Source organism: Sulfitobacter sediminis (assembly GCF_040811725.1).
In the GTDB taxonomy this organism is placed as follows: Bacteria; Pseudomonadota; Alphaproteobacteria; order Rhodobacterales; family Rhodobacteraceae; genus Sulfitobacter; species Sulfitobacter sediminis.
The window spans coordinates 278440-334078 of record NZ_JBFNXX010000003.1 but is presented as its reverse complement, the minus strand read 5'-3'; the positions used below and the strand labels follow the sequence as shown (position 1 = coordinate 334078).

Genomic DNA, 55639 nt, shown 5'->3' with positions numbered 1-55639 from the left:
CCGGCAGTTGCCCGCAATCGAAAGCCGTTCATGGTAGCAGAAGCGCGGAATTTCGATGCCCGCCTGTTCGCAGGCCTGAATGAGGGTCATCGCCCCGTCGGTTTCGATTTCCTTGCCGTCGATGACGATCTTGCGGAGGTCGCTCATATGCTCACTTTGCTCTCAGTAACGAACCGATCCGGCTCGATTTTTGAATCTCTTCCAGTCCGAGCGCACAATAGCTTTGCGGGTCGGAAGTATCGACCCCTCTTTGTGCGAAAAATGCCGCACCACGAGCCTTCATGCGGTCCTTTTCGGCATCGCTGTCGATGTAGGCGGAAATCTCCTCATCGGTGTAGCCCATGGCCTTGGCCTGACGCTCCAGATCGCTGATGTAGCGCAGGGCGCGCAGCATGCGGGCGTCGATGGAGGGGCACTGCTTGCGGATGCGGTCGGCGACGCCCAGATCGAAGAGCGCGTCGTCGATGGCGCTGACCTCCCGCAGGGGGGGCTTGGCCTCGGCGGTGCTGGCCAGAACGCATGCGCCCAGCAGGGCTGCAAACAGACATCTCATGTTGCTCATCCTCATGTGGTCCGGGCAGATGCGCCCGACCCTCACATGGGTTGCTGTCCCTAGGTTATGCAATATCGGGGGTGTCTGCCCCCTTTGCCGCGCTCTTATGGCCGATTTCAGCGGTGAGGGCAAACCCCCTGGAACACCAGTGTATTATCGGTGATCTGCAATTGCTCGGGCGGGGTATCGGGGCCGACGGTCCACTCGATATCGGAGCTTCCGAAGTTGTTCACGCAATAGGAAATCCCTTCGTGACGCCCCGCCGCGATGGCCCCGTCGAGCGAGCGGGACACGTCGCGCACCCGCACGGTGAAGGCATGGCGCGTGTTGTCGACCTTCGAGGCCTTGGCGCGGAAATACTGCCCGTCAAAGGCGATCCGATTCTTGCTGTCGGTGCAGCCTGCAAGAAGTACAAGGACCGCGGCGCATACGAGCAGAGAGGTTTTCATCACTGAACCCTTGAATGTGTCGGGCGTTGCACTCTGGCCTTGTCGATCACCACGATGGAGTCGTGAATATGCAGCCCGTTGAATTCACGGGCCAATTCCGGCAGCGCCAGCCTGCGCTTGCCGTGGTACCAGCTGTGCATGTCGTCGATCATGTTGCGCACCGTATTAAAGAAGTTTCCGGGCGCACGTAACCCGCCGCCGTAACGCTCGTAATAGGAGGTGTGCAAATCCTCGATCATGTAGGTGCCACCATCTGAGAGCATGGGAAACAGCACCCGAAGCGATTTCTCGATATGGTGCATCCGGTGGCTGCCGTCGTCGAGCACCACGTCGACGCCGCCCATCTCCTTGACCACGTCGGCGAGGAACGCGGGATCGTCCTGCGATCCGATGCGCACCATGCCGGATTGGCCGTCGAATTCCGCGCACTTGGGGTTGATGTCGATCCCGCAGAGGGTGGCCTTCTCGCCGAGGTAGCGCCGCCACATCTGCAGCGAACCGCCGTTGTTCACCCCGATCTCGAGGAACTTGACCGAAGTGCCCCTGTAGCGTTCGAAATAGCGGTCGTAGATCGGCAGGTAGTGGTGCCATTTGTGCACGCCCACCCCCTCGTTCCCCGCGTAGATGTCAAGAAGCTCGCCGTCGTATCCGTAACGGTCACGGATGTCCTCGGCGACATCTCCGTCCTCGGAAAATCTGAATTTTCTCATGGCTGCTCCTGCTCTGGCTTGGGGTTTTCCCCTTGTTGGCTCCCATATTTGCCAAAATCCGACGTCAGGCAAGCTTTGTCTGACGACAACCGTGGCTCTGGTGCATCTTGGCTTCAGCCAGATAGGCCCAGCCGAAGGCGTGATCGCTGTCGCCGTGGGCGCGCAGATGATCGAGCCGGGCAAGCGCCTCGTCCAGGGTGGGCTGGTGGCCTTTCGGGACCCACCACATGACGAAATGCATCTTTCCCAGAACCTCGAACCATTCAGCGCGCCGCTCGTAGAACTGCTTGTGGATCGTACCCCAGACAAAGGTTTCGAGCGTCTCGACGCTTTCCCAGACCGTGAGGTTCGAAACATACTGCGGATCCCCGCCGATGGCAGTTTCGGTGTTGCCCGTGCCGGGCTCGCCCGAGCCTTCCATCATCCAGACAAAGCCCGGCATACGTTTGCCCAACCCGTTGACGCGGTCGAGATTGGCCATGAACTCCGCCACGCGGGGATCGTCCGTGGGGGCGAGGAGCCGCCCGACGTTCAGCTCTGCCAAGTGCATGTCTTTCATCGGTTGTTCCTCCTCAACCGCAGGCCTTGGCCTTCCAAAGCTGCGCGTCTTTCACGTGGTCCCAGCCAAAGGCCTGATCGCTTGGGCCGTGGGCGTCGAGGCGCCGGAACCGTTCCATTGCCTCGACCATATCCGGTCTGTGACCGATGGGCACCCACCACATCACAAGCCGCAGGACGGCACCCATGTCGTACCATTCGTGCTTGCGGTCGTAGAAGCGCTTGTGAACCGTGTTCCAGACGAAGTGTTCGAGGCTTGCCACATCTTTCCAGACGCTGAGCGTGCTTGCGGTGCGGGGATCGCCACCCAGAGGGCCGTGGGGATCGTTCTGTTCCCGCTCCATCGTTTCGCCGTCCATCATCCAGACGAAACCCGGGCTACGCATGGCCGCATTGTTGACGAGGTCGAGACCATCCACGAAATCCTGCACACGCGGATCGTCCCAGTCGTATTTCAGGATGCCGAGGTTGAATTCGGCGAGGTGGTGTCCCTCGGGCTGTGTCACCCCAGAAACACGGTGTAGAGCGCCAGCAGTGCCATGAGGATGATACAGAGCCAGCCAATCCCGAACATGGCCGAACGCATCGGCTGGTTCTCGGTCCGGATATGGACGAAGGCCATGGCGATGCGGGAGAGAAGGAAAAGCGTGGCCAGCCAGTTGACGGAGACGGGCGAGGCCCCGGCGAGGATCGCGGCCATGGTCGTGGCCATGAAGGCGGGCGAGGTTTCAACCGCGTTCATGAAGGCCCGTTCGCGGCGGTACGCAGGATCGGCATAGTTGCGCTTGGGCTTGCCGCAGTCGCAGCGGTTCTCAGGCGTGCGGCCGCGCGTGGAAATCATCGAGAGCGCCACCATCATCAGGCCCCAGAGGGCGAGAGCGGTAATGGCATGACTGTATTCGGCGAAGGCTTCCACTACTCAACCCTCCACAAGATCGAGTCGCTTCTCGATCTTTTCGACACGCTCCTCCATCCGGTCGAGCCTGCGATTGACACGCACCAACTGCTCTTCGACACTGGTCATTCGTCCTTTGATGTCGTGGAGGTCGTCCTGCATGTTCTGCAGGCGCGTGTCGGACCGCCTCAGATATTCCAGGACGAGATTTGCGTTTTCTTCAGCCATTTGACCTACTCCGCCGCCACCGCTGAAACGCGGCCCGTGCGCTTGTGCTTGATCCGGTCCTCGATCTCGTCCCGGAAATGCCGGATCAGGCCCTGGATGGGCCAGGCCGCCGCATCACCGAGGGCGCAGATCGTGTGCCCTTCCACCTGCTTGGTCACGTCGAGAAGCATGTCGATCTCCTCGACCTCCGCATCGCCCGTCACGAGACGGTCCATCACGCGCATCATCCAGCCGGTGCCTTCTCGGCAGGGCGTGCACTGGCCGCAGGATTCGTGCTTGTAGAACTTCGATAGCCGCCAGATCGCCTTGATGATGTCGGTCGAGTTGTCCATCACGATCACCGCCGCCGTGCCGAGGCCGGAGCGCTGTTCGCGCAGATAGTCGAAATCCATGATCGCCTCGCGCATGTCCTTGCCCGGGATGCAGGGCACGGAAGAGCCGCCGGGGATCACCGCCTTGAGGTTATCCCAGCCGCCCCGGATGCCGCCGCAGTGGGTTTCGATCAGTTCTTCGAAGGTGATCGACATGGCCTCTTCGACCACGCAGGGGTTGTTGACGTGGCCGGAGACGGCGAACAGCTTGGTGCCCGCGTTGTTAGCACGGCCGAAGCCTGCGAACCACTCGGGGCCACGGCGCAGGATGGTAGGCACCACGGCGATCGATTCCACGTTGTTCACCGTGGTCGGGCAACCATAAAGGCCCGCGCCTGCCGGGAACGGCGGCTTCATGCGCGGCATGCCCTTCTTGCCTTCGAGGCTCTCAAGCAGCGCCGTTTCCTCGCCGCAGATATAGGCCCCCGCACCGTGGTGCAGGTAGAGGTCGAAATCCCAGCCGGACTTGGCCGCGTTCTTGCCCAAAAGACCGGCCTCATAGGCCTCGTCGATGGCGGCCTGAAGCGCCTCGCGTTCGCGGATGTATTCGCCACGGATATAGATGTAGCAGGCATGGGCGTTCATCGCGAAGGACGCGATCAGGCAGCCCTCGATCAGCGTGTGCGGATCGTGGCGCATGATCTCGCGGTCCTTGCAGGTGCCGGGCTCGGATTCGTCCGCGTTCACCACGAGATACGCGGGGCGTCCATCGCTTTCCTTGGGCATGAAGGACCACTTGAGGCCCGTCGGGAAACCCGCGCCGCCCCGGCCCCGCAGGCCGGAGGCCTTCATCTGGTCGATGATCCAGTCACGGCCCTTCTGGATGATGGCTGCCGTGCCATCCCAGTGGCCGCGCGCCTGCGCGCCTTTCAGCGTGCGGTCGTGCATCCCGTAGATGTTGGTGAATATCCGGTCCTGATCTGCAAGCATGTGCTCTCTACTCTTCTCTATCGGCCAGTCGTCGGGCCGTTCAGTCTCTCTTGTCGGCCTGTCTGGCCTGCCACATCTGGAAGATCACCACCATGGCCCAAAACAGCGCAGCAAGCGCTGCGAAATCAAACAGCAGGGCATAGCGGCCCGGCAGGCCAAGCTGCGGCCCCGCGAGGTTGGCGATCAGCCAAAGAACCATGGTCAAAGCGATGACCAGACCGACGGTCTGGCCCTTTTTCGCCAATGCCTTGTCGCGCTGATCGCTCATCTGCGGAACCGCTGTGCCCTATTTCTTCTTGCGCGCCAAGAACTCGGTCTCGCCGCCCGCCGCAAGTGTCTTGGCCTGGCTCATCCAGTCGTCGCGTTCGATGCGGCCCTTGAAGCGCAGGCGGCTGTCCACCCATGCGATGTCGGACGGACCCCACGCCGCGACCTGCTCGAAGCGGTAGATGCCCAGTTCGTTCAGCGTCTGCTCAAGCTTCGGACCAACGCCGCTGATCAGCTTGAGGTCGTCCGCACCTTCTGCGGGGGGCGAGGTGTAGAGGGTGGCAGGCTTTCTTTCCTCGACATCCGCGCTCGATGGTTTGGGCGTCACGGCCGGGGCGGCTGTTTCGCCTGCGGGGATCGCTTTTTCCTTTTTGACCTCGGCACCCTTGTCGCCGCCCTCGTACTTCCAGTCGCCCTTGCGCGAGGCCAGTTCGGCCTGACCGGCGAGCGGCTTGGACGGCTTGACCGGGCTTTCCGCGGCGGGTGCGGGCTGGGACATGGCAGCGGCGGGTATGGCTGAGGCGGCCGCGGGTGCTGTGTCGGCGGATGACGGGGCCTTGCCTGCCGTGGCGGCCTGATCACCGACGGTCGGCGTGCCAGCGGCGGCACGGCGCGCGGTCATGCGCTCTTCCGCCTCACGCTTGTAGCGCTGCGCGGGCTTGTCGTCCGAGGCGAGATCGGCTGCGGCGCGCTGCGGGCGGCATATGAAAAGGCTGAGGCCAAGACCCAGCAGAAGCCCGATCACCGCGCCGGTAAAGAATGCCTGGTTTCCGTCGAACCCGGCCAGCATGTACAGCATGACAATGGAAACCACGCCGACGAAGGCTCCGATGGCCCAGCAGATGGCGGTGCATTCAAAGCTGCTTTGCTTCTCTGACATAAATCAAATCCCTCTTGGTGCAGGCGACCCTTTAGGAACCGCCGTCATAGCGCCCGTCTTTGCGGGCCTTCGCGGAAAAGGCGGTCTCTTCCCCGACCGCCAGCTTCTTAGCCTGTTCCACCCAGTCGTCCCGGCTGACGCGGCCCTTGAAGCCTTTGAGGTTCGCGTCCGCCCATGCGACCTCCTCATCGCCCCATTTGGCAATCTGGTCGAAATGGAAAATGCCCATACCGTTTAGCATGTTTTCGAGCTTAGGGCCTACACCCTTGATGAGCTTGAGATCATCCGCGCCGCTGTCCTTGGGCGCAGACAGCATTTCGGGCTTGCGGCCCACCTCTTCGGCGGGCGTGCCGCTTTCCGCTTTGACGGATTTGTCTTTCTTGGCCGGAGCCGCGCTGCCCGGTTTCGGCTTGGCCTTGGCCTCTGCCGCCGGCGCCTCGCCCGGTGCCTCGCTGCGGCCGTCAGAGCTTGCGCCGCGATTGCGCGGGGCTGGCTTTTCGCCCTTGGTGCGTCCGCCCTGGCTGCCGTCGGGGCCTTCGGGCGACATCATCGGATCACGCTTGACCGATTTGCCCTTGGCCGGAGCGGCATCGGTGTTGGCACCTTTACCTAGCCACGGGGTCAGAAGCGGCACCTCGGTGCCGTCGATGCGCTTGACGGTGTCGCCGATATCCACGGCCAGCTGCGCGCTGGCGTTGTACTTGGTGCGCCCGCTTTCCTGTTCCTTGAGGCTTGTGAGCCCGCTGAGCGGTTCGGACGCGTAGCGCCCGTTTTGCGGGCCGGGGACCGGCACCTTGCCGGCGGCCAGCTCATCGAGCAGCGCGCGCAGCTTGTCCGCCGTCAGGTCCTCGTAATAATCCTTGCCGATCTGGGCCATGGGCGCGTTGGCGCAGGCACCGAGGCATTCGACCTCTTCCCAGGAGAATTTGCCGTCAGCGGACAATTCATGGGGGCGGTCGGCGATTTTTTCCTTGCAGACCGCGACCAGATCCTCGGCCCCGCAGATCATGCAGGAGGTGGTGCCGCAAATCTGGATATGTGCAACGGACCCAACCGGTTGCAGCCGGAACATGAAGTAGAAGGTCGCGACCTCCAGCCCCCGGATATAGGCCATGCCGAGCATTTCCGAGACGTGCTCGATCGCCGGGCGGGTCAGCCAGCCCTCCTGCTCCTGCGCGCGCCACAAGAGCGGGATGATCGCGCTGGCCTGACGGCCCTCGGGATACTTGGTGATCTGCGCCTCGGCCCATTTCTGGTTCTCGGGCGTGAAGGCGAAGCTGTCGGGTTGTTCGTGGTGCAGTCGGCGGAGCATGTCTTCCGTCCTTCGTCTTTAGTCTCGGGCTCAGGGCCCCGTGTTCCGTATTAGGTGTTGCAGAGGACCGCCTGTCAGCGATCGATCTCTCCGAACACCACATCCATCGTCCCGATGATCGCCGCCACATCGGCCAGTTGGTGGCCCTTGGAGATATGGTCCATCGCCTGCAGGTGCAGGAAGCCGGGGGCGCGCAGCTTGGCGCGGTAGGGTTTGTTGGTGCCATCGGCCACGAGGTAGACGCCGAATTCGCCCTTGGGGGCCTCGACCGCACAATAGACCTCACCCTCCGGCACGTGGAAGCCTTCGGTGTAAAGCTTGAAGTGGTGGATCAGGCTTTCCATCGACTGCTTCATGTCGCGGCGGGTCGGCGGGGTGATCTTGCCGCGCGCCAGCACGTCGCCCTTGCCTTCGGGCGCGCGCAGCTTGGCGATGGCCTGATGGATGATGTGGGTCGACTGGCGCATTTCCTCCATGCGGCAGAGATAGCGGTCATAGCAGTCGCCGTTCTTGCCCACCGGCACCTTGAAGTCGAATTCGTCGTAGCATTCGTAGGGCTGCGCGCGGCGCAGGTCCCAGGCGAGGCCGGAGCCGCGCACCATGACGCCCGAGAAGCCGTAGTTGAGGATGTCTTCCTCGGTCACCACGCCGATATCGACGTTGCGCTGTTTGAAGATGCGGTTCTCGGTCAGCAGACCTTCGATATCGTCAAGGACCTGCGGGAACTCGTTGGCCCATGTCTCGATATCGTCGAGCAGGTCGTCGGGCAGGTCCTGATGCACACCGCCGGGGCGGAAATAGGCCGCGTGAAGACGTGCGCCGCAGGCCCGTTCGTAGAAGATCATCAGCTTTTCACGCTCTTCAAAGCCCCAGAGTGGCGGGGTGAGCGCACCGACGTCAAGCGCCTGGGTGGTGACGTTCAGCAAGTGGTTCAGCACGCGCCCGATTTCGCAGTAGAGCACGCGAATGAGCTGCGCGCGGCGCGGCACCTCGGTGCCGGTCAGCTTTTCGATGGCCAGACACCAGGCGTGTTCCTGGTTCATCGGTGCCACATAGTCGAGCCGGTCGAAATACGGCAGGTTCTGCAGGTACGTGCGGCTTTCCATCAGCTTTTCGGTGCCACGGTGCAAGAGACCGATATGGGGATCGCAGCGCTCCACGATTTCACCGTCCAGCTCAAGCACCAGACGCAAAACACCGTGCGCCGCAGGGTGTTGCGGGCCGAAGTTGATGTTGAAGTTGCGGATGCGCTGCTCGCCCGTCTCGAAATCGGTCGAGCCGTCGTCGTAGGTGTTGACGCGAATGTCGCCGTCCATCATTGGTCTACCCTTCCAGTTCCGGGCCCTCGGCCGTGCGGAACAGTTTCGTGATCAGCTTCCATTCGCCGTCGACGCGAAAGAAGCCGAGATAATCTTCGAACAGCCGCGGCGGCACGCGCACCTGCAGTTTCACATGCGCCATGACGTCGCCCGCCACGTCGATGCTGATGATGTCGTAATCCGGGGCACCCGCCAGCGGATCGCGTCCGCCTACCCGCTCCAGATAGCCCGCCTTGTCCCAGAACACCGGTTTGCCCGACCCGGCAATGGCGGTCATCAGGAAGTTCTCGTGCAGCATGCCGCGGAACATCTCGACGTCGGATGTGTGGATACCCTCGCAATAGGCGACCGCTGCCGCGTGTATCTGGTCGCGGATCGAGACGGCGCCGTCCATCACTTGCGCCCTTTCATCAGGCGGTCACGTGCGTTTTCTTCCTCGGCCCGGACACGCACGGGCAGTTCATCACGCGCGCCGAACAGCTCTGCAAACAGTTCTTCCAGATAGGCAATCATAGCTTCTCCAACTCTTGCAGCTTGAGCCCCATCCACCACAGCAGCGCGATCGTGCCGAAGGGGATCAGGCAGGCGATAGCCCAGTACTTGTTGATGCCGAAGTGCGGCAGCAGCTTGACCATCGGGATGGCGGTCAGCGCCGAAAGGATGAGCCACCAGACGCCGCCCATTATTTCGCCTCCGCCTTGTCGTCCCCCGGAAGGATGTATTCGCCCCCTTCCCAAGGCGACATGAAGTCGAACTGGCGGTACTCCTGCACCAGCTTCACAGGTTCGTAGACCACGCGCTTTTGCGCCTCGTCATAGCGGACCTCGGTGTAGCCCGTGGTTGGGAAATCTTTGCGCAGCGGGTAGCCGCGAAAGCCGTAGTCCGTGAGGATGCGCCGCAGGTCCGGGTGGCCCGAGAAGAGGATGCCGAACATGTCGAACACCTCGCGCTCGAACCAGTTCGCGGAGGGGTGCACGTCGGTCAGGGACGGCACCATGTCCTTTTCGCGCACGGCGACACGCAGGCGGATGCGGTGGTTCTGGTACATCGACAGCAGGTGATAGACCACGTCGAACCGCTTGGCCCGACCGGGGTAATCGACCGCCGTGATATCGACCAGCGTCGAGAACCGGCAGGTCGCGTCGCCCTTGAGGAATTCCACCAGCCCCGCGATGTTGGTGAGCGTCACGTCCATGTTCAGCTCGCCATGGGCGACTTCCCAGGACAGAACACAGTCGGGGCGTTTGGCCTCGATATAGGCGCCGAGTTCTTGCAGTGCGTCGCTCATCGTATGATCGTCCCCGTCCGGCGCATCTTTTTCTGAAGCTGCAAGATACCGTAGAGCAGCGCTTCCGCCGTCGGCGGGCAGCCGGGCACGTAGATGTCCACCGGGACGATCCGGTCGCAGCCGCGCACAACGGAATAGCTGTAGTGGTAGTACCCGCCGCCATTGGCGCAGGAGCCCATGGAGATCACATAGCGCGGCTCGGGCATCTGGTCGTAGACCTTGCGCAGCGCGGGGGCCATCTTGTTCGTGAGCGTCCCCGCCACGATCATCAGGTCCGACTGGCGCGGGGAGGCGCGCGGTGCGGTGCCGAAGCGTTCGAGGTCGTAGCGCGGCATGGAGGTATGCATCATCTCGACCGCGCAGCAGGCAAGACCGAAGGTCATCCAGTGCAGCGAGCCGGTGCGCGCCCAGTTGATCACATCCGCCGTGGAGGTAACGAGAAACCCCTTGTCCTGCAACGCGTCGTTGATCGCCCGCGCGCCCGCTTCCTTGTCGGGCCCGGCGGTTGCGCCACCCGCGAAACCTGCGTCCGTTACTGCCATTCCAGCGCCCCTTTCTTCCATTCATAGGCAAAGCCGATGGTCAGGACCGCGAGGAACACCATCATCGACCAGAAGCCCACCATAGATATGTCCTTGAAGGCCACGGCCCAAGGGAAGAGGAAGGCAATCTCCAGATCGAAGATGATGAAGAGGATCGAGACGAGGTAGAAGCGCACGTCGAACTTCATCCGCGCGTCGTCGAAGGCGTTGAAGCCGCATTCATAGGCCGAAACCTTTTCAGGGTCCGGGTTGCGTACGGCGACGACCACGGCGGCAAGGATCAGGACAAGGCCGAGACCCACCGCGACGGCCAGAAAAACAAGGATGGGAAGGTATTCCCGCAGCATGTCGTCCAAGGGAGGCTCCTTTTAGCTTGGCCCACGCGTATTGGCGCGCCGGCCGGGACATCATGTCATCGGAGTTCGGTCTAAACCCATGGGCGACAAGGGTCAACGGGAGGGGGCGGTCAAATCCGCACATGCGGCAGGGTTGCGCAGCGCTAATCGATCACCCTGCCCATCCATTTGGCGACCATGTCGTGCTGCACCCGCGCCTGTTCGGTCACCCGGTAGAAGCTGACAAGGTCCCGCACCGGCCCGCTGATCCGCTCGAAGCCCGAGATGAAGGCGACGATCACCCCCACCTGCGTCTCTCCCTGCATCACGAGGTAGCCACCGAAAAGCAGCACGGACAGGGGGCCGAGGGCGTTGGTGAGGTTGAGCGCGGCTTTCAGCGTGAATTTCAGCAGGTTGAAGGTGATCCGGTTGCGGTAGATGCGGCTCAGGATGCGCGACCCGTCCTCGTCGAAGGAGGCCTCGATCTCGGCCACGCAATCGCCAAGGCTGCGGACATAGGCCACCCGTTCCTCGACCAGTTCGTTGAGCTTTTTCTGCATGAAGGGCGTCAGCACCAGTTGCGGCACCATGAAGGCCAGCGCGAAAAGCGCGATGCCCGGTTCGACCACGAACATGTAGACCAGCACGCCCAGAAGCAGCGCGATATTGGCACAGGCCTGTGACAGCGCCTCGCCCACGAAGCCGCCCAGTTTCTCCACCTCCGAGCCCACGATGGAGACGACCCGGCCCTCGCCATCGACTGTCTGTTCGTTCTCGATCTGCCCGCCGTAAAGGCTCAGCAGGTGGCGGCGCGTGTAGATGTTGGTGCTCTCGGTCAGCCAGGCCTGGTACATGCGCAGGCCGAATTTCACCGCCTGATGAAGCACGATGACGGCGAGATAGGCAATGCCAAAGCGGATCAGCAAGGGAACGTCCTGGGTCTCGACAACCTCGTTCACGATCCGGCGCTGGAGTTCGATGGGCGCAAGGTTCAAGGCGGCCACGACGACCGCGATGACGCAGGCCGTCACCTGGTGCCAGCCGGTCATGCGCCAGACGTAGGTCCAGATCGACCCCGCGGCGCTGTCGTCACCGGTGCGGCGGACGGTCTTGGGCGAGAAGAGCCAGGAAAAAGGTTTCAAGGGACGGTGCCTTTGGTTGCCTCGGGTCCACCAAGTTGTCCCAATTCAGGGAACCGCTGCAAGAGCGCAATGATCCGGAGTGGGGCGAGGAAGGTCCGATTGCCCTTCGGAAGAATTGCACAAGCCGGAATTGACGCGTCTCAAGGCTGCGGTAACTGACGCCGCTACCATGCAATGATGCGCACTGAACACCTGCCACGTTTCCAACACCGCGCCTATCATGCCTTCGCCGCGGCCGCCTGTTTATGCGCGGCTCTGTTCTCTGTGCTTTATGCCCAGGATTCCCTGCCGGGTATCGGTGCAATTCCCCTCCTGCCCACGGTGGTCATCGCGTCCGTTCTGGGTCTACCTCTCCTCCGGTACATCCGCGCGCGTTTTGGCAAACAAACAAGGTCGCTTAGGGCAAGAACTGCGTTTTGGCTCCTGCCGCTCGGTGCATTTCTTGCCTTGCCGCCCATCGCGATTGATCTGCTCCACCCTTTCCCGCGCGATACGCATGTGGTCTTGCCGCGGTCGCTGCTCTTTTATCCTGCCATCGCGATGGTCGCGGAGGTGGTCTTTCACCTCGTCCCCCTTGCCGCGGCCGCCGCCTTGAGCGCGCAAAGGCGGCCCAGGGTACTGCTTGTTTTGCCCGCCGTCCTTACGGAACCGCTGTTTCAGGCGGCTTTCTCCGGCGGCCTCACGATCCAGGCAATCTTGGTCTTCGGCAATGTTACCTTGATCAGCGCAGCGCAAGTCTGGCTGTTTCTGCGCCTCGGCTTTGCCGCGATGATCGGCCTCAGGCTCGCTTTCTACCTGTTCTGGCACGTGATCTGGGGGACATTGCGGCTGCCGCTGCTGTTTTGAAGAATGGCCTCGAAGCTCAGACCATCCAGCGCGGCTTGCGCTTTTCAAAGAACGCCCCGATCCCCTCGGCGGCTTCCTCCGTCTCCCAACGCTCTGCCAGTGCCGCGATGGACATCTCGACCGCCTCGCGCGTGGCCGCGCCGCCGAGGTCGAGTGCCAACTGCTTGGCCGCCGCAACAGCACCGGGGGCGCAACTGAGATAGGGTACGACCTCCGCCTCGACCGCCGCGTCCAATTCTTCCGCAGGCACGGCACGGGCGAGCAGGCCAAGATCCACCGCCTCTGCCGCTCCGAACAGGCGCGCGGACATGAAGACGCGGCGCGCCCTGCCCTCGCCCATGCGGGCAATCACGTAAGGGCCAATGGTGGCCGGGATGATCCCGAGTCGCGTTTCGGTGAAGCCCATTTTCAGGCTGTCGACCCCAATCGCCACATCGCAGACACTGGCCATGCCGACACCGCCACCGAAGGCATTGCCCTGCACCTTTCCGATCAGAGGTTTCGGCAGGCGGTTGAGCGCCCCCAGCATCGCGGCAAGCTTCCCCGCCTCCACCGAGCGTGTCCCGGCGTCCATGTCGCGTTGCGCGCGCATCCAGCCGAGGTCACCACCGGCACAGAAAGACTTGCCCGCGCCGGTCAGCACAACGACCCGTACCGCGTCATCCGACGCCAGTTGCCCCGCCGCCGCCGTGAGGTCGGCCAGCATCTGCGCCGACATGGCGTTATGTTTCTCGGGCAGGTTCAGCATCACCGTAGCGACGCCCCGGTTATCGGTCTCAACCGTGATCGTCTCAAACATCCGCCATGCCTCGCATCGCGCGTGCCATTTCGGCCGCCTCTTCCAGAACGGTCTGATCGAGCCCGGTGTCATAGCCCAAAGCGGAAAGGTGCCTGTTCACCGCCTCCGTCGCCACGTTGCCCGCGGCCCCCGGCGCATAGGGACAACCGCCCAGACCGCCCACGGCAGCGTCAAAGACCCGCACCCCCATCGACAAGGAGGCGTCGATATTGGCCATCGCCCGGCCATGGGTGTCGTGATAATGCCCCGCAAGCCGCCCCGCCGGCACGACGTCGCGCACCGCAAGCAGCATCCGCGCGATCTTGTCGGGCGTCCCCGCCCCGATGGTGTCGCCCAGCGATATCTCGTAGCAGCCCATGGCGAAAAGCTTGTCCGCCACCTCGGCCACCGCCGAAGGGGCCACCGGCCCGTCATAGGGGCATTCCACGACGCAGGAGACATAACCGCGCACCGGCAGGTCGATGTGCCGCGCCTTTTCGAGAATAGGCCGAAACCGCTCGAGGCTCTCGGCGATGCTGGCGTTGATGTTCTTGCGGCTGAACCCTTCCGAGGCCGAACCGAAGACCGCGATCTCATCCGCCCCCGCCTTCAACGCGTCCTCGTAGCCGCGCATGTTGGGCGTCAGCGCCGCATAGCGCGTGCCCTCGGCGCGCCTGATCCCAGCCAGCACCTCCGCCGATCCCGCCATCTGCGGCACCCACTTCGGACTGACGAACGACGCGCATTCGATGCGGCGAAAGCCTGCGTCGCTCAGCCTGTCAACCAGCGCCACCTTCTCGGCTACGGGGATTTTCCGCGCCTCGTTTTGCAGCCCGTCGCGCGGGCCAACCTCGAATATCTCACATGGTCCCAAACTCATCGCATGTCCCCTGTAGGCTCCGCCCGTTCAGGCCTGAAACGCGCCACTTGCCCGTTTCCAGGACGGCCTTCACCCTCAAATATCTCACACGGTCCCAGACTCATGCGCCACCCCCGGCTTCATCTTTACAATACAACTCCGGCCCCACACCCGCCTCACTCGACCGGCCAGGGCGCATAGAAATCACGGTCGTAGATTCCGTCGCCTTTGGGAAGCGACTTCTGAAAGGCCGGGCGGTCCGTGATCCGCTCGTACCAATCCGCAACGGCCGGATGATTGTCGAGCTTTACGAAGAACCGGGACATATAGACCGCCTGCCCCACCGAGATATCCGCCGCCGAGAACCCAGAGGTCAGCAGGTAGTCGCGGTTCTCAACCGGCGTCGAGAGCCGCGCCTCAATCGCGTCGTAGCATTTGCCAATGCGCGCGGCCTCAAGCTTCATCACGATGGGGCTGCGCATGTGGTCCTCGCGCAGCGCCACGTGCTGCTGTGTGAGCGCGGCGGTGTGCTGGCTGATGGTCTCGGCGAAATGCACCCAGACCAGCCAGGCCATGCGGTCGGGCGCGCCGGGGCTGCGGCCAAGACGGTCCGGGCTGAAACGCTCGCAGAGGTATTCGGTGATCGCACCCGTCTCGAACATCCGCTCGCCCTCGATCTCGAGCGCGGGCACGCGGCCTGCGGGCGAGAGCGACAGGTACTCCGGCGCGCGCAGGCTCTTGTCGAAGGCGTGCAGCTTGACCTGGAAGTCGATGTCCAGCTCATTCAGCAGCCAGAGCGTGCGCATGGATCGTGTCTGCGGGCAGTGGTGCAGAACGATCATGCGGCGGCCTCCGCCTCTTCCGCTTCCAGCCGGACGAGGGCCGCCCCCGCCTCGACCTGGTCGCCCTCGGCGGCCAGCACCTCGGCCACCACGCCGTCGCGGGCGGCGAGAAGCGCGTGCTCCATCTTCATGGCCTCCAGCACCGCAAGGCGGTCGCCCTTGGCGACCTGCTGGCCGACCTTTGCCTCGACGCTGCGTACAAGGCCGGGCATCGGGGCCTCGATGACGTTGCCGTCGCCAGCCGCCCCTGCGGCGCGGTCGAGTGGGTTGACCACGTCAAAGACCAACCCGTAGCCCTCGAATACGGTGATGACATCGCCCGCCCGCGCCACATTCGCCGCATTTTGCCCGCCGATCACCCAGCGGCCGGCGCGGCGTTCGGCACGCACCTCGTCCTCGCCCACGGTCCAGATCTGTTCATCTGACGAGAGCACACGGACCTTCAGCAGATGCTCCTCCCCGCCCCAGCGCAGCACAACCTGCCGCCGCAGGGGACGCCAGAGGTGGAACCCGGTCTCGGCATCTGTTTCCAGCAGCCCCAGCGCCGCCATGCCCGCCAGTGCCGCGTGGCGCGGCGCGATCTCGGGCGTGACGGTCAGCGCGTCGATATCCCGCGCAATGAGCCCTGTATCGACGTCGCCTCTGGAGAACCCAGCGTGCGCGGCCAAAGCCCCGAGGAAGGCCAGGTTCGTCACCGTGCCACCCACCTCGCAGCCCGCAAGGGCGGCGCGCAGTTTCGAGAGGGCCACGGTGCGGGTCGCACCATGGACGATCACCTTGGCGATCATCGGATCATAGAAGGGTGAGATCGTATCGCCCGCCCGCACGCCTGAATCGGCGCGTGTTTCGGGGGTGAAACTGAGATGGGTCAGTGTGCCCGTGGCAGGCAGGAAACCTTTTGGCACATCTTCGGCGTAGAGTCGCGCCTCGAAGGCGTGGCCGTTGATCGACAGGTCCTCCTGCCGGGCGGGCAAGGGCTCTCCTGCCGCTACGCGAAGCTGCCATTCGACAAGGTCGACGCCAGTAATCATTTCCGTAACGGGATGCTCCACCTGAAGCCGCGTGTTCATCTCCATGAAGAAGAACCCGTCAGGGCTCAGCCCCTTCGAGCCGTCCACGATGAACTCCACCGTGCCCGCGCCCGCATAGCCAATGGCTTCCGCCGCGCGCACGGCGGCGGCCCCCATGGCCGCGCGCATCTCTTCGGTCATGCCGGGTGCCGGGGCTTCCTCGATCACCTTCTGGTGCCGCCGCTGAAGCGAGCAGTCGCGCTCGAAAAGATGTACCGCCTTTGCGCCATCGCCAAAGACCTGCACCTCGATGTGCCGCGGCTTGGCCACGAATTTCTCGACCAGAACGTCCGGGTTGCCGAAAGCGGTCTGCGCCTCGGAGCGCGCGCTCTTCAGCGCCGCTGTAAAATCGCCCGCCTTCTCAACCAGCCGCATCCCCTTGCCGCCACCGCCCGCAACGGCCTTGATGAGCACCGGATAGCCGATGGTCTCGGCCTGCTTGGCCAGAAGCCCGTCGTCCTGATCCGCCCCGTGATAACCCGGCACCACCGGCACACCGGCCTTTTCCATCAGCGCCTTGGCCGCATCCTTCAGCCCCATGGCGCGGATCGCCTTGGCCGACGGACCGATGAACGTAAGCCCGGCCTTTTCCACCGCTTCCACGAAATCCGGGTTCTCCGACAGGAACCCGTAGCCCGGATGGATCGCCTGCGCGCCCGTGTCGAGCGCCGCCTGAATGATCACATCGCCCCTCAGATAGCTCTCTGCCGGGGCCGAACCGCCGATGTGCACGGCACGATCCGCCATGGCGACATGTTTCGCCCCCGCATCGGCATCCGAATAGACCGCAACAGTGCGCACGCCCATGGCGCGCGCGGTCTCCATCACCCGGCAGGCAATCTCGCCCCGGTTGGCGATCAGGATCGTGTCGAACATCTGGCTTTACCTTTTTGATACTTTCATTCGTCGGGACAGGCTGGGCGGTCAGACGCTACATGAACCGGTCAGCGACCTCGATCCTCTCGACCACCATCATCACACCGGGCTCGAAGACGCCCGCCTCGGTCAGTTGCGCCTCGATTTCCTCGCGCCAGTGCGCGAGATCGCGGAAAGCGCCCTGCTCCATGACGAGGTCCTCGGTCATCTCGTCGAACCGGACCATGTCGACCGAGATCGTGCGCACGGCGAGCACCGGCAGGCCGTTGTTGTGCAGAGCGATATCCACGCGACCCGGTTCAGGCAGGCTCGCGCCGCGTTTCTCGTAATTGACGACCGCGTCGCAGCTGACCGTCTTGAAGCCGCTGGCGACAAGGCGCAGGATCCGGACGTTCAATTCATGGCTCTCGTCAAAGGTGAATGTGGTCGACCCCGGAAAACGGGCCAGGGCATCGGGGACTGAAATCATCGGTATTCTCCTTCATCGACTGGGCCGCCCTCCCGAGCAGCGCTTCGGATTGCGCGGCGCCTACATCCGGAAGACGCCGAACTTCGTCGGCTCTATCGGTGCATTCAGGCTCGCCGAGAGGCTGAGGTAGAGAACATCCCGGCTTTTGCGCGGATCAATGATCCCATCGTCCCAGAGCCGGGCGGATGCGTAAAGGGGGTGCGACTGTTCTTCGAACATATCGATGGTGGGCTGCTTGAAGGCGGCTTCTTCTTCCGCGGACCACTCCTGCCCAGCGCGTTCCATCGCCTCGCGCTTGACGGTGGCAAGCACGCCCGCCGCCTGCGCGCCGCCCATCACCGAGATGCGGCTGTTGGGCCAGGTCCAGAGGAACCGGGGCCGATAGGCGCGGCCCGCCATCCCGTAATTGCCCGCCCCGAAAGAGCCGCCAACCAGCATGGTGATCTTGGGCACATTGGTCGTGGCCACCGCCGTCACCATCTTGGCCCCGTGCCGCGCGATGCCCTCGTTCTCGTATTTGCGGCCCACCATGAAGCCGGTGATGTTTTGGAGGAAAACCAGCGGGATATGGCGCTGGCTGCACAATTCCACGAAATGCGCGCCCTTCTGCGCCGCCTCGGAGAACAGCACACCGTTGTTGGCGATGATCCCGATGGGACAGCCCTTGAGATGGGCAAAACCGCAGACCAGCGTCTCGCCAAAGCGCGCCTTGAACTCGTCGAAGCGCGAGCCATCGACCAGCCGCGCGATGACCTCGCGGATATCGTAAGGGGTGCGCAGGTCCGCAGGCACGGCACCTAGGATTTCGGCGGGATCATAGGCGGGGTCTTCGGGCGTTTCCCACTGGACGGTGACAGGCTTGGTCCGGTTGAGCTGTGCAACAGCCCGCCGCGCCAAGGCCAGCGCATGGGCGTCGTCTTCCGCCAGGTAGTCCGCCACACCGCTGAGCCGCGTATGCACATCGCCGCCGCCAAGGTCTTCGGCCGAAACAACTTCCCCGGTCGCTGCCTTTACCAGCGGGGGTCCGGCGAGGAAGATCGTCCCCTGCTCCTTCACGATGATCGTCACATCCGACATGGCGGGCACATAGGCCCCGCCCGCCGTGCATGAGCCCATCACCACGGCGATCTGAGGAATGCCCTTCGCACTCATCCGCGCTTGATTATAGAAGATCGCGCCGAAATGATCGCGGTCGGGGAAAACCTCGTCCTGATTGGGCAGGTTTGCACCACCGGAGTCGACAAGATAGACGCAGGGCAGATGGTTCGCCTCGGCGATCTCCTGCGCGCGCAGGTGTTTCTTGACGGTCATCGGGTAGTAAGTGCCACCCTTCACCGTGGCGTCGTTGCAGACCACCATGACCTCGTGCCCCTGCACCCGACCGATGCCCGCCACCACACCCGCGCAGGGCGCGTCGCCGCCGTACATTCCATGCGCCGCCGTCGCGCCCACCTCAAGGAAAGGCGAGCCCGGATCGAGCAGGTTCGCCACCCGCTCGCGCGGCAGCATTTTACCCCGGCTCACGTGCCGCGCGCGGGATTTCTCACCGCCTCCCAAAGCGGCCGCCTCCGCGGCTTCCTCGATCTGCGCGAGGGCTTCGAGATGGGCGGCCTTGTTGGCCTTGAAGGTCTCGGATGAGGGGATGATCTGCGACGTCAGTTTCATAATGGTCCTCTCAAGCCGCGCGGCGCTTGTATGCGCGGGCAATAATAAAGTCAGTCAATTCCGCCAGGTTTGCAGGGTCGAATTGACCCAGATCATTCCGAGATACTGCACTGCGGCGTAGAATAGGCGCATCATTCAAGACAGGAGAAAAGTCATGCGAAGCAGTATCGCAGTCATCCTTCTCGCCGCACTCGGTGCCACCTCCGCCGCCGCCCAATCTCAGGGCGACTGGACGCTTGGTCTGGGTCTCGGATCGGTGATGCCGAAATCCGGAAACGGCACGCTCGCCGGTGGTGCAGCAGACGTCGGTGATGACCTGCGCCCCGTCTTCACCGCCGAATACTTCATCCGCGACAACCTCGGCATCGAGTTGCTGGCATCCACACCTTTCGAGCATGACGTCGATATTGCCGGTGTCGGATACGCAGGCAGCACCAAGCACCTGCCGCCCACCCTGTCGCTCAACTATCACTTCCCCACCAACTCGGCGGTCAGGCCCTATGTCGGCGCGGGCATCACCTACGTCACCTTCTTCGAGGAGCAATCGCCGCTGGGCACGATCGAGTTGGACGACAGCTTCGGCCTGTCCGTGCAGGCCGGTATCGATTACGAACTCAGCCCCACAGCCGCGCTGCGTGCCAATGTGCGCTGGATGGATGTCGACAGCGACGTCAGCCTCGATGGCGTAGACATCGGCACCGCCGAGATCGACCCGGTGGTGGTGAGCCTTACCTATCTGATTCAGTTCTGAGGAAGGTATGAAAAACGCGGCAGGCTGCATCACGACGCAGCCTCCGCCCGCGCCCGCGCCTTGAGCTCCTTGCGGATCACCTTGCCCGTCACCGTCATCGGCAGGGCCTCGAGAAAGGCGATCTCTCTGGGATATGAATAGCTTGCGAGCCGTTCCTTGACCCAATCCTGCAGCTCCTGAGCCGTGACTTCAGCCCCGTCCTTGCGCACCACATAGGCCTTGACGATCTCGGTCCGCAGCGCATCGGGCTTGCCCACCACGCCGCAGGTCGCCACGGCGGGATGGGTCAGCAGGCAATCCTCGATCTCCGCAGGGCCAATCCGGTAGCCGGCGGAGGTGATCACGTCATCCTCGCGCCCGACGAACCGCAGGTAATCGCCTTCCCAGATGCCGCGATCGCCGGTGATGAGCCAATCGCCCCGGAATTTCTCGGCCGTCGCCTCGGGCCTTTTCCAGTACTCCAGTAGCATCGAGGCCGATCCCCGCCGGATCGCCACATCACCTTCGGTGTCGGTCGGCTGACCGTCCGAATCGACCACCGCCACCTCGTGCCCCGGCACGGCCTTGCCGATGCACCCGGGCCGCGCGGGGAAATCCACACCGCAGGACGAGGCCACCATGTTGCATTCCGTCTGACCGTAGAACTCGTTGATATCGAGGTCAAAAGCCCGCCGCCCCCAGGCCAGCATCTCGGCCCCCAGCGGCTCTCCGCCGCTCGCGACCGACCGCAGCCCCGGCACCTCGGCCCCCGCCGCCTTGAGCATCCGCAGCGCTGTCGGCGGAAAGAACACGTTACGCACACCGCCCCGGCGGACCACGTCCTGACAGCCCTCAACGGTGAATTTCGGCATCCGCGCCGCAACCACCGGCACCCTCAGCGCGAGCCCCGGCATAAGCACGTCGAACAGCCCGCCGATCCAGGCCCAGTCGGCAGGCGTCCAGAGGCAATCGCCGGGCTGGCCGAGATGATCGTGGCTCATCGCCACGCCGGGCAGATGCCCCGTCAGCACCCGGTGCCCGTGCAGCGCGCCTTTTGGGCTGCCGGTTGTGCCGGAGGTATAGATCAGCACCGCCGGGTCTTCGGGGCCCGTGTCCGCATATGCGACCGGATCACCCGCGACACCGACCTCATCCGCCAGCCATGCCTCGGCCAGATCGCCCAGCAAGGCCGCCCCCTCGGCATCGGTCAGGACAATCCCGCATTCCGCGTCGCCCACCCGTGACGCCAGCGCGTCCTGCTTGAAGAGCTTGAACAAAGGCACTGATATCGCGCCGATTTTCCAGATCGCCAGATGTGCCGCCGCGCACCACGGCGACTGGCTCAGCAACACGCCCACGCGGTCGCTCGGGCGCACCCGCGCCAGCAGGGCGCGCGCCAGATCATCGGTCATATGCCCCAGATCCCCGTAGGTCACGTCGCGCCGCGTCTCACCGCTCACATCGATGATCGCCGTCTGCCCCTCCGGATGCGCCAGACACTGCGCCGCCATGTTGAGCCGCGCTGGTATCACCCAGCGCCCAGACTTATCCAGCCCCGGCAGGTTCACGTCCGCGGCCCCAACGGGGTCTCGCCCCCCGGCTTGCCCATATTTTCCAGCCCGCCCAGCCGGTTGACGAAGTAATCCACCGAATCCCCGGCCACGGCACCCTTTGGCGTGCAGCTGACGACCAACCAGATGCCCGCAAAGGCGCGCCCGGGATCGGCGACGCAGTCGGTCACGCTGGCGTCGCCGCCCCGTTCCTCGACATAGCGTTCCGCATAGTGGTTGATCACATCCGTCTCCGTGATGCTGGCCACCCGCCAGCCGTACCGCAGCCAGAGCAGCGCAAAGCCCAGGAGCAAGAGCCAGAATGGCGCCCACCAGAGCCAGCGCGGCACGGGCCTAGCCCATCGCCGCCATCATCTCGCGCCCCACCAGCATGCGCCGGATTTCCGAGGTGCCCGCGCCGATCTCCATCAGCTTGGCATCGCGGAAGATACGGCCCACGGCATTGTCGCTGAGATACCCCGCGCCGCCCATGGCCTGCACCGCCTGGTGCGCCTGCACCATGGCCTGTTCCGAGGCATAAAGACAGCAGGCCGCCGCGTCCTGCCGCGTCACATCACCCCGGTCGCAGGCTGCCGCCACCGCATAGACATAGGCGCGCGCCGAGTTCATGGCGGTGTACATATCGGCCAGTTTGCCCTGCATCAGCTGGAAATTTCCGATGCTCTGACCGAACTGCTTGCGTTCGACCATGTAGGGCATGATCTCGTCCAGACAGGCGGCCATGATGCCAAGGCCGATCCCCGCCAGCACCACGCGCTCGTAATCGAGACCGGACATCAGCACGGCCACCCCGCGCCCCTCCTCGCCCAGCACGTTCTCGAAGGGCACCTCGACATCCTCAAAGATCAGCTCGGCGGTGTTCGAGCCGCGCATGCCGAGCTTGTCGAAATGCGGACTTGTCGAAAATCCCTTCATGTCCTTGTCGATCAGAAAGGCGGTGATCCCCTTCGATCCGGCATCGGGATCGGTCTTGGCATAGACCACCAGCGTCTGCGCATCCGGCCCGTTGGTGATCCAGTACTTGTTGCCGTTGAGGCGGTAGTGATCGTTCCGCTTCTCGGCCCGCAGCTTCATCGACACCACATCGCTGCCCGCCGAGGGCTCCGACATGGCCAGCGCGCCCACATGCTCGCCGGAACAGAGCTTGGGCAGGAACTTCTGACGCTGCTCCTCGGTGCCGTTCAGCTTGATCTGGTTCACGCAAAGGTTCGAATGCGCGCCGTAGGACAACGACACCGAGGCGGAGGCCCGCGCGATTTCCTCAACCGCCACCGTATGGGCGACATAGCCCATGCCCGATCCGCCGTATTCTTCGGGCACCGTCATGCCAAGAAGGCCCAGCTCCCCCATCTCGGTCCAGAGCGGTGCGGGAAACTCATTCTTGCGGTCGATATCGGCAGCCAAGGGCCGGACACGCTCCTGCGCCCAGCGGTGCACCATCTCGCGCATCGCTTCGACATCTTCGCCCAGATCGAATTTCATGGTGGCGGTGAACATCGCCCTCTCCCTCAGACCGATTTAATGAACACTTGTTCATTACCTAGCGCAGCCCGGCCGCCCGGTCAACGATTCCCCACTGCGCCAACGCGCGGCAGTTCGCCCCGCCCCGTGCGCAGGTTGCCCTGATCACTCTCTGAGATGGAGCCGCCCTTGCTTGAGACCCTTTCGGGCGGAGCGATGGCGGCTTGCCAAGAAAAATCGCGGAGGGACCCGCTTGCGGGAGACCGCTATTTTTCTTGGGGAGACGGCAGCGCTTTGCCAGACAGGGGATCAATCAAGGGCGGGTCAATCTCTGAGATGGTGGGTCCCGCAGCGCTCGCGACACCGGCCACAGGAAAAGACCTAAAACGCTTTCGTCCCGACAGGCGAAGAGCCCCCGTCAGGGGGGCGATGAGCCATCGCCCCCTGATATACCGCGCTGACCTCCGCCCTGATGATCCGGGCGATCAGCGCGCAATCCTCCAGCGAGAACGTCAGTGGCACCCGCATGTCAATGATCCCCGCCAGCACCGCATCGCTCGCGGGCATTCGGGGCGCATCGACGTAGCGCCAGCTGTCGTAGCGGCTGGTAAAACCGACGGGCTCCGCGCCCCCGAACCATTTCAGCTCCACCCCGCGCTTGAGACACCGGCCAACCACCTCCTGTACTTCCGCCCCGCGCCAGCCCTTCAGCAGGAACTGAATGGAAGAGCCGACGATCGTCTCTTCCTCCGGCCGCTCGATCACGGTCAGACCTGGCGTATCCCGCAGCCCCCTCTCGATCTCGTAATACCGCGCGTTCCACTTCTCGCGCTGCGCATCAAGCTGCCGCAATTGCGGCCGCAGGATCGCGGCGCGCAGGTTGTCCATGCGGCCCGAGATATTGGGGGTTTCATAGCGGATGGTCTCGTAGGCCTCTTTCGGTGGTCCCGCCAGATGCCGTTCATACATCATGTAGGACCCCGACAACATCACCGCCCGCGCCGCCACCTCCGCGTCGTCGGTGATGAAAAGCCCGCCCTCGCCCGAATTCACATGCTTGTAGGTCTGGCAGGAATAGCAGCCAACTTTGCCCTGCGTGCCCGAGGGCACGCCTTTCCACGCGGCCCCCATGGTGTGCGCGCAATCCTCGATCACCGTGATGCCGGAGGCATCGCAAAGGCCCATGAGCGCTTCCATGTCCGCCAGATGCCCGCGCATGTGGCTCAGCAGGAGGACCCTCGCCTGTTCCGCCTTGGCCGCCAGATCATCGAGGTCGATCACCAACTGCTCGGTCACGCCGACGAAAACCGGCACCGCCCCGACGGCGGCAATGGCCCCCGGCACGGGGGCAAGCGTGAAGGCATTGGTCAGCACCCGGTCACCGGGTTTGACACCCACCGCGCGCAATGCGGTCGCCATGGCATAACCGCCCGAGGCCACGGCGAGGCAGTACTTCGCCCCCATCTGTGGCGCGAACTCCTGCTCCAGCAACACCGTCTCGGCGATCTCGCCCGGCGCGGTGTTGTAGCGGTGCAGCCGCCCCGAGCGCATCACCGCCACCGCCGCCTCGATCGCCTCTTCGGGGATCGGCTCCTGCTGGGTGAAACTGCCCTTGAACACTTCCGTCATTGCCGCGCCTCCCCGATCAGCTCCACGACGATACCGTGCAGGTCGGCGTAGCTGTCAAGCAGCGCCTCCGGCTCGAGCGCAGCCATATCGCCGCCCGCAGGTCCGAAAGTCACCAGCACGCACGGCACCCCCGCCGCGCGCGCCGTCTTGCGGTCCGTGTCGCTGTCGCCGATCAGCAGGCACTTGTCAGGATGCCCACCCGCACGCCGCGCGGTCTCGAAAAGGTGCTCCGGGTCCGGCTTGCGCACCGTCAGCGTGTCGGCCCCCAGCATCGCGTCGAAGGCATCGCGCACGCCCAATCGACGCAGCAGCGTGTCGGCCAGCCCCTCGGGCTTGTTGGTGCAGATCGCCACGCCAAAGCCCTGGCACTTCAGCACCTCCACCGCTTCCATCGCACCGGGATAGAGCACCGTGTGCCGGTCGATATCCGCCGCATAAGCCTCCAGCAGCCGCGGATAATAGGCGTCGATTGTCGCCACATCCCCGCCCCGGCCCAGCCGCTCGATCCCCAGCCGCAGCATCGCGCGGCCGCCACGCAGGGCGGTCCCGGCGTCGGCCAAAGGGTCCAGCAAATTACCAGCCCCCATGTCCCGGAAACAGGCATTTGCGGCGGCGATCAGATCGCCGCTGGTATCGGCCAGCGTCCCGTCCAGATCGAATACAACCGTCTTCACCCGGTACTCCCTTGGGCGAAACCCCGCCCGTCCTTGTTGCAACTCGCAACCTTGTTTGATCCCTGCCAGACTTGCGCCGCCGTGCCAAGCGCGTAAAGAGAACGGAAGAAATATGAACGAGTAGACCATGCAAACTGCCCTGATCATCCTCGCCGCAGGCAAAGGCACGCGGATGAATTCGGATATCCCCAAGGTTCTTCACCCGATCGCCGGCGCGCCCATGCTGATGCACGCGCTGGCCGCGGGCGCCACGCTTGATCCCATGATCCGCGTGGTCGTGGCAGGCCACGGTGCCGAGGCGGTGCGCGCGGCCACGCTGGAATACGACGTGACGACCAAGGTCGTCGAGCAGACCGAACAGCTCGGCACCGCTCATGCTGTCGCTCAGGCACGCCCGGCGCTGGAAGGCTTCGAAGGAATGGCGCTGGTTCTATATGGCGACACCCCCTTCATCCAGCCCGAGACGCTGGAGCGGATGCAGGACGCGCTTGCCAGCCACGATGTTGTCGTGCTGGGCTTTGAGCCGAAAGACCCCGCCCGCTACGGCAGGCTGGTCATGGAAGGGGAAACGCTCGAACGGATCGTGGAGTTCAAGGACGCCACCGAGGCCGAGCGCGCGATCACACTGTGCAACTCGGGCGTGGTCGCCTGCAAGGCCGACCTGCTCTTCGATCTGGTCGATGCTGTGGGCAACGAAAACGCCGCGCAGGAATACTACCTCACCGATGTCATCGGCATCGCCCGTGCGCGCGGCCAGTCGGCCACCGCCGTGACCTGTGCCGAATGGGAGACGCTGGGCATCAACTCCCGCGCCGAACTGGCCGCCGCCGAGGCCGATTTCCAGGCCCGCGCCCGCGCCGCCATTATGGAGGACGGGGTGACCTTGATCGCGCCGGAAACCGTGTTCCTCGCCCGTGACACCGTCATCGGCCGCGACACGGTGGTCGAACCCAATGTCTTCTTCGGCCCCGGTGTGACGGTGGAATCCGGTGCCACGATCCGCGCCTTTTCGCACCTCGAAGGCTGCCACGTCGCGCGGGGCGACATCATCGGCCCCTATGCCCGCCTGCGCCCCGGTACGGAACTGGCCGAAGACGTGCGCATCGGAAACTTCGTCGAGATCAAGAACGCCCAGATCGCCGAAGGCGCCAAGGTCAACCACCTCAGCTACATCGGCGACGCCTTCGTCGGAGCCGGTGCGAATATCGGCGCGGGCACCATCACCTGCAACTACGACGGCGTGATGAAGCATCACACCCACATCGGCGCGGGTGCCTTCATCGGGTCGAATACCATGCTGGTCGCACCCGTCACGATTGGCGACGGTGCGCTGACAGGCAGCGGGTCGGTCATCACCTCGGACGTGGAGCCGCACGCGCTGGCGCTGGCGCGCGCGCCACAGGTCGAGAAACCCGGCATGGCCCGAAAATTGTTCGAAATGTTAAAGGCCAAGAAGGCCCAAATGCAGCGAGGCAGCTGAAAATGTGTGGAATTGTCGGTGTCCTCGGCGGACACGAGGTCGCGCCCATCCTTGTCGAGGCGCTCAAACGGCTCGAATATCGCGGCTATGACAGCGCGGGCATCGCGACCGTGAACGCGGGCAAGCTCGAACGCCGCCGCGCGGTGGGCAAGCTCGTCAACCTCTCGGACCTTCTGGTGCATGAACCGCTCGCCGGGAAATCCGGCATCGGCCACACCCGCTGGGCGACCCACGGGGCACCCACGGTGAACAACGCCCACCCCCACCAGGCGGGCAAGGTCGCGGTCGTGCACAACGGCATCATCGAGAACTTCCGCGAGCTGCGCGCCGAACTGGCCGAGGCGGGTGTGCAATTCGTCACCGACACCGACACCGAGACCGTCGCGCTGATGACGCATCACTACATGACGCAGGGCGCGGGCCCCGTTGAGGCCGCCAAGAAAACCATCGCGCGCCTCCATGGTGCCTTTGCGCTCGCATTCCTCTTCGACGGCCACGATGACCTGATGATCGGCGCGCGCAAAGGCTCTCCGCTGGCCGTGGGACATGGCACCGGCGAGATGTTCCTCGGCAGCGATGCCATCGCGCTCTCCCCGCTCACCGACCGGATATCCTACCTCGAGGAGGGCGATATCGCCGTCATCACCCGCACCTCGGTCGAGATCACCGATGCCAACGGCAGTCTTGCCAACCGCGCGATCAAAACGATCCAGATCGACGCCACCCGGGTCGACAAGGGCGGCCACAAGCATTTCATGGCCAAGGAAATCGCCGAGCAGCCCGGCGTGATCGGCCAGGCGCTGTCCCACTACGTCACCGACGCGGGCGAGATTATCCTCCCCGATGGCGGCGTAGATTTCACCAAGATCGACCGCATCACCATGGTGGCCTGCGGCACCGCTTTCTACGCCTGCCTTGTCGCGAAATACTGGTTCGAACAGGTCGCACGCATTCCTGTCGAGGTCGATGTCGCCTCCGAGTTCCGCTACCGCGAGCCGCCGATCCCGGCCAATACGCTTGCCCTCTTCGTCTCCCAGTCGGGCGAGACGGCAGACACTCTTGCCGCCCTGCGCTACTGCGATGGCAAGGCCCAGCGCACGCTGTCGGTCATCAACGTGCCTGAATCCTCCATCGCCCGCGAAAGCGATCTGAGCCTGCCGATCTACGCAGGCGTCGAGGTCGGCGTGGCTTCGACCAAGGCCTTCACCTGCCAGCTGACCGTGCTCATCCTGCTGGTGCTCAAGGCAGCGCATGCCCGGGGCGAGATGGACGACGCCAAACTGGCAGACCACATCAGCGCTTTGCGGGGCCTGCCCTCGATCATCAACACGGCGCTCGAGCAGAACGAGACCATGCGCGAGGCGGCCTTCAAGCTCTCCGCTGCGCGCGACGTGCTCTTTCTGGGCCGCGGCAAGATGTATCCTCTTGCACTCGAAGGGGCGCTGAAACTTAAGGAAATCAGCTATATACACGCCGAAGCATACGCCTCCGGCGAATTGAAGCATGGCCCCATCGCCCTTGTCGACGAAGACGTGCCCGTCATCGTCATGGCCCCCCGCGACGCGCTTTTCGACAAGACCGTCAGTAACATGCAAGAGGTCATGGCCCGCAACGGAAAGGTCATCCTCATTTCCGACGCGGAAGGCCTCGCCGAGGCCAGCAACGGCGTCTGGAGCACTATCGAGATGCCCAAGGTCGCTGACCTGCTCACCCCCATTCTCTACGCGATCCCCGCACAGCTTCTGGCCTATCACACGGCGGTGGCCAAGGGCACGGACGTGGACCAGCCCCGCAACCTCGCCAAATCCGTGACGGTGGAATAATGGGCCAGCAATACGATCATATCAGCGACGACCACCGCGCATTCATCGAGGCGCAGCACCTCTTCTTTTGCGGCACCGCCGCCGACGAGGGCCGCGTCAACATCTCGCCCAAGGGCATGGACAGCCTGCGCGTCATTGGGCCCAACCGCATCGTCTGGCGCAACTGGACGGGTTCGGGCAATGAAACAGCCGCGCATCTGGCGCTGCACAACCGCATGACGCTGATGTGGTGCGGGTTTGAGAAGCGCCCGATGATCATGCGCGCCTACGGCACCGCCCGCACGCTGCACCCGCGCGACGCGGATTTCGCGGACCTGAACGCGCTCTTTCCCGAAAGCATCGGCGCGCGCCAGATATACGACATGACCGTCGAGATGCTGCAAACCTCCTGTGGCTACGCCGTCCCCTACTTCGAGCACAAGGGCCCCCGCAACACGCTGGAACACTGGACAGAGGACAAGGGCCCGGAGGGTATCGCGGCCTATTGGAAGGACCGCAACCAGCATACCATCGACGGCCTGCCCACGCATATCCTCGACCAGACCGATGCATGAGTCCTTCCTCGCCGACTTGCGCGCGCTCTCCGACCCGGCGCGCGCAGCGGAGATGAAGGCCTACCACAAGGTCGAGCGGGAATACCTCGGCCTTTCGAATCCCCAGATCAACGACCTCACCAAGCACTGGCGCAGCCGTCTCGACGTCGCAGAGCGCGTGGCCCTCGCCGACGCCCTGTGGCAAACGAACATCTACGAGGCCCGCCTCGCCGCCGCGAAGCTTCTCACCCAGGCCCGCATCCGCCCCGATGATGCCACCTGGCGCCTGATCGCGTCCTGGGTGCCGGATTTCGACAGCTGGGCCATCGCCGATCACGCCTGCATGGCGGGCCAGAAGCGCCTCGTGGCCAATCCCTCGCGCCTTGACGAGGTCGAGACATGGATCGCCTCCGATCACATGTGGACCCGCCGCGCCGCCCTTGTCATCACCCTGCCCTGGACCAAGCAGAACCATCCCAAGCCCGCCGAACTCGCCGCCCGCGACCGCATCCTCGGCTGGGCCGCGCAGCTTGTCCCGGATCGGGACTGGTTCATCCAGAAGGCGATCGCCTTGTGGCTGCGCGAACTGTCGAAACACGACGCGCCCCGCACCCGCGCCTTCATCGCCAAACATGGCCAGCAGATGAAACCCTTCGCCGCGAAAGAGGCCATGCGCCACCTCAACAAGCAGGGCTGACCCCCACCTTCCGGGTCGGAGCCGCCCTTGCTTGAGCTTATGGCGGGCGGAGGAACGGCTGGTTGCCAAGGAAAATCGCGGAGGGACCCGCGTGCGGGAAACCGCTATTTTCCTTGGCAAGCGGACGGTCCTCTGCCAGACAAAAGATCACGCAAGGGCGGCTCCGATCTTCCGGGAAGGAGGGTCCCGCAGCGCCAGCGCCCTCTCCGCAGGCGCTACTCCGTGGTTGCTCTCACCCCTCCAGCGCCACCTCGACCTCGGTGAGGTCCGTCAAAGACGCCTCGATCAACCGCATCGCCGCGAGCGACATCCGGCTGCCCGCCGTCGCCGGCCCGTCGAGCGGGATGAGCGTCACAAGCGAAGACCGCCCCGTCGCCGGGTTCGTCACCCGCCCCTGCGACTCTTCACTGACCAGCGGTGTCTTGAGCCAGAGCCCCGGCTCGGTCGGGCTGCCCAGCGACACGACTGTCTTGCCCAGCGCTTTCGTCGGCGCAGCAGGCGCGGCAGTGGCGGCGGCCCGCTGTTCTGCCGTCGTCGTGTCCAGCGCCTCGGCGGTGCGCGCGCCGGTTGGCGGCGGCGGAGCTGCGGTTTCGGGGGCGAGCGTCGCCTCCTCACCGGCATCACCGGTCACGAAAGGGTCGATCGGCCCTTCCGCCTCCGGTGCCCTCTGACCGAGGCCAAAACGCTCGGACATTGCGCCGACCTGCGCACAGGCACCGAGGGCCAGCGCCAGTGCGCCGAGGATCAGAACATGTTTCATGCTGCGAGCCTATCCCCGCCCATTGCCGTCATCAATCGCCCAAATCCGCTTGCCCGCGCTTCGGCGGCCCATTACCTATGTGCGTATGACTGCACCGCTTATCGACCCCTTCGCACGCGCCATCACCTACCTGCGGGTTTCCGTCACGGACCGCTGCGATTTCCGCTGCGTCTACTGCATGTCCGAGAACATGACCTTCCTGCCCAAGAAAGAGCTTCTGACGCTGGAGGAGTTGGACCGCATGTGCTCGACCTTCGTCCGGCTGGGCGTGCAGAAACTGCGGATCACCGGGGGCGAACCGCTGGTGCGGCGCGATATCATGACGTTCTTCCAGCGCATGACCCGCCACCTCGACAGCGGCGCGCTGAAAGAGCTGACGCTCACCACCAACGGCAGCCAGCTCGAACGCTTCGCCGACCAGCTTTACGCCGCGGGCGTGCGCCGGGTGAACATCTCGCTTGACACGCTGGACGATCAGAAATTCGCGGACATCACCCGATGGGGCCGCCTGCCCCAGGTACTGCGCGGCATCGACGCCGCCCAGCGCGCGGGCCTGCGCGTCAAGATCAACGCCGTGGCTCTCAAGGGCTTCAACGAGGAAGAACTGCCCGCCATCACCCGCTGGTGCGCCGAACGTGACATGGATCTGACATGGATCGAGGTCATGCCCATGGGCGATATCGGCAACGAGGACCGGCTGGGCCAATACTGGTCGCTCAAGGACGTGCGCGCCCGCTACGCCCAGCATTACACCGTGACCGACCTTGCCGAGCGCACGGGCGGCCCCGCCCGCTATGTCCGGCTCGAGGAAACGGGCCAGAAGATCGGCTTCATCACCCCGCTCTCCCACAATTTCTGCGAAAGCTGCAACCGCGTGCGCCTCACCTGCACGGGCGAGCTTTACATGTGCCTCGGACAAGAGGACATGGCCGACCTGCGCGCCCCGCTCCGCGCCCATCCAGACAGCGATGCATCGCTCGAGGACGCGATCCGCGCCGCGATCAACCTCAAGCCCAAGGGCCACGATTTCGACTACTCCCGCCAGCGTCTCGACGGGCAGATGTCCCGCCACATGAGCCACACCGGCGGCTGAGCGTACCCCCGTGGCCGCGCCCTTTCTCTATTCCGCCTGGGTGGCGGCCAGCATGGTGCTGGTCCCCTTCGCCGCGCTGACAGAGACGCGCAAGCTGCGCCGCGCCGGGGTCTCCGTCGCACGCGCCCACGAAAAGCTGGGCCACGCCACCGAACCCCGCCCCTCTGCCGGTCCGCTCGTGTGGTTCCACGCGGCCTCCGTCGGCGAAAGCCTCTCTGTGCTGGCGCTCATCGGGCGCATGGGCCAGGCGTTGCCTCAGGCGCATTTCCTCATCACCTCCGGCACTGCCACCTCCGCCCGGCTGGTCGCCAGCCGCCTGCCGCCCCGCACGGTGCACCAGTTCGCCCCCTTCGACGCCCCCGGCCCCCTGAACCGTTTCCTGAACCACTGGCGCCCCGACGCCGCGATCTTCGTGGAAAGCGAGATCTGGCCCCAGATGCTCCGCCGCACCCACGCGCGCGGTGCGAAAATGGCCCTGCTGAACGCCCGCCTCTCCGCCCGTTCCATCGCGGGCTGGCAAAAGCGGCCCAAGCTCGCGCGCTACCTTTTCGAAGTCTTCGATCTGATCCTGACCCAGAACGATCAGATGGCCGAGGCCATGGTCGCCATGCACGCCCCGCCCGACCGCGTCGCGCGCGGCATCAACCTCAAATCCATGTCGGACCCCCTCCCCGTGGACGAAGACGCCCTCTTCGAGGCCCGCGCCGCCCTTAGCCATCGCCCCGTCTGGATCGCTTCCTCCACCCACGAGGGGGAAGAGCAAACGGTGCTGGCCGCCCACCATCGCCTGCTCAAGACGCACCCCGACCTGCATCTCATCCTCGCCCCCCGCCACCCCGAACGCGGCGACGCGGTGATGCGCCTGATCGACACCGCAGGCCTCAGCGCGACCCGCCGCACGCGTGGCGAGCACCCGGGCGCGCAGGTCTATCTCGCCGACACCATGGGCGAGTTGGGCACCTGGTACGCTCTGGGTGATATCGTCTTTCTCGGCGGCTCGCTGCGCCCCATCGGCGGGCACAACCCGTTCGAAGTAGCGCAATCCGGTGCCATCGCCCTCTCCGGCCCCCATGTGACCAACTTCGACGAGACCTATGACGCGATGGTCGAGGCCGGTGCCGCCCGGATCGTCAAGGACAGCCAGGATCTCGCCGCCACCGTGGACAGCCTTCTGAACGATACCGACGCCCGCGACACCGCCCGCGCCGCCGCACGCAGCTTCACCGAAAGCCAGACCGACCAGCTCGACACCATCGCCGAGCGGTTGATCAAGGCGCTGGAGCTTGCCCCATGACCCGCGCCGACATCCGCAAGGTGCAGGTCATCGCGCCCAATTTCAAACGCCGCCTCTCTGGCGTCACCGCCACCGTGGTCCGCCTCGTCCCCGTCCAGTCGAAGGACATCGGCATCGCCGCCACAGGCCCCGTGATCCCCGACCACGTCCCGCAAATCCCCCTCTGGCAGCTTGTCACCATGCCCCGCACGGGCCCCGATGGCCCCCGCGTCTGGCACGCGCGGCGCAACGTGGAGATGATCGGCGGACTTGCACTCAAATACCTGCTGGCCAAACGCCTCAAACTCGTCTTCACCTCCGCCTCGCAACGCAAGCAGACGGGCCTCACCCGCTGGCTCATCCGCCGCATGGATGCCGTGGTCGCCACCTCCGACCGCACCGCCAGCTACCTCGAGCTGACCGCGCAGGTGATCATGCACGGCATCGATCTCGAAGGCTTTTCCCCTGCCGAAGTCCGCACTGACCTGCGCAAAAAACTCGGCCTGCCCAAGGGCGGGCCCCTTGTCGGCTGCTACGGTCGCATCCGATCCTCCAAGGGCACGGACATCTTCGTCACCGCCATGATCGACGTCCTCAAGAACATCGACGGCCACGCCCTCGTGATGGGCCGCGCGGTCGAGAAAGACCGCGCCTTCCTCACTGACCTCAAGACCAGGGTCGAGGCCGCCGGCCTCACGGACCGCATCCATTTCCTCCCCGAAGTCCCCGTCGAACAAATGGCCGACTGGTACCGCGTCCTCGACCTCTACGTCGCCCCGCAACGCTGGGAAGGCTTTGGCCTCACCCCCATCGAGGCCATGGCCTGCGGCGTCCCCGTCATCGCCACCCGCGTCGGCGCCTTCGAGCAGATCGTGACGCCGGAAACCGGCGCTCTGGTCGCTCCCGACGATCCCGATGCGCTTAAGAACGCCATCTGCGAAGCCTTCGCACCCCCGCGCCCCATCGAGACCTGGGCGAAAAACGCCCGCCCCCATGTCGCCGAACACTTTGCCATCGAACGCGAGGCATCCGAGCTCATTGCCCTCTACCGCCGCCTCCTGACCGAAAAATGAAAAAGCCGGGCACACCACCCGGCTTCATCTTTCCAATACAACTCCTGCACCACGCCCGCCCCAAGGGCGACGCCCGCAGCAGCGCGCTAGGCCGCAGGCATCCGCTGCTCCACAACTTCGGCAAACCACGAACAGCCCACCGGGATCGCCTCGTCGTTGAAGTTGTAAAGCGGGTGATGCACCATCGCCCCATCGGTGCCGTTGCCCATCAGGATATAGGCCCCCGGACGCTCCTCCAGCATGAAGGCGAAATCCTCGCCCCCCATCACGAGCGGGGCCTCGTCGCACTGCCCCGAAATACCCTTGGCCACTTCGGCAGCGAATTCCGTCTGCTCGGGATGGTTCACCATCACCGGGTAGTTGCGCTTGTAATTCACCCGCGCTGTCGCCCCGAAGGTCGCCGCGACCCCCTCGCAGATCTCCGTCATCCGCTTCTCCGCCAGATCACGCAGCTCGTTCGACAGCGTCCGCACCGTGCCGTACATCTGCACCTTCTGCGGGATCACGTTGAACGCCTTCGACGAGGTCTCGACCGAGGTGATCGACACCACGATATTCCCGATGGGATCTGCGTTGCGGCTGGCGATGGTCTGCAACGCGGTGATGATATGCGCGGTCACCACCGTCGTGTCGATCGTCTCATGGGGTTTCGCCGCATGGCCGCCCAGCCCCTCGATCTCGATGTCCAGAAGGTCCGTCGCCGCAAAGAAGGGGCCGGTACGGATACCAAAGGACCCCGTCGGCATGCCCGGCCAGTTGTGCATGCCATAGACTTCCTGGATGCCCCAGCGCTCCATCATCCCGTCGTTGCACATCTCGCGGCCGCCGCCGCCGCCTTCCTCGGCGGGCTGGAAGATCACCACGCAGGTGCCGTCGAAATTCCGCGTCTCGGCGAGGTACCGCGCCGCGCCCAGAAGCATTGCGGTGTGCCCGTCATGCCCGCAGGCATGCATGGCGCCGGGCGTTTTCGAGGCGTACTCGACGCCCGTCTGCTCATGGATTGGCAGCGCGTCCATATCCGCACGCAGCCCGATCACCTTGCCAGAGGCCTGGCTTTTGCCCTTGATGACGCCCACGACCCCGGTGCGCCCGATGCCTTCGACCACCTCGTCGCAGCCGAAGCTGCGCAGCTTCTCGGCCACCGTGGCGGAGGTGCGGTGGGTCTCAAAGAGGATCTCGGGGTGCATGTGGAAATCACGTCGCCAGGCGGTGATATCGTCGTGCAGTTCGGCAAAGCGGTTCTTGACGGGCATGGGGTATCCTTCGAAGCGTTGCGGTCGGTCTGAATGTAGAGTGCTCGCGGGCAATAGGAAAGTTCTGGTAAGCGAGGTTCTTGGGGAGCCATAGGGAAAAACGGCAATCAATGGATCGGTCCTTTTTCCCTATGTCTTGGAACGACGCTTGAACCGGCTAATCGGACAAATCAAACGCACATGTTCGTGCCTGTTCATGCACTGCTGAGCCTTTTCACCAGGGAAAACTCCTGACGCGTTTTCATGTTTTCGATGTCCTGCACAGATCACGAAAAAATCTTGGTGCCAGGTTCCGCTTTGCGGTGAAACCGCGGAGCGACGCCCCGATTACCCCTCAGGGGCAGCATGACTTTTCACCATGTAAAACAACAACATGAATCGCCTTTGCCGCACTGATTCCTTCGATTCGCCCCCACGATTGACAAATATCAATGCCTCTCATCGGACAAGTCGTAATTTCTATCTACGCGGGAATCATTCGGTTGGGCGGTTTTGCCATTCCTTGCGTTCTTTCTGCTTTTGACGGGGCCGCCCGGTGCTTTTGGCACGTGGTGTCACAGGACACACACGAGAAGTTCAATTTGTTAGCGGGAGAGAGAAATGGCCGAAGAAGAATTCACTCAATTAGCCGTGGTTCAGGAGGCGAAAGACGCGCACGAAACTGAACTGCTTGCAAAGCCCAACGTCGTTGGCGTTGGGATCGGATACAAGGAGAAACGTGGAAAGATATTGTCCGACGAAGGCCCGGTCGTTCAGGTCTACGTCCGGAAAAAGCTCCCAAAAACCAAATTGTCAGCCGATGAAATGGTTACGGCGGAGGTCAATGGCGCCAAGACCGACGTGATCGAGGTCGGAGAAATTGAAGCTCAGCCTTTCACAGCGCGGCTTCGACCCGCGATACCGGGTTACAGCATTGGTCACTACAAGATAACGGCGGGGACGTTCGGCTGTCTTGTCCGCGATGTTTGCGAGCCCTGCCACGTCCATATTCTCAGCAACAATCACGTGCTGGCGAATTCGAACGCGGCAGCCCCCGGTGATCCGATCCTGCAACCCGGTCGGGTCGATGGCGGCGCAATCCCCAACGACGTCATTGCCCGGCTGTCACGGTTCGTGCCGATCCGCTTTGGCGATCCTGCACGCTTCAATCTCGTGGATGCGGCCCTCGCCCGCCCGCGCGATCTGCGCGATGTCATCGCGTCCATCACTGCGTTGGGCATTCCCACCGGCACGGTCGAGGCGACGCTCGGGCTCGAAGTGGTCAAGAGCGGGCGAACGACGGAAACCACAACCGGCAAGGTCATCGGGCTAAACGCCACGATCTCCGTCGGCTACGGGGTCGGGGTTGGTTATTTCCGCAATCAGATCCTGACGACCAACATGTCGGCGGGGGGCGATTCAGGGTCACTGCTGTTAAGCCGCGCGGACAAGAAGGCGACCGGCTTGCTGTTCGCCGGGTCTTCGCAGGTCACGGTCCACAACAACATTTCGAACGTGCTGATGGCGCTGGGTGTCGAACTGATCACTGCCTGACCCGTCGCGCTACGGATTCAATCAAAACTATGAAATTGAAAGGAGAAATAGGATGGAAGCGTTGAGAACAGGACTGCCCAAGGGAGAATGGCTTGACCGCGAGGCGGCCATCGAGCCCGAGAAAGAGCATGTCGAGGACGTAAGGGCAATCAAGGCCTACCGCGATATCGGCAAGCGCAACGAAGCCGAGATGAAGGATGTGCTTGGCAAGCTGGACATCCGGTTTTCCGAAGTAGAGGACAAGGACCGCCACGAAGTGTCCGACGTCGAGGCGATGGCCGAACAGGCAAAGGCGGAACTGTCCGGGCAAGGCCCCGAAGACGAGGGCATTCTCGCCGAAGAACTGACGCTGGAGATGAATGTCGCACCGCTGACGGTCGTTGGCAGCGGTCCGGGGCATTACTACGATTTCAGCCCCTACCATTGCTGGCACAGATGCTACTACCACAATGAAGGCGGCGTCACCCAGGGCCACTCAAGCTGCAATCGGGCCTCGAAGCGGATGCAGACCTACAGCCGCGCGCGCGGCGACGGCGCGGGCTTCTGGGATGACAATTATACCACCTGCTGGTCAAAGCTGTATTTCGCCTTCTGGCCAAGGCAGAACGGTCATGTCCGCGCCTTCGTGCCCTATCAGACGCGCGGCTGGTTCTACATCTATGCCAATGACAAGTGGTACAATTCGAAATCCGCGTACATCGACGTCGATGTACGCGTTCAGCTGCACCAGAACATGTGGGGCGCCTACCACAAGGACGATGTCTTTCACATCAGCAGCCAGAACATCAACCGGCAAGGGCGGATTGACCGCAATGCCACGATGTATTCCGGCAGCATGGCAATCGGTGCCGAGCAGTGGGTCATTGCCGAGGTCGCCCTGAGGTCAAGAGCCTATGCCGATGGCAGCGGGTCGACGTCGACGGTGGACTTCTGGGGAACCGACTATGTGCACGTGCCCTATGTGCGGTTCGACTTCTCCTGACACGAAACGGGCTGGCGGATCGTCCGCCAGCCTGATTTTTTCTTCGCGTAAGGTCCGGGTAACGAAAAAACATGTAGTATGCATTCTCGCAAACCGCATGCATTCTTCGACACTGCATATTGCCGGGCGTACCTTGAAAACCAGGCAGGCAACTTATGAAAAGCCATTCAAACAAGCGCCGTGCGATCGCTCTGGTCGTCTGTCTTGTTGGGTTGTCCGCCATTTTCCTAATTGTAGGTGTGGATGTCAAAATGAACTCAGAACCTGAAAAAGTTGAAGAGCTGCGCGTGCAATTCGAAGATGAACTGATGCGGGTCGAGGGCGTCGTCTCGATCAGCATCGGACTTTGCGGCGACCGTCCCTGCCTGAAAGTCGGCACATCGGAGCCCATCGAAGACGTAAGGCCCCGATTGCCGGAGAACCTCCAAAAGAACGAAGATGTAGAACTGGAATACATCGGCGACGTAGAAGCGCAGTAAGCTGCTTTCCTGACCGTCACGCCCGGCATCGCGCAGAATGCTTTCGCGCTAGACCTGGTTCGATTGTCTTATCCCGCCTCGTGCGAGGCCGAGGCGTGAACGCGCTCAATCCACGCCAAGGGGCAACCGCGTCTCCACCATCTCGGCATACCAGGAACAACCCGCCGGGATCGCGTCATCGTTGAAATCGTATCCCGGATGATGCACCGTCGGCCCGTTGCCGTTGCCGATCATCATGTAGGCGCCGGGCCGCGCGTTCAGCATGTAGGAAAAATCCTCCCCCGCCATGATCGGCGGCGTGTCGCGCCAGACGCCTGGGACGACCATTTCCGCAACATCGGCGGCCAAGTCCGTCTCCCTGTCGTGATTGATCGTGACCGGATAGCCCCGCTCATAGCTTACTTCCGCGCGGCAGCCATAGGCCGCCGCGGTGTGCGTGATGATCTCGCCCAGCCGCCGCTCGGTCAGGTCGCGCACTTCCTCGTCCAGTGTGCGCACCGTGCCGATCAGCTTGACGGTCTGGGGGATGATGTTGTGGCTTTCGGTATCGCTGCGGATCGTACAGACCGAGACGACCACCTGCTTGACCGGATCGACGTTGCGGCTTGCGATGCTCTGCAGCGCCACGACCACATGGGCCGCGGCCAGGTTGGTGTCGATGGCCTCATGCGGGGCCGCTGCATGGCCCCCCTGCCCCTCGACGATCACCTCGAACTGATCCGCCGCCGCCAGCAGCGCGCCCTTGCGGATCGCGAACTGCCCCACCGGGTAGCCCGGCATGTTGTGCATGCCGTAGACCTCGTCGATGGCCCAGCGCTCCATCAGCCCTTCCTTGACCATCTCGTTGCCGCCGCCGCCGCCTTCCTCGGCGGGCTGGAAGATCAGCACGCAGCGGCCGTTGAAATTGCGCGTCTCGGCAAGGTATTGCGCGGCCCCCAGCAACATCGCGGTGTGCCCGTCGTGGCCGCAGGCATGCATCACACCGGGGTTCTGCGAGGCATGGGGCACCCCCGTCGCCTCCATGATCGGCAGGGCGTCCATGTCTGCCCTGAGACCAACGGCGCGGCCCGAGGTGTTCTGCCGCCCCTCGATCACCGCAACGACACCGGTCTGGCCAATACCGGTGGTGATGTCGCTGATGCCGAAGCTGCGCAGCTTCTCGGCCACGAATTTCGCGGTCTCATGTTCCTGAAATTGCAGTTCCGGATGGGCGTGCAAGTGCTGCCGCCAGGCCGCGATTTCGGCATGGGTCTCGGCAAGTCTGTTCTTGATCGGCAAGGGTCTTCTCCTGCGACTTCTGATGCCTCAAAAGGTGGGACCCAGCTTTATCGCCTGCCCCCGGTTGAAGCGATCGCTCTTAAATCTGCTCAGATCATGCCCTACCGCGTCGCCGGTGACCAGAGCGGCAAGCACCCGGCCCATCGCCGGGCCGATCCCGAAACCATGGCCGGACATCCCGGTGCCCAGCACCAGACCGGGAAGTTCCGCCACGTGATCGACGATGGGCACGACGTCGGGCATCGTGTCGATCATGCCCGCCCAAGCGGTCCTGACCCGCACCGGCGGCAGGCCCGGAAAGAGCGCGGCAAAGCCACGGGCGACGCGCGCCAAATGCCGCCGGTTGGGCGCGGGGTTGAGGACGCGCATGGCCTCGAAGGGTGTCGTATCATCCGCAGACCAGCGGCGCGGCGTGCCCCAGGCGTCGGGAAACCCCTCTGGCGCGGCGGGGCGGTAGCGCTGGCTGAACGGGCTCGCGCGCAACTGCGGCAGGTAGAAGGCCAAGGCGCGAAAGGCATCCGGGCCGATGAACAGCTCGGAAACACCGCCGGGTGCCAGCGTATAGCCCCCGTCCGCGCGGCGGCGGAAGGCCACCCTGCCCGACGCCGCCGCCCCGGCAAAGACCTCGGGCATCGGCTCGGTCGCCGCGACGCTTTCCCGCACCGAAAGCTGGGGGATGGAGACACCGTGATTGCGCAGGAAAAGCGCGGACCACGCGCCGCCCGCCAGCACCACCGTCGGGGCAGCAATCCGGCCGCGCTCCGTCACCACGCCCGCGACGCGCCCTGCGGCGAGATCGAGCGCGCGCACCGCGCAGCCCTCGATCAGCCGCGCGCCCGTCCGTGCGGCGACACCGGCAAGGGCGGGCACCGCCAGCCAGGGCTCTGCGCGCAGGTCCGAGGGTGTGATCAATGCGCCGGCCACCCGCCCCGTGATGCCGGGAAAGGCCACCGCCACCTCGGCCCCTGACATCAGGCGGCTGTCCACACCATATGCCTCTGCATAGGGCAGCCAGTCCGCGTAGCGCGCCAGCTTCTTCTCGGTCTCGGCCAGATAGACCACACCCCCCTGCCGCAGACCGATATCGACATCGGTTTCCGCCGCAAGCTCGCGCCAAAGCCGGTTCGCCTCGACCATGATGGGCAGTTCCGCCGGGTCGCGCCCCTGCTGCCTGATCCAGCCCCAGTTGCGCGAGGATTGCTCCCCCGCGATGCGGCCCTTTTCCAGCAGCACCACGTCATGGCCACCGCGCGCGAGGAAAAGTGCGGTGCAGACACCGATCACCCCGCCGCCGATCACGACCACATCGGCCTTGGATGGCAGAGGGGCACTGAACGTGATGGGGGTTGCGTCAGAGATGGGAAAGGACTGCATCTGTCATCCGTCACAAGGTGCAGCGAGGCTGCACCTTACGCGCCTTGCACGCGGTAAGGTGGACGTCCCGTCCACCCGAATTCAGGCCGCCATGCGGGCCAGCAGCTTCTTCATGAAATCATGGCCCGCGTTGAACTGGCTCACTTCGATGTATTCGTTGGGCTGATGCGCCTGGTCGATGGAACCGGGGCCGCAGATCACAGCGGAATAGCCCGCCTCCTGGAACTGTCCGGCTTCCGTGCCGTAGCTCACCTTGTGGCTGGCATTGTCCCCGGTGATCTGGCGCACCAGCGTCTCGGCGACCCCGTCTTCCTCGGGCTGCAGGCCCGGCACGTCGAACCGCGGGCTGATCTCGATCCGGGTCTCCGGCACCACCGCCTGCATTTCGGCCTCGAGCTTGCGGACCTGCTTGATGTAGTCCATCGCCCACTTCTGCTTGTCCTCGTCCGGGACCACGCGAAAGTCCATCGCGAACCAGCAATCCTTGGCGGTGATGTTGTTGGCCGTGCCGCCCTTGATCATGCCCACGTGCAGCGTGGTGAAGGGCGGATCGAACATCGCCGCAATGGCGCTCGGCTTGTCCTCCATGTTCTCGCTGTTGATCGTATTGGCCCATTCGATCAGCTTGGCGGCCGCCATGATCGCGTTCACGCCCCGGTGCAGGATCGAGGAATGGACCTCGAAGCCCACCACATGCGTGTCGAACCCGATACCGCCCTTGTGACCCGTGACCGCCTGCATCAGGGACGGCTCCCCGATGATCGCCGCCCTGCCCTTGGGCAGCACTGGCTGCATCGCCTCGATCATCGGCGGCGCGCCGGTGCAGCCGATCTCTTCATCGAAACTCAGGGCGATCTGCAGGGGCTGTTTCAGATCGCTGTATTTCCCCTCCACCAGCGCCCAGAGCGCCAGCGCATCGAAGCCCTTCATGTCGCAGGTGCCGCGCCCGAAGTACTTGCCGTCCTTCTCCACAACGCTGAACGGGTCCGTATCCCACGGCTGCCCGTCCACCGGCACCACGTCCGTATGACCGGACAGGACGACGGCACCTTCCTCCCAAGGCCCCACATGGGCGAAAAGCGCGTGCTTGGGTTGCTCGGGGTCAATGTAGCGGTGGCTCTCGATCCCGTGGCTGTCGAGGTACTCCGCCACCCAGTCGATCAGCGGAATGTTGGTGTCGCGCGAGACGGTTGGAAAGCTCACCAGCTTTTCCATGATCTCGCGGGGTGTCAGACGCTCTGCCATGGCGTCAGTACCCGCTGTCAGTGATCAGCAGGTGATGGCCCGGATGCACCTCCACGTATTCCGACGGCTTCGCCTCGTAACTGCGGGGATGGATCGGCGACGGGATCGGCTTGAAGTTGAGGTCCTTCTCGTCCTTGCGCTGGCGCGGATCGGCGATGGGCACCGCCTTCATCAGCGCTTGCGTGTAGGCGTGCAGCGGGTTCTCGAACACCCGGTCGCGCGGCCCGATCTCGACGATCCGACCGAGGTACATGACGCCGACGTAATGGCTGACCCGTTCGACCACCGCCATGTCATGGCTGATGAACAGGAACGACAGCCCCAGCTCTGCCTGCAACTCCATCATCAGGTTCAGCACCTGCGCCTGAACCGACACGTCCAGAGCACTCACCGCCTCGTCCGCGATGATCAGCTTGGGGTTCAGCGCCAGCGCCCGCGCGATGGCGACCCGCTGTCGCTGCCCGCCCGACAGCTCATGCGGGAAACGCCGCATGAAGCTGCGCGGCAGCTCCACCCGGTCGAACAGCATCTCGACCCGCTTGCGCACATCCTCGCCCTTGAGCGTGCCGAAGTTGTGAATGGGCTCCGCCACCTGATCGGCAAGCTGCATCTGCGGATTGAGCGAGGCGAAGGGGTCCTGGAAGATCATCTGCATGTCGAGCCGCGCATTGCGCAACTGGCTCTGGCTGAGCGACATGATGTCCGTGCCACCGAGATTGATCTCGCCCGCCATCGGCTCCACCAGCCGCAGGATGGACCGCCCCGCCGTGGACTTGCCGCAGCCGGACTCCCCCACGAGGCTCAGCGTCTGACCCTTGTTGATGGTAAAGGATACATCCTCGACCGCGTGGACATTGGCCACCGTGCGGCGAAAGAAGCCCCCCTTCACGGGGAAGCGCGTGGTCATGTTCTTGACCCGCAGGAGCACCTCTTCGGTGCCCTCGATGGGCTTGATTTCCTTGTTGTCGCGGCCCAGCAGCTTCATCGGCTCGGGGTATTTCTTGCCGGACATCTCCCCCAGCTTCGGCACCGCCGCCAGAAGCGCCTTGGTATAGCCGTGCTGCGGGTTCTCAAAGATCTGTTCGACCGGGCCTTCCTCGACCTTCTTGCCGCGATACATGACGACCACGCGGTCCGCCATCTGCGCCACCACGGCCATGTCGTGGGTGATGAACATCACCGCCGTGCCCGTCTCGCGCTTGAGCCGGTCCATCAGCGCGAGGATTTCCGCCTGAATGGTCACATCGAGCGCGGTCGTCGGCTCGTCCGCGATCAGCAGACGCGGCTCGCAGGCCAGCGCCATGGCGATCACGACGCGCTGGCGCATGCCCCCGGACAGCTCATGCGGATACTGCTTCAGCCGCCGCTCCGGTTCGGGGATACGCACCTGCCGGAGCAGCTCCAGCGCCCGTTCCTCGGCCTTGGACTTGCTCAGCCCCTTGTGAAGGCGCAGCCCCTCGGTCATCTGGCGGCCAACGGTGAAGACCGGATTCAGCGCCGTCATCGGCTCCTGAAAGATCATCCCTATCTCGTTGCCGCGAATGCGCCGCATCTCGGTCTGGCCGGTGTGGGCGAGGTCGATCTTCTGTCCCTTGCCGCGCTCAAAAAGCAGGCGACCGCCCGCGATTTCACCGCCGCCGTATTCGACCAGCCGCATCAGGGACAGGGATGAGACCGATTTTCCCGACCCGGATTCGCCCACGACACAGACCGTCTCGCCGGGATTGATGTCGAAACTGACATCCTCCACGCCCACGACGGGGCCGTCCTTTGTCTGGAATTCGACGCGAAGCCCTTGAATTTGCGCGATTGGCGCAGCGGTCGTCTGGTCAAGCATGTGGTCCCCTGTCGCTTCTGGCAGCGTTCTTGTGCAGACGCTAAGGCGGAACCCGTCACAGGTCAAACCGCTCGGCGACGTTCACGATCAATTTTGCCCTTACCTCCAGTCAAGTCTTGCAATTTGACGAAAACCTGTTGTCATACCGCCCATGCGCTTCGGGGGTGCGCTGAGGAACGCAGGCAAATATCACACGTTTACGTTGTGTTAACCGACCTTCTTCATCCAATTTCCCCGTGAAGATGAAACCGGACGGTGCAGACCGTCTCAATATGCGGCACAACAATCGTGTCCAACAAGGAGTGTAACATGAAGTTGAAAACCCTACTGATGGGTGCAATCGCAACCGGTGCCATGGCGCCCATGGTCATGGCAGACGGCCATGAGGGCGAGCGCGGCCGGGACGGTGATGTAAAAATCATCTACTGGCAGGCACCGTCGATCCTGAACCCGTTCCTGTCGGGCGGCACCAAGGACGTCGAATCCGCCTCGCTCGTGGTCGAGCCGCTGGCGCGCTACACCGAAACCGGTGAAATGGTGCCCTGGCTCGCAGCCGAGGTGCCCACCGTCGAGAACGGCGGCGTGGCATCGGATCTGACCTCGATCACCTGGAAAATCGCCCCCGGCATCCAGTGGTCCGACGGGACTGCCTTTACCGCCAATGACGTCAAGTTCACCGCTGATTACTGCATGCACCCCGAAGGCGGCTGTGCGCAGGGTGCGAAGTTCGACGGCGTGCAAACCGTCGAGGTCATCGACGACCTGACCGTCAAGGTCACCTTCGACGCGCCCAAGCCCAATCCCTACGGTCCCTTCGTGGGCGGTGAAAGCCCGATCATCCAGGCGGCACAGTTCGCCGACTGCATGGGCGCCAAGGCCCCCGAGTGCACCGAGCAGAACTTCAACCCGATCGGCACAGGTCCCTTCGTCGTCACGGACTTCCGTCCGAACGACGTGATCACCTTTGCCGCGAACGATAACTTCCGCCATGCAGGCAAGCCCGCCTTCGCCTCCGTCACCTTCAAGGGTGGTGGTGACGCGGTGGCAGCCGGTCGTTCCGTGCTGGAAACCGGCGAATTCGACTACGCCTGGAACCTGCAGCTGGCCCCCGACGTCATCGCCAAGATGGAAGAGGCCGGCAAGGGTGTTGCCATCGCAGGCTTCGGCCCGCTGGTGGAACGTCTGGAAATGAACCTGACGAACCCCTCGCCCGACCTGCCGCCCGAGACCCGTTCGACCGTGGCCGAGCCGCACCCGATCCTCTCGGACGAGCGTGTGCGCCGCGCCCTTTCGATGGCGATCGACCGTGAGCTGCTGACCGAAGTGGGCTACGGCAAGGCCGGTGCGCCGACATGTGACCTGGTTCCGGCGCCCGCGATCTATGCCTCCGGCAACACCGACTGCCTGACCCAGGACATCGAGGGTGCCAAGGCGCTGCTGGAAGAGGCAGGCTGGACCGACACCAACGGTGACGGCGTGCGCGACAAGGACGGCATGAAGCTGTCGCTCCTCTATCAGACCTCGACCAACGCCGTCCGTCAGGACTTCCAGGCGCTGATCAAGGATTGGTGGAGCCAGATCGGCGTTGAAACCGAACTGCGCAACCTCGACGCCTCCGTGTTCTTCGGCGGTGACCCCGGCTCCCCGGACACCTTCCAGAAGTTCTATGCGGACGTGGAAATGTACGCCAACACCTTCAACGGCACCGACCCGCAGGCCTATCTCGCGGCCTACCGTTGCGGCAACGAGCCGAAGCCCGCAAGCCAGTGGCAGGGTGAGAACATCAACCGCTTCTGCGACCCGGCCTACGACGCGCTGATCGACGAACTGGCCCGTACCGGTGAGCTCGACAAGCGGTCCGAGATTGCCAAGAAGATGAACGACATGATCACCTCCGAGACCATGACGATCGTCCCGCTTGTCAACCGTGCCCGCGTCTCTGCCCATGCCAACAGCCTCGGCGGCATCAAGCTCAACGTCTGGGACAGCGAGCTGTGGAACATCGCCGACTGGTACCGCAAGGGCGAATGATCAAAGCAGCGGCGGGGGCAACCCCGCCCTGTCTTGTAAGGCGGGGATATCCCCGCCTTACCTCCCCCATCATCCGAGAGACCGATAAACAAAGGCGACGGCCCGCATGCTGACCTTCACCATCCGACGATTGATCCTCTCAATCCCGACGCTTTTGTTCATCAGTCTTGTCATCTTCGGCCTCCTGCAACTCGCCCCCGGCGATCCCATGGCGCAGGTGCCCCTGACCGTACCGCCCGAAGTGAAACAGAAGATGCGCGAGGCGCTTGGCCTGGGCGAGGCGTGGTACGTGCAGTACTACAAATGGCTGATCCAGTTCTTCTGGATCGAGCCCAAGGTCTTCATCGACTGGCTCACACGCGACAGTTTCCTTCTGGGCTGGCTGCCCGACACCAACCTCTACCAGGGCGAGCTGCGCGTGATCTCCTGGCAGACCCGCTCCCCGGTGATGGACATCGTGATCCAGCGCATGCCGCAGACGCTCTGGGTGGTGGGGCTCGCCTATCTCGTGGGGATCGTGATCGCGATCCCCATCGGCATCTACTCCGCCTACCGGCACTATTCGGTCTTCGACCAGGCGGGTACCTTCATCACGATGATCGGCTTCTCGATCCCGCCCTTCTTCACCGGCCCGCTGCTGATCGTTATCTTCTCGGTCTACCTTGGCTGGCTGCCCTCGATCTACGACACCACCCACGTCGTCAGCGACTGGGAAAGCTTCAAGGTACAGTTCTTCCAGATGATCATGCCGGTCATGGTGCTGGCCCTGCAAACCACGGCCCAGATCAGCCGCTACATGCGCGGCGCGATGCTCGACAACCTCAACCAGGACTACGTGCGCACCGCCCGCGCCAAGGGCCTGCGCGAGGGCGTGGTGGTCATGGTCCACGTGCTGAGGAACTCAATGATCCCGGTGGTGACCGTCATCGCGCTCGGCATGCCCGCGATCTTCGGGGGGGCGATCATCACCGAGAACGTCTTCAAGGTGAACGGCATCGGTCAGCTGCTCCTGACCGCCCTCTTCGCCAACGACCTGCCGATGGTGATGACGCTGACCTTCATCTTCGCCATCCTGATTGTCCTCTTCAACCTCATCGCCGATATCCTCTACGGCCTACTTGACCCAAGGATCCGCTATGACTGAGCAAGCCATTCCAGCAAGCCCCGTCGAGGCAGATATCGAGATCTACGGCGCGCTCACCGACAAGGAGCCGCAAAAGCCCCCGCGCAGCCAATGGCGCGACGTCTGGGACCAGTTCCGCAAACACAAGGGCGCGGTCTTTGGAGGCGGTTTCCTGCTCTTCATCACGCTGGGCGTGCTGCTCGGCCCCTATCTCTGGGACGTGGACCCCAAGAAGCTCGACATCCGCAACAAGGACTGGCGCCCGATCTACCATGCGCTCTGGGACAGCGGCGCGGTCGAGGCGGGCAAGGTCGGCTGGGCTCACCCGCTGGGCTCCGACCAGCTGGGCCGCGATATTCTCGCCCAGATGATCTCGGGCGGACGGGTTTCCATGGCCGTCGGCTGGCTCGCCATGGGTCTCGCCCTTTTCATCGGCACGGCCATCGGGGTACTGGCGGGCTACTTCAAGCGGCTGGACTTCCTGCTGATGCGCTTCACCGACCTGGTGCTGTCGCTGCCCATCCTGCCGCTGACGCTGCTCGCCGTGACGCTCTTCCGCCAGCCCCTCAACTCAAGCTTCGGCCCCGAGGGCGGCATGTTCATCCTGATCGTCGGCATCATCGGCCTGACAAGCTGGATGCAGACCGCCCGGATCGTGCGCGGCGACATCCTCGCGCTCAAGGAACGCGAATTCATCCTCGCCGCCCGTTCCATCGGCACCACCTCGGGCAAGATCATCCGGCGCCACCTGCTGCCCAACGTGGTCTCACCCATCATGGTCTCGGCAACCCTGGGCCTCGCCACGGCGATTATCACCGAAAGCGCGCTCAGCTTCCTCGGCGTGGGCTTCCCGTCGGACTTCCCTACCTGGGGCAAGCTTCTGGCGGACGCCGTGCAGCGGATGCAGGAGTTCCCCGAGCGGGTGCTAATCCCCGGTGTGGCCATCTCGCTCACGGTGCTGAGCGTAAACTACCTGGGCGACGGCCTGCGCGACGCGCTCGACCCGCGCATCCGCGGACGCTGATCGAGGTAAGGTGCAGGCAACCTGCACCTTACGGCTTCTCCGCGGTCCCGTAAGGTCGGCGCGCCGCCCACCCATATCCACAAATAAGGAAGAAAACCTCGCGTGCCGGCAATTCCGGCACGCCCGGACCACCCCGCCCCGCCGAAAGGAACTTCCGTCCCTCAGATACCGCTGATGCAGGAAGGTGTTCCGGTCCGACGCCAATTCCTGACCCATACCACGCTTGATTGCGCCGATATCCCGCTCCAAATGGAACGAACGTCCTGATTTGGGGAAAAACCATGTTCGAATCGCTCGGCTTTGAAAAGCTGACCGCGCCCCAGGCTGCGGTCTATTTCGCCCTGATCATCGGCGCGCTCTTCGGCGTGCTGGCACAGGTCACCAAATTCTGCTTCCGCCGCGCCGTGGTCGGCGACGACAGCCGCGCCGCCGCCGGTGTCTGGCTCACCGCCCTTGCCGTCGCCGTGGTCGGCACGCAGGCGGCCGTGGCAGGTGGTCTTATCTCCTTCGACGACCACCGCTTCATGACCGCCGAGATGCCCGTTCTCGCCATCGCCGTCGGCGGGCTGCTATTCGGCGCGGGCATGGTACTGACCCGCGGCTGCGTGTCGCGCCTCACTGTCCTCGCTGGCTCCGGCAACCTGCGCGCGGGTCTCGTACTGCTGGCCTTCGCTGTCGTCGCCCACATGACCCTGAAAGGCGTTCTGGCCCCCGTGCGCACGGCGCTCGGCTCCGTGACCGTCGACATGGGCGAGGCGATCACCCTTGCCGCCCTGCCCGGCGGCGCATTGTTCTGGTCCGGCGTGATTGCACTCGCGGCACTCGTCTTCGCCCTGCGCTCGGGCAACTCGCTCTCAATGCTCGCGCTCGCGGCCCTGATCGGCCTGCTGGTCCCCGCCGCATGGGTCGGCACCGGCTTCGTCCTCTACGACGACTTCGATCCCATCGCGCTCGAAAGCCTCTCCTTCACCTCCCCCGCCGCCGATACGCTCTTCTGGAGCATCGCCAGCACCTCCATCGCACCGGGCTTCGGCACGGGCCTGATCGCGGGTGTCCTGGGCGGCGCGCTGGTCTCCAGCCTGATCTTCGGCGGCTTCCAGTGGCAAAGCTTCGAGACCGCCCGCCTGACGGGCCGCTACATGGCCGGTGCCGCGCTGATGGGCGTGGGCGGCGTGCTGGCGGGCGGCTGTACGCTGGGCGCGGGCCTCTCAGGCGTGCCGACGCTCTCGGTCGCAGCAATCCTCGCCATCGCGATGATCGCCGTCGGGGCGAAACTCACCCAGGCGCTGCTCAACCAAGGTGCTTCCGCAGGCGCCGCACCATCAGCCACACGGCCCCTACAACCGGCAGAGTGATCAGGGCGGACAGCAATCCCTTGCTGACCCCCAGCCATTCCGAGGCGGGGTAAAGAAGATACCCCGCCAGCGACACCGCGTAATAGCTGATCGCCACCACCGACAACCCTTCGACCGTGCGCTGCAAGCGCAGCTGCAGATCGGCCCGCTTGTCCATGCTGGCCAGGATCTCCTGGTTCTGGGCCGACCGTTCCACGTCCACCCGTGTCCGCAAAAGCTCCGAGGCCCGGATCGCCCGCGCGGACATGGTGCCAAGACGGTTCTCGCTTGACTGGACGGTGCGCATCGCGGGCTCGTAGCGGCGCATCATGAACTCCGCAAAGCCCTGCCGACCCATGAACCGTGTCTCGCGCAGGGCCTCGATGCGCTGATCGACGATCGCCTTGTAGGCCCCCGTCGCGCCGAAACGAAAAGCAGTCTTGGCCGCCAGCGTCTCCAGCTCGACCGACACGTCCAGAAGCGCGTGCAGCGTGTCCTCGGCCTTTGCCGACGGCCCGCGCATCTGCGCCATCAGGTCGGTCAGCTTCGCGTCCAGCGCATTGAGCTGCGGCGCCATCCAGCGCACCATCGAAAAGCCCAGCATCGAGGCCGCCTTGTAGGTCTCGATCTCGCAGAGCCGCTGCACGATCCGTCCGTTGCGCCGGTCTCCGGTTGACGCGTCGGTAAAGACCGCGATCCGCAGATGCCCCGCCGAATCGATCCGAAAATCCGACGCGACGACCGCCGCCTCCTCGAGCACGTTCGCCACCGCGAGGCTTTCCGGCACGAACCATTCAGCCAACTTTTCCTTGATCTCCTCATCCGACGCCGGGCGGGGCATCAGCCGCACGAGCGCCGAGGTGATCCGCCCGCCCGGAGCCTCGCTCAGCCAGTAGTCGGGAAAAACCTCGAACTCACCGGGGTCAAAGGCCCTGTCGCCCAGGTCCTTGCGAAAGACCGTATAGGTGACAAGCTCGGTATGCTGCTCCCACTTGAGAAAGAACTTCCCCAACTCGCAGAAATAATGCGTGGCCTGCGGATCGGGCTTGGGCGCGCCATAGTGGTCAAGAAGCGCCATCAGATGCGCCATGTCCTCGCTCTTGTCGCGGCTGGCGGCGTCTTCGGGCTGCTTGATCGCCAGGAACACGACCGAGGACGGTGCCTTGAGCGACGGAAAGGGACGCGCGTGCAATTCGCCGGTCAGGGCATAGCGCTGGGGATAGTCTTTGATCGGTGCCATGGGCCTGTCCGTGGTCTTCACTTCGTTCCATACATAGAGGCATTTTTCCATTTGAACAGAGAAAAGTGATATTTTTCAGGATGTTGGCCGTGTACATTTGTATACTGACGCCGCCCAAGTCCCGGCAATCACTGGCAGAATTGGAACCCCGCGCTACCTGCGGCGTTCCTGAGCGATGCCGATGAGGACCAGCAATTGCCCGACCAAGCCCAATCAGACGGATCCAGCGACAACAAGCGTGACCTGACCCAGGGGCCCGTCTGGCGGGCGCTGGCCGCGATGTCCGCGCCGATGAGCTTCGGCATCTTCGCGGTGCTCAGCGTCGGGCTGGCGGATGCCTATTTCCTTGGACAGCTCAGCGGATCGGCACTGGCTGCCGTGGGCTTCATCTATCCGGTGACAACGGCGGTGACCTCGCTTTCTATCGGGCTCAGCGCCGGGGCGAATGCGGCGCTCAGCCAGGGCGTGGGCCGCGGCGACGTTGATGAGGCAACCCGCAGGCTGGGCCTGCATGCCATCGGCCTCGGCCTCGCGCTGTCGCTCGCGGTCGCGCTGCTGATGTGGCTGATCTATCCCCTGATCTTCTCGGCCCTTGGCGCCACGGAGCAGGTCAGCGACAACATCGCCGCCTATATCCCCGTCTGGGCAATGAGCTTTCCCTTCCTCGTGGTGATGATGATCACCAACGCCGTCTTTCGCGCGCACGGCGACAGCCTGACCTCCGCATGGATCATGGTCTTGGCGGCGCTGGTGAACGTGGGGCTGAACCCGCTGCTGATCTTCGGCATGTGGGGCCTGCCCGAGCTTGGCATGACCGGGGCCGCCGCCGCGACGCTGACGGGCCGCATGATCGCCGTGGCACTGGCGCTCTACATCGCCTGGCGGCGCAGTCTGCTGGGCTGGTGCGGCAGCATCGCCTCGGGCTTCCTGCAATCGGTCAGGACGATCCTGAACGTGGGCCTGCCCGCCGCCTTCTCAAACGCGATCAACCCGGCGGGCATGGCCCTGGTCACCGCCGCCGTCGCCACCGTGGGCGAGGCTGCCGTGGCAGGTTTCGGCGCGGCCACGCGTATCCAGTCCATGGCGCTCGTTCCGCTGCTGGCGCTCTCTTCGGGCATCGGCCCGGTGATCGGCCAGAACTGGGGGGCCGAGAAACAGGACCGCGCCAAGGCGACCACCGCGACGGCCTTCTGGTTCTGCATGGGCTATGGTCTGTTGGTGGCGCTGGTCCTCGCGATCTTCGCCGAACCGCTGGCAGGCGTCTTCGCCTCCGGCGAGGAGGACGCGCGCTATGCCGCCATCTACCTGCGTTTCGTCGGCCTGTCGCTCTTCGGTTACGGCCTTGTCGTCACCGCGAACGCCGCGATGAACGCGCGGGACAAGGCCGTCTGGTCGATGAGCCTCAGCCTCGGCCGCATCTTGGCGCTGTACCTTCCGCTGGCCTGGATCGGCGCACTGACCCTCGGTTACACCGGGATCATCGCAGCCGCTGTTCTGGCCAACGTCCTGGCAGGCTGGGCCGCGGTAATATCAGCAAGGGGCACGGGCCTTCTGGCCACCGACAACGCCCTGGTGGCGGGCCCGCTGCGGCTTGTGCCGCGCTGAGAGGACCGCCTAATCTTTCGGCACTGCCCGGGGCTGATCGGACCTTTTGGACGATTTCCACTATTGCGCTATTTCACCCTCTGTTAACCTAGCTTGGCGCGGAAAGGGACCTGCGCCCACCTGCCGGAGGGCCAATGCAGAGTTTTCAGGAAAGCATCATGGAATTCGCAGACTTCACCTTCGAGAAACAGAAGGTTGTCTGCTACGGCCTGCTGAACAACGCGGGCGGCACGACCACCATCCTCAATTTCTCCTCGGCCGAACTGGCCGACGAGTTTCGCGCCACCTTCCTCGAGGACCGCGATTTCCGCATCATCCGCAACGACGCCCAGCTCATCTGCCTTGCGGACTACGACACGGTGATGCGCCGCTCCGACGGCGACCCGCGCGTGCGCTGCCTCAAGTACAGCCGCGATTTCATGATGGGCACCCTCGCCCACGCGATCTGACAGGCTACTCGCCGAGGATACTGCCGAGATTGTTCAGAATGGCGACCATCAGGCAAACGCCCGCCGCCAGCAGGGCGAGCCAGATCGCATATTGCATGACCACCGCTGCAAGGCCCAGTCCGATGGCCATGAGGGGCAGTGGCAGCGCCTCGCGCCGGAAAAGCCCGATCGCCCCCAAAATGGCCGCAAGCCCAGCCAGTACCGGTGCCGCCAGCATCAGGTAACTGAAGATCGACGGCGCCACCACTTCCGGCTCCGGCTCCGGCTTCGGCTGCCCGGACAGGCTGCGGAGGGCGGATTGACGGATCTCGGCGGCGATCTCCCCGATCTTCGTCCCGGCACTCTGCTCCGGCTCCGCGAACATCGCCGAGACATGCACCGCGACGATGATCAGCGCGATTGCACCCAGAATGAAACCGGCCAGCCCCCAGGAGGGCGCGCGCGGAGGGACAAGCGTGTATGACATGAGACAACCCTTCACCGTTCAGCCTGCGGTTGTTGTGCCCGGGAAAGACGGCAGAATTATGATCCGGCGACGGCCCTCGCCAGGTTGTCATACCCGCCAACGCAAAACGCCCCGCCATTGGCGGGGCGTTTGATGCATCTTCTTGGCTTCAAATCAGTCGATCAGCGGCAGCAGCTTGTCCAGCGACGCTTTGGCGTCCCCGTAGAACATGCGCGTGTTCTCCTTGAAGAACAGCGGGTTCTCGATCCCGGAATACCCGGTCCCCTGCCCGCGCTTCGACACAAAGACCTGTTTGGCCTTCCAGCACTCCAGCACCGGCATCCCCGCGATGGGGCTGTTCGGATCGTCCTGAGCCGCAGGGTTCACGATGTCGTTGGAGCCGATCACGATGGCCACGTCCGTATCCGGGAAGTCCTCGTTGATCTCGTCCATCTCCAGCACGATGTCATAGGGCACCTTGGCCTCGGCCAGCAGCACGTTCATGTGGCCGGGCAGACGCCCCGCGACGGGGTGAATGGCAAAACGCACGTTCTTGCCCTTGGCCCGCAGCTTCTTGACCAGCTCGCTCACGGCCCCCTGGGCCTGTGCCACGGCCATGCCATAGCCCGGAATGATGATCACGCTGTCAGCGTCGTTCAGCGCCTGAGCGACACCATCCGCCTCGATCGCCACCTGCTCGCCTTCCACGGCCATCTGCTCGCCCGCCGGGCCACCGAAGCCACCAAGGATAACGGAGATGAAGGAGCGGTTCATCGCCTTGCACATGATGTAGGACAGGATCGCACCAGAGGAACCAACCAAGGCACCAACCACGATCAGCAGATCGTTGCCCAGCGAGAAACCAATCGCCGCCGCCGCCCAGCCGGAATAGCTGTTCAGCATGGACACAACGACCGGCATGTCCGCGCCACCAATCCCCATGATCAGGTGATACCCGATAAACAGCCCCGCCAGCGTCAACAGCACCAGCGCCCAGGACCCGCCGCCCGACAGGTAAATGATCAGCAGAAGCACCGAAAGCGCCGCAGCACCTGCGTTCAGCAGATGACCGCCGGGCAGCTTCTTGGCCCCCGTGTCCACCTGGAACGGCAGCCTCGAGGACGAGCCCGCCAGCTTGGCATAGGCAATCACGGACCCTGTAAACGTTACCGCCCCGATCCAAATGCCCAGCACCAGTTCAACACGCAAAATGCCGATCTCGACGCTCGACTTCTTGGCGATCAACTGACCAAAGGCCGACAGACCTTCGTAGATCTCTTTCGGCAACCCGATGGCCGTGATCCCATCGTCGCCCACGGCCCCCATCACAAGGCCCTCGGCCTCGTAGATATTGCCGATGTAGTTGATCATGATATCGGCGTTGAAGCCGACAAAGACCGCCGCCAGACCGACGAGGCTGTGCATGATCGCCACCAGCTCCGGCATCTGGGTCATCTCGACGCGGGTCGCAAGCTGATAGCCCACGGCTGCACCGCCCGCGATCAGGATCAGCGACAGCAGCCACAGCCCCGAACCGGGACCGATGAGCGTCGCGAGGACCGCAATCGCCATGCCGACGATCCCGTACCAGACCGCGCGCTTGGCGCTTTCCTGCCCGGAAAGTCCGCCCAGCGACAGGATGAACAGGATGCCTGCAACAACGTAGGCCGCAATGGTAAATGCGTTTTCCATTCTCTCGCCCCCTTAAGACTTCTGGAACATGGCGAGCATGCGCCGGGTGACAAGGAAGCCGCCGAAGATGTTCACGGCGGCCATGAAGATACCGAGTGCTGCCAGTATCGTGATCAGAACGCTGGACGATCCGATCTGGATGAGCGCGCCCAGGATGATGATCGACGAGATCGCGTTCGTCACCGCCATCAGCGGGGTGTGCAGCGAATGCGCCACGTTCCAGATCACCTGGAAACCGACGAAGACCGCCAGCACGAAGACGATGAAATGCTGCATGAAGCTTGCGGGCATGCCGGGGATCAACCCGACCCCCAGAACCAGCGCCGCCCCGACGGTCAGCAGCGTCACCTGATTGCGCGTCTGCTGCTTGAACTCGGCAAGCTCCTTGGCCGCCTTCTCTTCCGCCGTCAGTTGCTTGGCGGGCTCTTTCTTCTTCTGCGCCGCAATCGCGGCCACCTTCGGCGGCGGTGGCGGGAAGGTCACTTCCTTGCCGTGCGCGATGGTCGCGCCCCGGATCACGTCGTCTTCCATGTTGTGGTTGACGTTACCGTCCTTCTCGGGCGTCAGGTCCGTCATCAGGTGACGGATGTTCGTCGCATAAAGCGAGGACGCCTGCGTCGCCATCCGGCTGGGGAAGTCGGTATAGCCGATGATCGTCACACCGTTGTCGGTGACGATCTTTTCGTCCTTCACGGTCAGCTTGCAGTTGCCGCCCTTCTCGGCGGCAAGGTCTA

General features: G+C 63.9%; 58 protein-coding genes (2 of these 58 running past the window's edge). 18 read left to right on the top strand and 40 right to left on the bottom strand.

Features of this window, described 5'->3' with window-relative positions:
• From nuoG to AB2B41_RS06005, 19 genes are all read right to left on the bottom strand, one after another.
• Positions 1 to 147, bottom strand: the beginning of a protein-coding gene (gene nuoG, locus AB2B41_RS06095; RefSeq protein WP_367876864.1) for an NADH-quinone oxidoreductase subunit NuoG. The gene continues 1869 nt to the left of window position 1, outside the view; only the first 147 of its 2016 coding nucleotides appear in the window; its start codon is at positions 145 to 147; its stop codon lies beyond the left edge, outside the window.
• Between the two features lie 4 nt (positions 148 to 151).
• Positions 152 to 553, bottom strand: a complete 402-nt coding sequence (locus AB2B41_RS06090; protein WP_367876863.1) for a DUF5333 domain-containing protein — start codon at positions 551 to 553, stop codon at positions 152 to 154.
• 116 nt (positions 554 to 669) lie between these two features.
• Positions 670 to 1002 carry a hypothetical protein gene (locus tag AB2B41_RS06085; RefSeq protein ID WP_367876862.1) on the bottom strand — a complete coding sequence of 111 codons (333 nt, stop codon included), beginning with the start codon at positions 1000 to 1002 and terminating at the stop codon, positions 670 to 672.
• Complete coding sequence (locus tag AB2B41_RS06080) at positions 1002 to 1712, bottom strand: class I SAM-dependent methyltransferase (RefSeq protein ID WP_367876861.1); 711 nt, start codon at positions 1710 to 1712, stop codon at positions 1002 to 1004. The genes AB2B41_RS06085 and AB2B41_RS06080 overlap by 1 nt, the downstream gene beginning before the upstream one ends.
• 64 nt (positions 1713 to 1776) lie before the next feature.
• The gene (locus tag AB2B41_RS06075) at positions 1777 to 2271 is read right to left on the bottom strand and encodes a DUF3291 domain-containing protein (protein WP_367876860.1); all 495 of its coding nucleotides are present in this window, start codon (positions 2269 to 2271) and stop codon (positions 1777 to 1779) included.
• A 13-nt stretch (positions 2272 to 2284) separates the two neighbouring features.
• On the bottom strand, positions 2285 to 2776 hold the full coding sequence (locus tag AB2B41_RS06070) for a DUF3291 domain-containing protein (RefSeq protein WP_367876859.1): 492 nt from the start codon (positions 2774 to 2776) through the stop codon (positions 2285 to 2287).
• On the bottom strand, positions 2773 to 3186 hold the full coding sequence (locus AB2B41_RS06065) for an MAPEG family protein (protein ID WP_367876858.1): 414 nt from the start codon (positions 3184 to 3186) through the stop codon (positions 2773 to 2775). The genes AB2B41_RS06070 and AB2B41_RS06065 overlap by 4 nt, the downstream gene beginning before the upstream one ends.
• Before the next feature lie 3 nt (positions 3187 to 3189).
• On the bottom strand, positions 3190 to 3393 hold the full coding sequence (locus AB2B41_RS06060; protein WP_367876857.1) for a hypothetical protein: 204 nt from the start codon (positions 3391 to 3393) through the stop codon (positions 3190 to 3192).
• Positions 3394 to 3398: 5 nt separating this feature from the next.
• Positions 3399 to 4694 (bottom strand): NADH-quinone oxidoreductase subunit NuoF, encoded by a 1296-nt coding sequence (gene nuoF, locus AB2B41_RS06055; RefSeq protein WP_367876856.1) that lies wholly within the window; start codon positions 4692 to 4694, stop codon positions 3399 to 3401.
• A 40-nt stretch (positions 4695 to 4734) separates the two neighbouring features.
• Complete coding sequence (locus AB2B41_RS06050) at positions 4735 to 4962, bottom strand: DUF5337 domain-containing protein (RefSeq protein ID WP_367876855.1); 228 nt, start codon at positions 4960 to 4962, stop codon at positions 4735 to 4737.
• A gap of 18 nt (positions 4963 to 4980) precedes the next feature.
• Positions 4981 to 5841 (bottom strand): hypothetical protein, encoded by an 861-nt coding sequence (locus AB2B41_RS06045; protein ID WP_367876854.1) that lies wholly within the window; start codon positions 5839 to 5841, stop codon positions 4981 to 4983.
• Positions 5842 to 5872: 31 nt separating this feature from the next.
• Complete coding sequence (locus AB2B41_RS06040) at positions 5873 to 7153, bottom strand: NADH-quinone oxidoreductase subunit E (protein ID WP_367876853.1); 1281 nt, start codon at positions 7151 to 7153, stop codon at positions 5873 to 5875.
• Positions 7154 to 7227: 74 nt separating this feature from the next.
• Positions 7228 to 8472, bottom strand: a complete 1245-nt coding sequence (locus AB2B41_RS06035) for an NADH-quinone oxidoreductase subunit D (protein ID WP_367876852.1) — start codon at positions 8470 to 8472, stop codon at positions 7228 to 7230.
• Between the two features lie 4 nt (positions 8473 to 8476).
• Entirely contained in the window at positions 8477 to 8866 is a 390-nt protein-coding gene (locus tag AB2B41_RS06030) for a nuclear transport factor 2 family protein (protein ID WP_367876851.1), read from the bottom strand.
• 115 nt (positions 8867 to 8981) lie between these two features.
• The gene (locus tag AB2B41_RS06025; protein ID WP_367876850.1) at positions 8982 to 9155 is read right to left on the bottom strand and encodes a hypothetical protein; all 174 of its coding nucleotides are present in this window, start codon (positions 9153 to 9155) and stop codon (positions 8982 to 8984) included.
• Positions 9155 to 9760, bottom strand: a complete 606-nt coding sequence (locus AB2B41_RS06020; protein WP_367876849.1) for an NADH-quinone oxidoreductase subunit C — start codon at positions 9758 to 9760, stop codon at positions 9155 to 9157. Before AB2B41_RS06020 ends, AB2B41_RS06025 begins: the two co-directional genes overlap by 1 nt.
• Positions 9757 to 10302 (bottom strand): NuoB/complex I 20 kDa subunit family protein, encoded by a 546-nt coding sequence (locus AB2B41_RS06015; protein ID WP_367876848.1) that lies wholly within the window; start codon positions 10300 to 10302, stop codon positions 9757 to 9759. The genes AB2B41_RS06020 and AB2B41_RS06015 overlap by 4 nt, the downstream gene beginning before the upstream one ends.
• Complete coding sequence (locus tag AB2B41_RS06010) at positions 10293 to 10658, bottom strand: NADH-quinone oxidoreductase subunit A (protein ID WP_367876847.1); 366 nt, start codon at positions 10656 to 10658, stop codon at positions 10293 to 10295. The genes AB2B41_RS06015 and AB2B41_RS06010 overlap by 10 nt, the downstream gene beginning before the upstream one ends.
• A gap of 143 nt (positions 10659 to 10801) precedes the next feature.
• The gene (locus tag AB2B41_RS06005) at positions 10802 to 11779 is read right to left on the bottom strand and encodes an ABC transporter transmembrane domain-containing protein (RefSeq protein ID WP_367876846.1); all 978 of its coding nucleotides are present in this window, start codon (positions 11777 to 11779) and stop codon (positions 10802 to 10804) included.
• Positions 11780 to 11953: 174 nt separating this feature from the next.
• Between AB2B41_RS06005 and AB2B41_RS06000 the strand changes: the two genes are divergently transcribed.
• A complete protein-coding gene (locus tag AB2B41_RS06000) occupies positions 11954 to 12625 on the top strand; it encodes a hypothetical protein (protein WP_367876845.1) in 672 nt (223 codons plus the stop codon).
• A 16-nt stretch (positions 12626 to 12641) separates the two neighbouring features.
• Here AB2B41_RS06000 and AB2B41_RS05995 read toward each other — a convergent pair whose 3' ends face one another.
• From AB2B41_RS05995 to AB2B41_RS05970, 6 genes are all read right to left on the bottom strand, one after another.
• Positions 12642 to 13424 (bottom strand): crotonase/enoyl-CoA hydratase family protein, encoded by a 783-nt coding sequence (locus AB2B41_RS05995; protein ID WP_367876844.1) that lies wholly within the window; start codon positions 13422 to 13424, stop codon positions 12642 to 12644.
• Positions 13417 to 14283, bottom strand: coding sequence for a hydroxymethylglutaryl-CoA lyase (locus tag AB2B41_RS05990; protein ID WP_367876843.1), 867 nt, complete (start codon positions 14281 to 14283; stop codon positions 13417 to 13419). The genes AB2B41_RS05995 and AB2B41_RS05990 overlap by 8 nt, the downstream gene beginning before the upstream one ends.
• Positions 14284 to 14438: 155 nt before the next feature.
• Positions 14439 to 15104 carry a glutathione S-transferase family protein gene (locus AB2B41_RS05985; RefSeq protein ID WP_367876842.1) on the bottom strand — a complete coding sequence of 222 codons (666 nt, stop codon included), beginning with the start codon at positions 15102 to 15104 and terminating at the stop codon, positions 14439 to 14441.
• Positions 15101 to 17050 carry an acetyl/propionyl/methylcrotonyl-CoA carboxylase subunit alpha gene (locus AB2B41_RS05980; protein ID WP_367876841.1) on the bottom strand — a complete coding sequence of 650 codons (1950 nt, stop codon included), beginning with the start codon at positions 17048 to 17050 and terminating at the stop codon, positions 15101 to 15103. Before AB2B41_RS05980 ends, AB2B41_RS05985 begins: the two co-directional genes overlap by 4 nt.
• Positions 17051 to 17105: 55 nt before the next feature.
• Positions 17106 to 17519, bottom strand: a complete 414-nt coding sequence (locus AB2B41_RS05975; RefSeq protein WP_367876840.1) for an ASCH domain-containing protein — start codon at positions 17517 to 17519, stop codon at positions 17106 to 17108.
• A 60-nt stretch (positions 17520 to 17579) separates the two neighbouring features.
• Entirely contained in the window at positions 17580 to 19184 is a 1605-nt protein-coding gene (locus AB2B41_RS05970) for a carboxyl transferase domain-containing protein (protein ID WP_367876839.1), read from the bottom strand.
• A 154-nt stretch (positions 19185 to 19338) separates the two neighbouring features.
• Here AB2B41_RS05970 and AB2B41_RS05965 point away from each other — a divergent pair, with 154 nt between their 5' ends.
• Positions 19339 to 19935, top strand: a complete 597-nt coding sequence (locus AB2B41_RS05965; protein WP_367876838.1) for an OmpW/AlkL family protein — start codon at positions 19339 to 19341, stop codon at positions 19933 to 19935.
• A 29-nt stretch (positions 19936 to 19964) separates the two neighbouring features.
• Here AB2B41_RS05965 and AB2B41_RS05960 read toward each other — a convergent pair whose 3' ends face one another.
• The 5 genes from AB2B41_RS05960 to AB2B41_RS05940 all read right to left on the bottom strand — a co-directional run bounded on the left by AB2B41_RS05960 (position 19965) and on the right by AB2B41_RS05940 (position 25249).
• On the bottom strand, positions 19965 to 21425 hold the full coding sequence (locus AB2B41_RS05960; RefSeq protein WP_367876886.1) for an AMP-binding protein: 1461 nt from the start codon (positions 21423 to 21425) through the stop codon (positions 19965 to 19967).
• A gap of 53 nt (positions 21426 to 21478) precedes the next feature.
• Positions 21479 to 21814, bottom strand: a complete 336-nt coding sequence (locus tag AB2B41_RS05955; protein WP_367876837.1) for a hypothetical protein — start codon at positions 21812 to 21814, stop codon at positions 21479 to 21481.
• Between the two features lie 4 nt (positions 21815 to 21818).
• Positions 21819 to 22982 (bottom strand): acyl-CoA dehydrogenase family protein, encoded by a 1164-nt coding sequence (locus tag AB2B41_RS05950; protein WP_367876836.1) that lies wholly within the window; start codon positions 22980 to 22982, stop codon positions 21819 to 21821.
• A 345-nt stretch (positions 22983 to 23327) separates the two neighbouring features.
• On the bottom strand, positions 23328 to 24575 hold the full coding sequence (locus AB2B41_RS05945; RefSeq protein WP_367876835.1) for a DegT/DnrJ/EryC1/StrS family aminotransferase: 1248 nt from the start codon (positions 24573 to 24575) through the stop codon (positions 23328 to 23330).
• A complete protein-coding gene (locus AB2B41_RS05940) occupies positions 24572 to 25249 on the bottom strand; it encodes an HAD-IA family hydrolase (RefSeq protein WP_367876834.1) in 678 nt (225 codons plus the stop codon). Before AB2B41_RS05940 ends, AB2B41_RS05945 begins: the two co-directional genes overlap by 4 nt.
• A gap of 127 nt (positions 25250 to 25376) precedes the next feature.
• Here AB2B41_RS05940 and glmU point away from each other — a divergent pair, with 127 nt between their 5' ends.
• Genes glmU through AB2B41_RS05920 form a run of 4 tightly spaced genes read left to right on the top strand, consistent with a single transcriptional unit; the run spans position 25377 to position 29782 of the window.
• A complete protein-coding gene (gene glmU / locus AB2B41_RS05935; protein ID WP_367876833.1) occupies positions 25377 to 26729 on the top strand; it encodes a bifunctional UDP-N-acetylglucosamine diphosphorylase/glucosamine-1-phosphate N-acetyltransferase GlmU in 1353 nt (450 codons plus the stop codon).
• Positions 26730 to 26731: 2 nt separating this feature from the next.
• Positions 26732 to 28552, top strand: a complete 1821-nt coding sequence (glmS, locus tag AB2B41_RS05930; RefSeq protein ID WP_367876832.1) for a glutamine--fructose-6-phosphate transaminase (isomerizing) — start codon at positions 26732 to 26734, stop codon at positions 28550 to 28552.
• On the top strand, positions 28552 to 29106 hold the full coding sequence (locus AB2B41_RS05925) for a pyridoxamine 5'-phosphate oxidase family protein (protein WP_367876831.1): 555 nt from the start codon (positions 28552 to 28554) through the stop codon (positions 29104 to 29106). The genes glmS and AB2B41_RS05925 overlap by 1 nt, the downstream gene beginning before the upstream one ends.
• Entirely contained in the window at positions 29099 to 29782 is a 684-nt protein-coding gene (locus AB2B41_RS05920; protein WP_367876830.1) for a DNA alkylation repair protein, read from the top strand. The genes AB2B41_RS05925 and AB2B41_RS05920 overlap by 8 nt, the downstream gene beginning before the upstream one ends.
• 232 nt (positions 29783 to 30014) lie before the next feature.
• On the opposite strand, the gene AB2B41_RS05915 is transcribed toward AB2B41_RS05920, so the two are convergent.
• Complete coding sequence (locus AB2B41_RS05915; protein WP_367876829.1) at positions 30015 to 30542, bottom strand: hypothetical protein; 528 nt, start codon at positions 30540 to 30542, stop codon at positions 30015 to 30017.
• A gap of 85 nt (positions 30543 to 30627) precedes the next feature.
• On the opposite strand from AB2B41_RS05915, the gene moaA reads away from it, so the two are divergent.
• Genes moaA through AB2B41_RS05900 form a run of 3 tightly spaced genes read left to right on the top strand, consistent with a single transcriptional unit; the run spans position 30628 to position 33981 of the window.
• Positions 30628 to 31635, top strand: a complete 1008-nt coding sequence (gene moaA, locus AB2B41_RS05910) for a GTP 3',8-cyclase MoaA (protein ID WP_367876828.1) — start codon at positions 30628 to 30630, stop codon at positions 31633 to 31635.
• A 10-nt stretch (positions 31636 to 31645) separates the two neighbouring features.
• Positions 31646 to 32929 (top strand): 3-deoxy-D-manno-octulosonic acid transferase, encoded by a 1284-nt coding sequence (locus AB2B41_RS05905; RefSeq protein ID WP_367876827.1) that lies wholly within the window; start codon positions 31646 to 31648, stop codon positions 32927 to 32929.
• The gene (locus AB2B41_RS05900) at positions 32926 to 33981 is read left to right on the top strand and encodes a glycosyltransferase family 4 protein (protein WP_367876826.1); all 1056 of its coding nucleotides are present in this window, start codon (positions 32926 to 32928) and stop codon (positions 33979 to 33981) included. The genes AB2B41_RS05905 and AB2B41_RS05900 overlap by 4 nt, the downstream gene beginning before the upstream one ends.
• Before the next feature lie 86 nt (positions 33982 to 34067).
• On the opposite strand, the gene AB2B41_RS05895 is transcribed toward AB2B41_RS05900, so the two are convergent.
• A complete protein-coding gene (locus AB2B41_RS05895) occupies positions 34068 to 35234 on the bottom strand; it encodes a M20 aminoacylase family protein (RefSeq protein ID WP_367876825.1) in 1167 nt (388 codons plus the stop codon).
• A 600-nt stretch (positions 35235 to 35834) separates the two neighbouring features.
• On the opposite strand from AB2B41_RS05895, the gene AB2B41_RS05890 reads away from it, so the two are divergent.
• From AB2B41_RS05890 to AB2B41_RS05880, 3 genes are all read left to right on the top strand, one after another.
• The gene (locus AB2B41_RS05890; RefSeq protein WP_367876824.1) at positions 35835 to 36767 is read left to right on the top strand and encodes a chymotrypsin family serine protease; all 933 of its coding nucleotides are present in this window, start codon (positions 35835 to 35837) and stop codon (positions 36765 to 36767) included.
• A gap of 52 nt (positions 36768 to 36819) precedes the next feature.
• A complete protein-coding gene (locus AB2B41_RS05885; RefSeq protein ID WP_367876823.1) occupies positions 36820 to 37749 on the top strand; it encodes a hypothetical protein in 930 nt (309 codons plus the stop codon).
• A 155-nt stretch (positions 37750 to 37904) separates the two neighbouring features.
• Complete coding sequence (locus AB2B41_RS05880) at positions 37905 to 38228, top strand: hypothetical protein (protein WP_367876822.1); 324 nt, start codon at positions 37905 to 37907, stop codon at positions 38226 to 38228.
• A 105-nt stretch (positions 38229 to 38333) separates the two neighbouring features.
• Here the strand turns inward: AB2B41_RS05880 and AB2B41_RS05875 are convergent, their stop codons facing one another.
• From AB2B41_RS05875 to AB2B41_RS05860, 4 genes are all read right to left on the bottom strand, one after another.
• Positions 38334 to 39506 (bottom strand): M20 aminoacylase family protein, encoded by a 1173-nt coding sequence (locus AB2B41_RS05875; RefSeq protein ID WP_367876821.1) that lies wholly within the window; start codon positions 39504 to 39506, stop codon positions 38334 to 38336.
• Between the two features lie 27 nt (positions 39507 to 39533).
• Positions 39534 to 40880, bottom strand: coding sequence for an NAD(P)/FAD-dependent oxidoreductase (locus tag AB2B41_RS05870; RefSeq protein WP_367876820.1), 1347 nt, complete (start codon positions 40878 to 40880; stop codon positions 39534 to 39536).
• A gap of 81 nt (positions 40881 to 40961) precedes the next feature.
• The gene (gene argE, locus AB2B41_RS05865) at positions 40962 to 42125 is read right to left on the bottom strand and encodes an acetylornithine deacetylase (RefSeq protein ID WP_367876819.1); all 1164 of its coding nucleotides are present in this window, start codon (positions 42123 to 42125) and stop codon (positions 40962 to 40964) included.
• Between the two features lie 4 nt (positions 42126 to 42129).
• On the bottom strand, positions 42130 to 43962 hold the full coding sequence (locus AB2B41_RS05860) for an ABC transporter ATP-binding protein (RefSeq protein ID WP_367876818.1): 1833 nt from the start codon (positions 43960 to 43962) through the stop codon (positions 42130 to 42132).
• Between the two features lie 309 nt (positions 43963 to 44271).
• Between AB2B41_RS05860 and AB2B41_RS05855 the strand changes: the two genes are divergently transcribed.
• The 4 genes from AB2B41_RS05855 (at position 44272) to AB2B41_RS05840 (ending at position 49495) form a co-directional block, all read left to right on the top strand.
• The gene (locus AB2B41_RS05855) at positions 44272 to 45993 is read left to right on the top strand and encodes a peptide ABC transporter substrate-binding protein (RefSeq protein WP_367876817.1); all 1722 of its coding nucleotides are present in this window, start codon (positions 44272 to 44274) and stop codon (positions 45991 to 45993) included.
• A 106-nt stretch (positions 45994 to 46099) separates the two neighbouring features.
• Positions 46100 to 47137, top strand: a complete 1038-nt coding sequence (locus AB2B41_RS05850; protein WP_367876816.1) for an ABC transporter permease — start codon at positions 46100 to 46102, stop codon at positions 47135 to 47137.
• Complete coding sequence (locus tag AB2B41_RS05845; protein ID WP_367876815.1) at positions 47130 to 48140, top strand: ABC transporter permease; 1011 nt, start codon at positions 47130 to 47132, stop codon at positions 48138 to 48140. The genes AB2B41_RS05850 and AB2B41_RS05845 overlap by 8 nt, the downstream gene beginning before the upstream one ends.
• A 281-nt stretch (positions 48141 to 48421) precedes the next feature.
• Positions 48422 to 49495 carry a YeeE/YedE family protein gene (locus AB2B41_RS05840; protein WP_367876814.1) on the top strand — a complete coding sequence of 358 codons (1074 nt, stop codon included), beginning with the start codon at positions 48422 to 48424 and terminating at the stop codon, positions 49493 to 49495.
• Here the strand turns inward: AB2B41_RS05840 and AB2B41_RS05835 are convergent.
• Positions 49431 to 50714, bottom strand: a complete 1284-nt coding sequence (locus AB2B41_RS05835; protein ID WP_367876813.1) for a DUF3422 family protein — start codon at positions 50712 to 50714, stop codon at positions 49431 to 49433. The genes AB2B41_RS05840 and AB2B41_RS05835 overlap by 65 nt on opposite strands.
• Positions 50715 to 50909: 195 nt before the next feature.
• On the opposite strand from AB2B41_RS05835, the gene AB2B41_RS05830 reads away from it, so the two are divergent.
• Positions 50910 to 52319, top strand: coding sequence for an MATE family efflux transporter (locus AB2B41_RS05830; protein WP_367876812.1), 1410 nt, complete (start codon positions 50910 to 50912; stop codon positions 52317 to 52319).
• Between the two features lie 158 nt (positions 52320 to 52477).
• The gene (locus AB2B41_RS05825) at positions 52478 to 52768 is read left to right on the top strand and encodes a hypothetical protein (protein ID WP_367876811.1); all 291 of its coding nucleotides are present in this window, start codon (positions 52478 to 52480) and stop codon (positions 52766 to 52768) included.
• A gap of 4 nt (positions 52769 to 52772) precedes the next feature.
• Here the strand turns inward: AB2B41_RS05825 and AB2B41_RS05820 are convergent, their stop codons facing one another.
• From AB2B41_RS05820 to AB2B41_RS05810, 3 genes are all read right to left on the bottom strand, one after another.
• The gene (locus AB2B41_RS05820) at positions 52773 to 53234 is read right to left on the bottom strand and encodes a hypothetical protein (protein WP_367876810.1); all 462 of its coding nucleotides are present in this window, start codon (positions 53232 to 53234) and stop codon (positions 52773 to 52775) included.
• Positions 53235 to 53387: 153 nt separating this feature from the next.
• Positions 53388 to 54905: an NAD(P)(+) transhydrogenase (Re/Si-specific) subunit beta gene (locus tag AB2B41_RS05815; protein WP_367876809.1), complete on the bottom strand. Its 1518-nt coding sequence runs from the start codon at positions 54903 to 54905 to the stop codon at positions 53388 to 53390.
• A 12-nt stretch (positions 54906 to 54917) separates the two neighbouring features.
• Positions 54918 to 55639: the final stretch of a Re/Si-specific NAD(P)(+) transhydrogenase subunit alpha gene (locus AB2B41_RS05810; RefSeq protein ID WP_367876808.1), read on the bottom strand. It continues 859 nt past the right edge of the window; 722 of the gene's 1581 nt are visible here — the last part of the coding sequence; its start codon lies off the right edge, out of view; the stop codon is at positions 54918 to 54920.

Excerpts from the sequence above, each read along its gene's own strand:
- AB2B41_RS05825 (WP_367876811.1), top strand. The coding sequence starts at position 52,478 with ATGGAATTCGCAGACTTCACCTTCGAGAAACAGAAGGTTGTCTGCTAC.
- AB2B41_RS05815 (WP_367876809.1), bottom strand. The coding sequence starts at position 54,905 with ATGGAAAACGCATTTACCATTGCGGCCTACGTTGTTGCAGGCATCCTG.
- moaA (WP_367876828.1), top strand. The coding sequence starts at position 30,628 with ATGACTGCACCGCTTATCGACCCCTTCGCACGCGCCATCACCTACCTG.
- AB2B41_RS05960 (WP_367876886.1), bottom strand. The coding sequence starts at position 21,425 with ATGGCGGCGCAGTGTCTGGCGCATCCGGAGGGGCAGACGGCGATCATC.
- AB2B41_RS06080 (WP_367876861.1), bottom strand. The coding sequence starts at position 1,712 with ATGAGAAAATTCAGATTTTCCGAGGACGGAGATGTCGCCGAGGACATC.
- AB2B41_RS05950 (WP_367876836.1), bottom strand. The coding sequence starts at position 22,982 with ATGTTCACCGCCACCATGAAATTCGATCTGGGCGAAGATGTCGAAGCG.
- AB2B41_RS05880 (WP_367876822.1), top strand. The coding sequence starts at position 37,905 with ATGAAAAGCCATTCAAACAAGCGCCGTGCGATCGCTCTGGTCGTCTGT.
- AB2B41_RS05870 (WP_367876820.1), bottom strand. The coding sequence starts at position 40,880 with ATGCAGTCCTTTCCCATCTCTGACGCAACCCCCATCACGTTCAGTGCC.
- AB2B41_RS05990 (WP_367876843.1), bottom strand. The coding sequence starts at position 14,283 with ATGAGTTTGGGACCATGTGAGATATTCGAGGTTGGCCCGCGCGACGGG.
- AB2B41_RS05945 (WP_367876835.1), bottom strand. The coding sequence starts at position 24,575 with ATGACGGAAGTGTTCAAGGGCAGTTTCACCCAGCAGGAGCCGATCCCC.
- AB2B41_RS06025 (WP_367876850.1), bottom strand. The coding sequence starts at position 9,155 with ATGGGCGGCGTCTGGTGGCTCATCCTTTCGGCGCTGACCGCCATCCCG.
- AB2B41_RS05915 (WP_367876829.1), bottom strand. The coding sequence starts at position 30,542 with ATGAAACATGTTCTGATCCTCGGCGCACTGGCGCTGGCCCTCGGTGCC.
- argE (WP_367876819.1), bottom strand. The coding sequence starts at position 42,125 with ATGGCAGAGCGTCTGACACCCCGCGAGATCATGGAAAAGCTGGTGAGC.
- AB2B41_RS06040 (WP_367876853.1), bottom strand. The coding sequence starts at position 7,153 with ATGCTCCGCCGACTGCACCACGAACAACCCGACAGCTTCGCCTTCACG.
- AB2B41_RS06030 (WP_367876851.1), bottom strand. The coding sequence starts at position 8,866 with ATGGACGGCGCCGTCTCGATCCGCGACCAGATACACGCGGCAGCGGTC.
- AB2B41_RS05860 (WP_367876818.1), bottom strand. The coding sequence starts at position 43,962 with ATGCTTGACCAGACGACCGCTGCGCCAATCGCGCAAATTCAAGGGCTT.
- AB2B41_RS06020 (WP_367876849.1), bottom strand. The coding sequence starts at position 9,760 with ATGAGCGACGCACTGCAAGAACTCGGCGCCTATATCGAGGCCAAACGC.
- AB2B41_RS06035 (WP_367876852.1), bottom strand. The coding sequence starts at position 8,472 with ATGATGGACGGCGACATTCGCGTCAACACCTACGACGACGGCTCGACC.
- AB2B41_RS06085 (WP_367876862.1), bottom strand. The coding sequence starts at position 1,002 with ATGAAAACCTCTCTGCTCGTATGCGCCGCGGTCCTTGTACTTCTTGCA.
- AB2B41_RS06015 (WP_367876848.1), bottom strand. The coding sequence starts at position 10,302 with ATGGCAGTAACGGACGCAGGTTTCGCGGGTGGCGCAACCGCCGGGCCC.
- AB2B41_RS05975 (WP_367876840.1), bottom strand. The coding sequence starts at position 17,519 with ATGATTTCAGTCCCCGATGCCCTGGCCCGTTTTCCGGGGTCGACCACA.
- AB2B41_RS05820 (WP_367876810.1), bottom strand. The coding sequence starts at position 53,234 with ATGTCATACACGCTTGTCCCTCCGCGCGCGCCCTCCTGGGGGCTGGCC.
- AB2B41_RS05920 (WP_367876830.1), top strand. The coding sequence starts at position 29,099 with ATGCATGAGTCCTTCCTCGCCGACTTGCGCGCGCTCTCCGACCCGGCG.
- AB2B41_RS05900 (WP_367876826.1), top strand. The coding sequence starts at position 32,926 with ATGACCCGCGCCGACATCCGCAAGGTGCAGGTCATCGCGCCCAATTTC.
- AB2B41_RS05840 (WP_367876814.1), top strand. The coding sequence starts at position 48,422 with ATGTTCGAATCGCTCGGCTTTGAAAAGCTGACCGCGCCCCAGGCTGCG.
- AB2B41_RS05850 (WP_367876816.1), top strand. The coding sequence starts at position 46,100 with ATGCTGACCTTCACCATCCGACGATTGATCCTCTCAATCCCGACGCTT.
- AB2B41_RS05885 (WP_367876823.1), top strand. The coding sequence starts at position 36,820 with ATGGAAGCGTTGAGAACAGGACTGCCCAAGGGAGAATGGCTTGACCGC.
- AB2B41_RS06075 (WP_367876860.1), bottom strand. The coding sequence starts at position 2,271 with ATGAAAGACATGCACTTGGCAGAGCTGAACGTCGGGCGGCTCCTCGCC.
- AB2B41_RS05925 (WP_367876831.1), top strand. The coding sequence starts at position 28,552 with ATGGGCCAGCAATACGATCATATCAGCGACGACCACCGCGCATTCATC.
- AB2B41_RS06050 (WP_367876855.1), bottom strand. The coding sequence starts at position 4,962 with ATGAGCGATCAGCGCGACAAGGCATTGGCGAAAAAGGGCCAGACCGTC.
- AB2B41_RS05980 (WP_367876841.1), bottom strand. The coding sequence starts at position 17,050 with ATGTTCGACACGATCCTGATCGCCAACCGGGGCGAGATTGCCTGCCGG.
- glmU (WP_367876833.1), top strand. The coding sequence starts at position 25,377 with ATGCAAACTGCCCTGATCATCCTCGCCGCAGGCAAAGGCACGCGGATG.
- AB2B41_RS06045 (WP_367876854.1), bottom strand. The coding sequence starts at position 5,841 with ATGTCAGAGAAGCAAAGCAGCTTTGAATGCACCGCCATCTGCTGGGCC.
- glmS (WP_367876832.1), top strand. The coding sequence starts at position 26,732 with ATGTGTGGAATTGTCGGTGTCCTCGGCGGACACGAGGTCGCGCCCATC.
- AB2B41_RS05965 (WP_367876838.1), top strand. The coding sequence starts at position 19,339 with ATGCGAAGCAGTATCGCAGTCATCCTTCTCGCCGCACTCGGTGCCACC.
- AB2B41_RS05845 (WP_367876815.1), top strand. The coding sequence starts at position 47,130 with ATGACTGAGCAAGCCATTCCAGCAAGCCCCGTCGAGGCAGATATCGAG.
- AB2B41_RS06090 (WP_367876863.1), bottom strand. The coding sequence starts at position 553 with ATGAGATGTCTGTTTGCAGCCCTGCTGGGCGCATGCGTTCTGGCCAGC.
- AB2B41_RS05895 (WP_367876825.1), bottom strand. The coding sequence starts at position 35,234 with ATGCCCGTCAAGAACCGCTTTGCCGAACTGCACGACGATATCACCGCC.
- AB2B41_RS05890 (WP_367876824.1), top strand. The coding sequence starts at position 35,835 with ATGGCCGAAGAAGAATTCACTCAATTAGCCGTGGTTCAGGAGGCGAAA.
- AB2B41_RS05855 (WP_367876817.1), top strand. The coding sequence starts at position 44,272 with ATGAAGTTGAAAACCCTACTGATGGGTGCAATCGCAACCGGTGCCATG.
- nuoF (WP_367876856.1), bottom strand. The coding sequence starts at position 4,694 with ATGCTTGCAGATCAGGACCGGATATTCACCAACATCTACGGGATGCAC.
- AB2B41_RS05970 (WP_367876839.1), bottom strand. The coding sequence starts at position 19,184 with ATGAAACTGACGTCGCAGATCATCCCCTCATCCGAGACCTTCAAGGCC.
- AB2B41_RS05985 (WP_367876842.1), bottom strand. The coding sequence starts at position 15,104 with ATGATCGTTCTGCACCACTGCCCGCAGACACGATCCATGCGCACGCTC.
- AB2B41_RS06000 (WP_367876845.1), top strand. The coding sequence starts at position 11,954 with ATGATGCGCACTGAACACCTGCCACGTTTCCAACACCGCGCCTATCAT.
- AB2B41_RS06060 (WP_367876857.1), bottom strand. The coding sequence starts at position 3,393 with ATGGCTGAAGAAAACGCAAATCTCGTCCTGGAATATCTGAGGCGGTCC.
- AB2B41_RS05835 (WP_367876813.1), bottom strand. The coding sequence starts at position 50,714 with ATGGCACCGATCAAAGACTATCCCCAGCGCTATGCCCTGACCGGCGAA.
- AB2B41_RS05995 (WP_367876844.1), bottom strand. The coding sequence starts at position 13,424 with ATGTTTGAGACGATCACGGTTGAGACCGATAACCGGGGCGTCGCTACG.